At 70.8% G+C, this 57,671-nt stretch carries 46 protein-coding genes (2 of these 46 only partly in view); 28 read left to right on the top strand and 18 right to left on the bottom strand.

The window, feature by feature from the left end; all coding sequences use genetic code 11:
* Both ACFVWW_RS05040 and ACFVWW_RS05035 read right to left on the bottom strand, forming a co-directional pair.
* Positions 1–1,611, bottom strand: partial view of an ABC-F family ATP-binding cassette domain-containing protein gene (locus ACFVWW_RS05040; protein WP_386875989.1) — the 5' portion only. It extends 33 nt beyond the left edge of the window; only the first 1,611 of its 1,644 coding nucleotides appear in the window; the start codon lies at positions 1,609–1,611; its stop codon lies off the left edge, out of view.
* 319 nt (positions 1,612–1,930) lie between these two features.
* Complete coding sequence (locus ACFVWW_RS05035; RefSeq protein WP_384186624.1) at positions 1,931–2,347, bottom strand: SsgA family sporulation/cell division regulator; 417 nt, start codon at positions 2,345–2,347, stop codon at positions 1,931–1,933.
* Positions 2,348–2,528: 181 nt separating this feature from the next.
* Between ACFVWW_RS05035 and ACFVWW_RS05030 the strand changes: the two genes are divergently transcribed.
* The 3 genes from ACFVWW_RS05030 to ACFVWW_RS05020 all read left to right on the top strand — a co-directional run bounded on the left by ACFVWW_RS05030 (position 2,529) and on the right by ACFVWW_RS05020 (position 7,096).
* A complete protein-coding gene (locus tag ACFVWW_RS05030; protein ID WP_386875987.1) occupies positions 2,529–3,623 on the top strand; it encodes a WD40/YVTN/BNR-like repeat-containing protein in 1,095 nt (364 codons plus the stop codon).
* Between the two features lie 177 nt (positions 3,624–3,800).
* The gene (locus ACFVWW_RS05025) at positions 3,801–6,323 is read left to right on the top strand and encodes a beta-galactosidase (RefSeq protein ID WP_386875985.1); all 2,523 of its coding nucleotides are present in this window, start codon (positions 3,801–3,803) and stop codon (positions 6,321–6,323) included.
* A gap of 86 nt (positions 6,324–6,409) precedes the next feature.
* The gene (locus ACFVWW_RS05020; protein WP_386875983.1) at positions 6,410–7,096 is read left to right on the top strand and encodes an endonuclease V; all 687 of its coding nucleotides are present in this window, start codon (positions 6,410–6,412) and stop codon (positions 7,094–7,096) included.
* On the opposite strand, the gene ACFVWW_RS05015 is transcribed toward ACFVWW_RS05020, so the two are convergent.
* Positions 7,093–8,283, bottom strand: coding sequence for a saccharopine dehydrogenase family protein (locus ACFVWW_RS05015; RefSeq protein ID WP_386875981.1), 1,191 nt, complete (start codon positions 8,281–8,283; stop codon positions 7,093–7,095). The two genes, ACFVWW_RS05020 and ACFVWW_RS05015, sit on opposite strands and share 4 nt — an antisense overlap.
* Before the next feature lie 198 nt (positions 8,284–8,481).
* Here ACFVWW_RS05015 and ACFVWW_RS05010 point away from each other — a divergent pair, with 198 nt between their 5' ends.
* The 4 genes from ACFVWW_RS05010 (at position 8,482) to ACFVWW_RS04995 (ending at position 14,279) form a co-directional block, all read left to right on the top strand.
* A complete protein-coding gene (locus ACFVWW_RS05010) occupies positions 8,482–9,612 on the top strand; it encodes a CaiB/BaiF CoA transferase family protein (protein WP_386875979.1) in 1,131 nt (376 codons plus the stop codon).
* Position 9,613: 1 nt separating this feature from the next.
* Positions 9,614–10,756, top strand: a complete 1,143-nt coding sequence (locus ACFVWW_RS05005; protein WP_386875977.1) for an acyl-CoA dehydrogenase family protein — start codon at positions 9,614–9,616, stop codon at positions 10,754–10,756.
* An 83-nt stretch (positions 10,757–10,839) separates the two neighbouring features.
* Positions 10,840–12,054, top strand: a complete 1,215-nt coding sequence (locus ACFVWW_RS05000; protein WP_384186645.1) for an acetyl-CoA C-acetyltransferase — start codon at positions 10,840–10,842, stop codon at positions 12,052–12,054.
* A 35-nt stretch (positions 12,055–12,089) separates the two neighbouring features.
* On the top strand, positions 12,090–14,279 hold the full coding sequence (locus tag ACFVWW_RS04995) for a 3-hydroxyacyl-CoA dehydrogenase NAD-binding domain-containing protein (protein ID WP_384333270.1): 2,190 nt from the start codon (positions 12,090–12,092) through the stop codon (positions 14,277–14,279).
* A gap of 53 nt (positions 14,280–14,332) precedes the next feature.
* Here ACFVWW_RS04995 and ACFVWW_RS04990 read toward each other — a convergent pair whose 3' ends face one another.
* The 6 genes from ACFVWW_RS04990 to ACFVWW_RS04965 all read right to left on the bottom strand — a co-directional run bounded on the left by ACFVWW_RS04990 (position 14,333) and on the right by ACFVWW_RS04965 (position 21,057).
* Entirely contained in the window at positions 14,333–15,061 is a 729-nt protein-coding gene (locus ACFVWW_RS04990) for a MerR family transcriptional regulator (protein WP_386875975.1), read from the bottom strand.
* Positions 15,062–15,228: 167 nt separating this feature from the next.
* Positions 15,229–16,227: a sphingomyelin phosphodiesterase gene (gene sph, locus ACFVWW_RS04985; protein ID WP_386875973.1), complete on the bottom strand. Its 999-nt coding sequence runs from the start codon at positions 16,225–16,227 to the stop codon at positions 15,229–15,231.
* Positions 16,228–16,322: 95 nt separating this feature from the next.
* The gene (locus tag ACFVWW_RS04980; RefSeq protein WP_384333266.1) at positions 16,323–17,723 is read right to left on the bottom strand and encodes a GH1 family beta-glucosidase; all 1,401 of its coding nucleotides are present in this window, start codon (positions 17,721–17,723) and stop codon (positions 16,323–16,325) included.
* 54 nt (positions 17,724–17,777) lie between these two features.
* The gene (locus ACFVWW_RS04975; protein ID WP_384186659.1) at positions 17,778–18,689 is read right to left on the bottom strand and encodes a carbohydrate ABC transporter permease; all 912 of its coding nucleotides are present in this window, start codon (positions 18,687–18,689) and stop codon (positions 17,778–17,780) included.
* Positions 18,686–19,651: a carbohydrate ABC transporter permease gene (locus ACFVWW_RS04970; RefSeq protein WP_386875971.1), complete on the bottom strand. Its 966-nt coding sequence runs from the start codon at positions 19,649–19,651 to the stop codon at positions 18,686–18,688. The genes ACFVWW_RS04975 and ACFVWW_RS04970 overlap by 4 nt, the downstream gene beginning before the upstream one ends.
* A gap of 101 nt (positions 19,652–19,752) precedes the next feature.
* On the bottom strand, positions 19,753–21,057 hold the full coding sequence (locus ACFVWW_RS04965) for an ABC transporter substrate-binding protein (protein WP_386875969.1): 1,305 nt from the start codon (positions 21,055–21,057) through the stop codon (positions 19,753–19,755).
* A 244-nt stretch (positions 21,058–21,301) separates the two neighbouring features.
* On the opposite strand from ACFVWW_RS04965, the gene ACFVWW_RS04960 reads away from it, so the two are divergent.
* Positions 21,302–23,557, top strand: a complete 2,256-nt coding sequence (locus tag ACFVWW_RS04960) for a glycosyl hydrolase (protein ID WP_384186668.1) — start codon at positions 21,302–21,304, stop codon at positions 23,555–23,557.
* A 41-nt stretch (positions 23,558–23,598) separates the two neighbouring features.
* Here ACFVWW_RS04960 and ACFVWW_RS04955 read toward each other — a convergent pair whose 3' ends face one another.
* Positions 23,599–24,639 carry a LacI family DNA-binding transcriptional regulator gene (locus ACFVWW_RS04955; RefSeq protein WP_384333260.1) on the bottom strand — a complete coding sequence of 347 codons (1,041 nt, stop codon included), beginning with the start codon at positions 24,637–24,639 and terminating at the stop codon, positions 23,599–23,601.
* A 328-nt stretch (positions 24,640–24,967) separates the two neighbouring features.
* Between ACFVWW_RS04955 and ACFVWW_RS04950 the strand changes: the two genes are divergently transcribed.
* The 3 genes from ACFVWW_RS04950 to ACFVWW_RS04940 all read left to right on the top strand — a co-directional run bounded on the left by ACFVWW_RS04950 (position 24,968) and on the right by ACFVWW_RS04940 (position 30,030).
* A complete protein-coding gene (locus tag ACFVWW_RS04950) occupies positions 24,968–26,959 on the top strand; it encodes a Xaa-Pro dipeptidyl-peptidase (RefSeq protein WP_386875967.1) in 1,992 nt (663 codons plus the stop codon).
* Positions 26,959–28,236, top strand: a complete 1,278-nt coding sequence (locus ACFVWW_RS04945) for a M14 family metallocarboxypeptidase (RefSeq protein ID WP_386875965.1) — start codon at positions 26,959–26,961, stop codon at positions 28,234–28,236. Before ACFVWW_RS04950 ends, ACFVWW_RS04945 begins: the two co-directional genes overlap by 1 nt.
* Before the next feature lie 81 nt (positions 28,237–28,317).
* Positions 28,318–30,030 carry a BCCT family transporter gene (locus tag ACFVWW_RS04940; protein WP_386875963.1) on the top strand — a complete coding sequence of 571 codons (1,713 nt, stop codon included), beginning with the start codon at positions 28,318–28,320 and terminating at the stop codon, positions 30,028–30,030.
* 5 nt (positions 30,031–30,035) lie between these two features.
* Here the strand turns inward: ACFVWW_RS04940 and ACFVWW_RS04935 are convergent, their stop codons facing one another.
* Positions 30,036–30,989 carry an FAD-dependent oxidoreductase gene (locus ACFVWW_RS04935; protein ID WP_384193697.1) on the bottom strand — a complete coding sequence of 318 codons (954 nt, stop codon included), beginning with the start codon at positions 30,987–30,989 and terminating at the stop codon, positions 30,036–30,038.
* A 76-nt stretch (positions 30,990–31,065) separates the two neighbouring features.
* Between ACFVWW_RS04935 and ACFVWW_RS04930 the strand changes: the two genes are divergently transcribed.
* Complete coding sequence (locus tag ACFVWW_RS04930; RefSeq protein WP_384193695.1) at positions 31,066–32,703, top strand: ABC-F family ATP-binding cassette domain-containing protein; 1,638 nt, start codon at positions 31,066–31,068, stop codon at positions 32,701–32,703.
* Between the two features lie 505 nt (positions 32,704–33,208).
* Here the strand turns inward: ACFVWW_RS04930 and ACFVWW_RS04925 are convergent.
* From ACFVWW_RS04925 to ACFVWW_RS04915, 3 genes are all read right to left on the bottom strand, one after another.
* On the bottom strand, positions 33,209–35,602 hold the full coding sequence (locus ACFVWW_RS04925; RefSeq protein ID WP_386875961.1) for a Tex family protein: 2,394 nt from the start codon (positions 35,600–35,602) through the stop codon (positions 33,209–33,211).
* A gap of 168 nt (positions 35,603–35,770) precedes the next feature.
* The gene (locus tag ACFVWW_RS04920; RefSeq protein ID WP_384191031.1) at positions 35,771–35,884 is read right to left on the bottom strand and encodes an LPFR motif small protein; all 114 of its coding nucleotides are present in this window, start codon (positions 35,882–35,884) and stop codon (positions 35,771–35,773) included.
* A gap of 182 nt (positions 35,885–36,066) precedes the next feature.
* Complete coding sequence (locus ACFVWW_RS04915) at positions 36,067–36,930, bottom strand: hypothetical protein (RefSeq protein WP_386875959.1); 864 nt, start codon at positions 36,928–36,930, stop codon at positions 36,067–36,069.
* A gap of 81 nt (positions 36,931–37,011) precedes the next feature.
* On the opposite strand from ACFVWW_RS04915, the gene ACFVWW_RS04910 reads away from it, so the two are divergent.
* Entirely contained in the window at positions 37,012–37,656 is a 645-nt protein-coding gene (locus ACFVWW_RS04910; protein WP_386875957.1) for a DJ-1/PfpI family protein, read from the top strand.
* Here ACFVWW_RS04910 and ACFVWW_RS04905 read toward each other — a convergent pair.
* Positions 37,634–38,383: an enoyl-CoA hydratase/isomerase family protein gene (locus ACFVWW_RS04905; protein WP_386875955.1), complete on the bottom strand. Its 750-nt coding sequence runs from the start codon at positions 38,381–38,383 to the stop codon at positions 37,634–37,636. The genes ACFVWW_RS04910 and ACFVWW_RS04905 overlap by 23 nt on opposite strands.
* Positions 38,384–38,652: 269 nt before the next feature.
* Here ACFVWW_RS04905 and ACFVWW_RS04900 point away from each other — a divergent pair, with 269 nt between their 5' ends.
* Positions 38,653–39,162 (top strand): ATP-binding protein, encoded by a 510-nt coding sequence (locus ACFVWW_RS04900; protein ID WP_384191042.1) that lies wholly within the window; start codon positions 38,653–38,655, stop codon positions 39,160–39,162.
* Here ACFVWW_RS04900 and idi read toward each other — a convergent pair.
* From idi to galE, 3 genes are all read right to left on the bottom strand, one after another.
* Complete coding sequence (gene idi, locus ACFVWW_RS04895; protein ID WP_384191044.1) at positions 39,137–39,730, bottom strand: isopentenyl-diphosphate Delta-isomerase; 594 nt, start codon at positions 39,728–39,730, stop codon at positions 39,137–39,139. The genes ACFVWW_RS04900 and idi overlap by 26 nt on opposite strands.
* Before the next feature lie 112 nt (positions 39,731–39,842).
* Positions 39,843–40,781 (bottom strand): cation diffusion facilitator family transporter, encoded by a 939-nt coding sequence (locus ACFVWW_RS04890; RefSeq protein WP_384191046.1) that lies wholly within the window; start codon positions 40,779–40,781, stop codon positions 39,843–39,845.
* 144 nt (positions 40,782–40,925) lie between these two features.
* Positions 40,926–41,909, bottom strand: a complete 984-nt coding sequence (gene galE, locus ACFVWW_RS04885; RefSeq protein WP_386875953.1) for a UDP-glucose 4-epimerase GalE — start codon at positions 41,907–41,909, stop codon at positions 40,926–40,928.
* Positions 41,910–42,181: 272 nt separating this feature from the next.
* Here galE and ACFVWW_RS04880 point away from each other — a divergent pair, with 272 nt between their 5' ends.
* From ACFVWW_RS04880 to hpnH, 14 genes are all read left to right on the top strand, one after another.
* Positions 42,182–44,074 carry a DUF5941 domain-containing protein gene (locus ACFVWW_RS04880; RefSeq protein ID WP_386876746.1) on the top strand — a complete coding sequence of 631 codons (1,893 nt, stop codon included), beginning with the start codon at positions 42,182–42,184 and terminating at the stop codon, positions 44,072–44,074.
* Complete coding sequence (locus ACFVWW_RS04875) at positions 44,071–44,820, top strand: sugar phosphate nucleotidyltransferase (RefSeq protein WP_384191052.1); 750 nt, start codon at positions 44,071–44,073, stop codon at positions 44,818–44,820. The genes ACFVWW_RS04880 and ACFVWW_RS04875 overlap by 4 nt, the downstream gene beginning before the upstream one ends.
* Positions 44,808–45,869, top strand: coding sequence for an iron-containing alcohol dehydrogenase family protein (locus tag ACFVWW_RS04870; protein WP_384191055.1), 1,062 nt, complete (start codon positions 44,808–44,810; stop codon positions 45,867–45,869). The genes ACFVWW_RS04875 and ACFVWW_RS04870 overlap by 13 nt, the downstream gene beginning before the upstream one ends.
* The gene (locus tag ACFVWW_RS04865; RefSeq protein ID WP_384191057.1) at positions 45,847–46,632 is read left to right on the top strand and encodes a CDP-alcohol phosphatidyltransferase family protein; all 786 of its coding nucleotides are present in this window, start codon (positions 45,847–45,849) and stop codon (positions 46,630–46,632) included. The genes ACFVWW_RS04870 and ACFVWW_RS04865 overlap by 23 nt, the downstream gene beginning before the upstream one ends.
* A gap of 5 nt (positions 46,633–46,637) precedes the next feature.
* Complete coding sequence (locus ACFVWW_RS04860; RefSeq protein WP_384191125.1) at positions 46,638–47,510, top strand: glycosyltransferase family 2 protein; 873 nt, start codon at positions 46,638–46,640, stop codon at positions 47,508–47,510.
* 98 nt (positions 47,511–47,608) lie between these two features.
* Positions 47,609–48,538 (top strand): ABC transporter permease, encoded by a 930-nt coding sequence (locus ACFVWW_RS04855; RefSeq protein ID WP_386875950.1) that lies wholly within the window; start codon positions 47,609–47,611, stop codon positions 48,536–48,538.
* The gene (locus ACFVWW_RS04850) at positions 48,531–49,316 is read left to right on the top strand and encodes an ABC transporter ATP-binding protein (protein WP_384191063.1); all 786 of its coding nucleotides are present in this window, start codon (positions 48,531–48,533) and stop codon (positions 49,314–49,316) included. Before ACFVWW_RS04855 ends, ACFVWW_RS04850 begins: the two co-directional genes overlap by 8 nt.
* A gap of 435 nt (positions 49,317–49,751) precedes the next feature.
* Positions 49,752–50,672: a squalene synthase HpnC gene (gene hpnC / locus ACFVWW_RS04845; RefSeq protein ID WP_384191066.1), complete on the top strand. Its 921-nt coding sequence runs from the start codon at positions 49,752–49,754 to the stop codon at positions 50,670–50,672.
* On the top strand, positions 50,669–51,619 hold the full coding sequence (gene hpnD / locus ACFVWW_RS04840) for a presqualene diphosphate synthase HpnD (RefSeq protein WP_384191069.1): 951 nt from the start codon (positions 50,669–50,671) through the stop codon (positions 51,617–51,619). Before hpnC ends, hpnD begins: the two co-directional genes overlap by 4 nt.
* A gap of 111 nt (positions 51,620–51,730) precedes the next feature.
* Complete coding sequence (gene hpnE / locus ACFVWW_RS04835) at positions 51,731–53,116, top strand: hydroxysqualene dehydroxylase HpnE (protein WP_386875947.1); 1,386 nt, start codon at positions 51,731–51,733, stop codon at positions 53,114–53,116.
* A complete protein-coding gene (locus tag ACFVWW_RS04830; RefSeq protein ID WP_384191075.1) occupies positions 53,113–54,228 on the top strand; it encodes a polyprenyl synthetase family protein in 1,116 nt (371 codons plus the stop codon). The genes hpnE and ACFVWW_RS04830 overlap by 4 nt, the downstream gene beginning before the upstream one ends.
* 102 nt (positions 54,229–54,330) lie before the next feature.
* Positions 54,331–56,334 (top strand): squalene--hopene cyclase, encoded by a 2,004-nt coding sequence (shc, locus tag ACFVWW_RS04825; RefSeq protein ID WP_384333227.1) that lies wholly within the window; start codon positions 54,331–54,333, stop codon positions 56,332–56,334.
* Entirely contained in the window at positions 56,334–56,999 is a 666-nt protein-coding gene (locus ACFVWW_RS04820) for a 1-hydroxy-2-methyl-2-butenyl 4-diphosphate reductase (RefSeq protein WP_384191080.1), read from the top strand. The genes shc and ACFVWW_RS04820 overlap by 1 nt, the downstream gene beginning before the upstream one ends.
* A gap of 5 nt (positions 57,000–57,004) precedes the next feature.
* Positions 57,005–57,671, top strand: the 5' portion of a protein-coding gene (hpnH, locus tag ACFVWW_RS04815) for an adenosyl-hopene transferase HpnH (RefSeq protein ID WP_384191083.1). 353 nt of this gene lie beyond the right edge of the window; only the first 667 of its 1,020 coding nucleotides appear in the window; it begins with the start codon at positions 57,005–57,007; the stop codon falls past the right edge of the window.

The following is a 57,671-nucleotide window of genomic DNA, read 5'->3' as shown; positions in this document are numbered from 1 at the left end:
CTCGGCGGTGGTGTCGCGGAGCTCGCCGTCGAGCAGCAGCCAGCGGGTGATGCCGATCGACTCCAGGAAGGGCACATCGTGGCTCGCCACGATCAGCGCGCCCTCGTACGACTCCAGAGCGGCCGCGAGCCGGCGCACGCTCGCCATGTCCAGATTGTTCGTCGGCTCGTCCAGCATCAGCAGCCGCGGCGCCGGTTCGGCGAGCAGCAGCGCGGCGAGCGAGGCACGGAAACGCTCCCCGCCCGAGAGCGTCCCGGCCGGCTGATCGGCCCGCGCGCCCCGGAACAGGAAGCGCGCCAGCCGCGCCCTGATCATGTTGTTGGTCGCCGCGGGCGCGAAGCGCGCCACATTCGCCACGACGCTCAGGGTGTCGTCGAGGACATCGAGCCGCTGCGGCAGAAAGCGCAGCGGGACATGGGCGAGCGCCTCGCCGGAGACCGGTTCCAGCTCTCCGGCGACCGTACGCAGCAGTGTCGTCTTGCCCGCTCCGTTCCGGCCGACCAGCGCGATCCGCTCGGGGCCGCGGATCTCGAACTCGCCCCTGGCCTCGGCTCCGTAGCGCAGGCGCAACTCGCGCAGGGTCAGCACGCCTTGGCCCGGATGCACCGTGGTGTTCGGCAGCTCGATCCGGATCTCGTCGTCGTCCCGTACCGCCTCCACCGCTTCGTCCAGACGCTCCTTCGCCTCGGCGAGCTTCTCGGTGTGCATGATGCGGTGTTTGCCCGCGGACTCCTGCGCCGCCCGCTTGCGGGCCCCCATGACGATCGTGGGTTCACGTTTGCTGTCCGCCATCTTCTGGCCGTACCGCTTGCGCCGGGCCAACTTGACCTGGGCGTCGGACAGATCGCGCTTCTGGCGCTGTACGTCGGCCTCGGCGACCCGCACCATCCGCTCGGCCGCATCCTGCTCCTGGGCGAGTGCGTCCTCGTACGCGGAGAAGTTGCCGCCGTACCACCGCACCTCGCCGTCCCGCAGATCGGCGATCTGGTCGACGCGCTCCAGCAGTTCACGGTCGTGGCTGACCACGACCATCACACCGGACCAGGACTCCACGGCCGCGTACAGCCGTCGTCGCGCGTGCAGATCGAGGTTGTTCGTCGGCTCGTCCAGCAGCAGGACACCGGGCCTGGCCAGCAGCAGCGCGGCCAGCCGGAGCAGGACGCACTCGCCGCCCGACACCTCGCCGATGCTCCGGTCGAGGCCGATGCGGCCGAGACCGAGCTGGTCGAGGGTGGCGCGGGCCCGTTCCTCGACGTCCCAGTCGTCGCCGACGGTGGTGAAGTGCTCCTCGCTCGCGTCGCCGGCCTCGATGGCGTGCAGCGCGGTGCGGGTCGCGGCGATGCCCAGGGCCTCGTCCACCCGCAGCGCGGTGTCGAGCACCACGGTCTGCGGCAGGTAGCCGACGTCACCGGCGACCTTGACGGTCCCTTCGGCCGGGGCCAGGTCGCCCGCCATCAGCCGCAACAGGGTGGACTTTCCTGAGCCGTTGAGTCCGATCAGCCCGGTTCTGCCGGGTCCGACCGCCAGTTGGAAGCCGTCGAACACACCGGTCCCGTCGGGCCAGGAGAAGGAGAGGGCGGTACAGGTGATGTGCGAGGGGGAGGATGACATGCGGGTCTCCGGTTGCTGCGAAGGATGCGAGAAGCTCAGGGCAACGGATGGAGACACCGCGATACGGACGACGTCCGCCGGGGGGGAAAAGGAAAAGTCCCGGTCGGGGAGGACGGCTCAGCAGCCGAGGTCGCACGCGAGGCACACAGCGGAGCGCTGTGCGGCACGGTGTCTCACGACCTCAGACGAGCAACGTCCTACTCCAATCGACGACAACAGGACCTGTAGAACGTACGAGTCCGATTCGGCGGCTGTCAACGCCATTAATCTCGTGTCGGATGCCCGCGCGGGCAGGGGGAGCAGGCCCGGCGGCCGGACGTCAGCAGGCGTCGCCCAGCAGCTCGGTCAGGTCGTGGTCCAGATCCAGATAGAGATGCTCACGGCCCACCGGGACCAGGCCCTGCGAGCGCTCCAGGAAGCGGCGCAGCTGCGAGGTGCGGAGATGGACCATCGCGGTGCCCTCGGGGGCGTGGAACTCCAGGACCGTACGGCCGTAGCCGAAGGGGCGCACCCGCACATCGCCGTCACCGGCGGGCTCGGTCAGCCCCGTGGCCAGCAGCTCGCGGGAGAACTCCCAGGTCACTTCGGTGCCCTCCAGCGTCGCCGGGGGCGGGAACGCCATGCGCACGGCGAAGGGATCCCCCCGGTCGTAGCGGAGCGTCGCGGGAACGGTCTCCATCCGGGGAACGGACGCGACCAGGCGGGCCTGTACGGCCTCTTCGATGACGGGTGACATGGTCTGCTCCCCTTCGACGGACCGGAGACGCATCGGATGCGTCTTCGCCTACTGGAAAGACGGCTGAGCGGGCCGATCCGTGCTCAGGAAGAGGAGTGACCTGCGTCACCGTGCCGTCCCCGGCCGTCCGCCGCGGGGGCACTCTGGACGGCGTCCGGGAAGGGCGCTAGCTTCCAGCGCCATGAAGTCCATGGGGAAGTTGCGGCGAATGGTGTGCGCGGGACTCGCGGCCGGCGTGAGCGGGGCCGCTCTGGCCGCGGCGCTGTCCGTACCGGCGCAGGCGCAGGGAGCGAGCGGCGGCGCCGCGCCGGGCTGGCGCCTCACGGACACCGGCAGCGACGCGCGGTTCCGTGGGCTCGCCGCGGTGAGCCGCACCTCCGCATGGGTCGCCGGCTCGGGGGGCACCGTGCTGCGCACCGCCGACGGGGGCCGCAGCTGGCGGAATATCTCCCCGGCCGGCGCGGACGGGCTGGAGTTCCGTGACATCGAGGCGTTCGACGGACGCCGCGCCGTGGCCCTGGCCATCGGCGAGGGGGAGGCGTCCAGGATCTTCCGTACGGAGGACGGCGGAGCGCACTGGACCGAGTCCTTCCGCAACACCGACCCCAGGGCCTTCTACGACTGCGTCACCTTCTTCGACAGCCGGCACGGCCTCGCGATGAGCGATCCGGTCGACGGAAAGTTCCGCATCCTGTCCACGGGCGACGGCGGTTCGTCGTGGAAGGTGCTGCCCGACGCCGGAATGCCGGCCGCGCTGCCGGGCGAAGCGGGCTTCGCCGCCAGCGGCCAGTGTCTGGTCAGCTCGGGTCCGAAGGACGTCTGGCTGGCCACCGGCGGCGGCGCCACGGCGCGGGTGCTGCACTCCGCCGACCGGGGGCTGAACTGGACGGTCGCCGAGTCGACGCTCCCCGCGGGCGACCCGGCGCGCGGTGTCTTCGGGCTCGCCTTCCGCGACCGGCTGCACGGTCTGGCGGTCGGTGGCGACTACCGGCCCGAGCAGGCGTCGCCGCAGGCCGCCGCGGTGAGCGGCGACGGCGGCCGCGGCTGGCGGCAGGCGAAAACCCCGCCGTCCGCGTACCGGTCGGGCGTGGCCTGGCTGCCGTACAGCGGCTCGGCGGCGCTCGCCGTCGGCCCGACGGGGACGGACCTGACGACGGACGGCGGCCGCACCTGGCGCACCGTCGACACAGGGTCCTACGACACGGTCGACTGCACCTGGGACCTGGGCTGCTGGGCCGCCGGTGAACAGGGCCGCGTCGCCCGGTCGGCCTTCTGACACCCCGGCCGGACCCCGGCCCGTCACGCGGCGGGATGTTTCGTGCCCGTTACGCAAGCGTGACCTGAAGGGCTCTTGTGGAGCGATCGGAGGCTGCCGCAGGGTGCTGTATGCGCATACAGACAGCGCATACATGGCTGCTCGCCCAGGCTTCAGCATCTGAGGAAGTACGACTCCATGACGCATGCCCCCGCCCCCCGCCGCCGCACCGTCCTGGGCGGCGCCGCCCTCGGCGGCCTGGCCACAGCGGGCCTGTCCGCCCCGGCCGCCCAGGCGGCGCAGGCCGCGCCCGCCGACCGGGCCCCGGCCGCTTCCGTCACCTACCGGAACAAGCAGATCCTCATCGACGGCAAGCCCGCGCTCGTCCTCGCCGGAGAGATCCACTACTTCCGGCTGAAGAAGGCGGACTGGCAGTCCAGGCTCGACCGGGCGAAGACGGCCGGCCTCAACACCATTGCCTCGTACATCCCGTGGATGTGGCACGAGCTGCCGGACGGCACCATCGACGTCACTGGTCGCACCCGCCCCGAGCGCGACCTCGGCGCCTTCATCGACCTCTGCCACGAGAACGGCTTCCGCTTCATCGCCCGCCCCGGCCCCTTCACCATGGCCGAGCTCAAGGGCGAGGGCGTCCCCGACCGGGTACGCGCGGATCACCCGGAGATCGTCTCCACCGGCTGGCACGACGCACCCGCCACCACCCCCACCGTCGACTACCTCGCGCCCGCCTTCCTCAAGGAGATGCGCCACTGGTACGGGGCCGTCATGCCGGTCCTCGCGGAGCGGCTGCACGGCAAGGGCGGCCCCGTCATCTCCGTACAGCTCGACAACGAGATCGGCATGCTGGCCTGGGTCAGCAACTCCCCTGATCTGACCGATCACTTGACGGCCGACTTCGACGGCTGGCTGCGCACGGAGTACGGGGACGGGCTCGCCGGCCGCTACCCCTTCGCCGACGAGGACCTGGCCGGGCGGCGCAAGGCGATCCGCAACCCGAAGGACGCGTACGGCGCGGCCCTGATGCACGATCTGGGCCGCTTCATGCGGGGCCGCTTCGCGCGGTACGCCGCCGAACTGCGCACGGCCGCCGAGGACCACGGCGTCACCGGCATCCCCTTCGTCATCAACATCCACGGCACCTCGGACAGCCGCGCCGAGCCTTTCCCCATCGGCATCAGCCAACTGATGGAGACCTACGCGGGGATCGAGGGGACGATATCCGGCGCGGACTTCTACCTGGGCGACCTGACCCTGCGCAACGTCACCGACCTCTACCTCATCAATGCCTTCATGGACGCGGTCAACGACCAGGACCAGCCGGTCACGGCGCTGGAGTTCGACGCGGGCCACGCCGACTACGGGCAGAACCTGGACAGTCAGACCAGCCCGTCCGGCGTGGACCTCAAGACCCGCCTGTGTGTCGCGCAGGGCGCCAAAATGATCAACTACTACCTGTTCGCGGGCGGGTTCAACCCGAAACTCGACACGCCGGCGGGCGACGGGAACGACCGGATCGGCATCACCGGCGAGCGGCACGGCTTCGCGGCGCCCGTCGACCCGGAGGGCCGGCCGGGGGTCAGCTACGCCTCGACGCGGCGGACGGTGCGCGCCATGGACGGTCTGGCCGGCGTGCTCGCGCCGATGCGTACGACCTACGACGACGTGGTGCTCGGCTTCGTACCCGACCACTATCTGACCGAGTACCACCCGCCGGAGCTCGAATCGGTCCAGCGCGTGCTGGACGAAGCGGTGAACACGCGCGGCGCCGGCCCGCGCGGCTCGCTGGCCCGCGCGATGCTGCTCGGCGGCTTCCGCTACCGGAGCGTGAACCTCCAGGCGGGCGATCTCGATCCGCGGCGCGTCCCGGTGTTCGCGCTGGCCACCGGCGAGCATCTGGGAGCCGGGCTGCAGCGGCGGCTGGTCAGCTATGTCGAGGCGGGCGGAAAGCTGCTGCTCTCCGGGCGGCTGCCGGTCAAGGACATGGCCGACAAGCGGTGCACGGTACTGGCCGAGGCGCTGGGTCTCACGGTGGGCACGACGCTGACCGACGCGAACCGTTTCTGGCTGTCCGTCACCGCCCACGGCTGGGCGGCGCCGCTGCCCGAAGTGCGTCTCTCACGCGCCCAGTTGTGTGAGCCCGCACGCGGTACGACGGTGCTGCGCGAGCTTTCCACCGGAAAGGGCTGCGGCTTCGACATCCCGCTCGGCAAGGGGCGGGCCGTGGTCATCACGACGGACTACCAGTGCGACCTGACCTTCTGGGGCCGCGCCTTCCGGGCCCTGGACGCCGCCCCCGCCCTGCGGCACAGTGCGACCGACCCGGGGGTCTTCCTGCTGACGACGGCCGACGGCGAACGCGGACGGCTGTTGCACGCCTTCAACGTCTCCTCCGGCTACGACCAGGACTTCACGGTCACCGAGAACGGAAAGCCCCTCTTCGGCGGCGAGAAGCTGCATCTGCCCGGCCGTACGGCCGCGATGCTGCCGCTCGGGCTGGTGGCGGGCGGCCTGCGGATCGTGTATGCGACGGCGGAGCTCACCGGCGCGGCCGACGGCCGGGCGACGTTCCGCGCGCTCGGCGGGGAAGCGGTGGTGGCGGTGGAGGGCGCGGCGACCTGCGAGGGCGCCCGCACATCGACCGAGGGCGGACGCACCGTCCTGCGGGTGCGCCGCCCCGAGTTCACCGTGCGCCGCGGTTGACCGGACGGACACGGTTGATCGGACGACCGAGGTTGACCGGACGACCGAGGTTGACCGGGCGGGCGGCCCTTAGGGTGGAGGTCACCATGACGACGCTCAGGACGCCCGCGGACGAGACCGAGGCACGTGCCATCCAGGACGAGCTGCGCGGCCGCGTCGTGCTCGACGAGCCGGGGCCGCCGCCCGGCACGGGCCTGGTGACCGGGGTCGATGTGGCGTACGACGACGAGCGCGATGTCGTCGCCGCGGCCGCCGTCGTGCTCGACGCCGCCACCCTCGCCGTGGTCGACGAGGCCACCGCTGTCGGCCGGGTCTCCTTCCCGTACGTCCCCGGCCTGCTGGCCTTCCGGGAGATCCCGACGGTCTTGGCCGCCCTCGAATCCCTGACCTCGGACCCCGGTCTGGTCGTCTGCGACGGCTACGGCCTGGCCCATCCGCGCCGCTTCGGGCTCGCCGCCCATCTCGGTGTCCTCACCGGGCTTCCGGTGATCGGCGTGGCGAAGAACCCGTTCACCTTCTCGTACGAGCAGCCGGGCACCCGGCGCGGAGACTCCTCGCCGCTGCTCGCCGACGACGGCCAGGAGGTCGGCCGGGCGCTGCGCACCCAGGAGGGTGTGAAGCCGGTCTTCGTGTCGGTCGGCCACCGCGTCGACCTCGCCACCGCCTGCGCGCACACCCTGCGCCTGGCCCCCGACTACCGCCTCCCGGAATCCACCCGCCGCGCCGACGCCCTCTGCCGCCGGGCCCTCCGAGAGGCGACAGCCGGCACCTAACGCGCGTCAGCGACCCGGAATCGCATCCCCGCCGACCGCAGCCGCTCCAGCAGCGCGTCGCCCATCGCCACCGCCGTGGTCACCTGGCCCGCGGTGTCCGGCAGCGTGTCGAAGGCCAGACAGAGCACCGATTCGGCCAGCATCTTCGCCGATTCGTCATAGCCGGGGTCGCCGCCCGAGACCTCGGTGAACACCCGGCGCCCGCCGCCCGTGCCCACGAAGCGCACCGAGAACCAGCTCGCCTGCCTGCGCTCCGCGTCCGGTCCCGAGCCGGGCTCGTACCGCTCCATCAACCAGCGCCGGGCCGCGGGCAGTTGGGCGAGGGCCAGGCCCGCCCCCGCCGCCGCGCTGCCGCCCAGGGCGACCGGCAGCGACCTGACCGCGGCGAAGTGCCGGTAACGGAAGTCGGGGCCGTACCGCCGCAGCGCGGCCGCGGAGCGCGCCACGATCTGCGGGTCGAGGGTCGGCAGCGGGAGCGCCCAGACCCCGGTCTCCCGGCTGAAGTGCGGTGCGCCGAACGGCGCCCTCGCCCGGCGGCCGACCAGCCGGGGCTCGTACAGCCGCCGCTCCCGCGCGGCCCGCAGCAGCTGCCGGCCGCGGCCCATCGCGGTCAGCGCGGAGGCGAGCGTGCCGCCGGAGAAGAAGGCGTTGGAGCGTACGAATCCGTCCACGCGCAGCGGCACATCCTGGGGCGGCTGCTGGACGGTGAAGTACACACCGAGGTCGTGCGGGACCGAGTCGAAACCGCAGGCGTGCACCAGGCGCGCACCCGTCTCGCGGGCGCGCACGTCATGGCTGAGATACATCAGGTCCGCGAACTCCGACTCGCCGCACAGATCGGCGTAGTCCGTCCCCGCCTCCGCGCAGGCCGCGACCAGTCCTTCCCCGTACCAGAGGTACGGCCCGACGGCCGACGCGATCACCCGGGCGGACCCGGCCAGCGTCCGCAGCGAGTCCGGGTCGTCCGCGTCCGCCAGCAGTACGGGCAGTACGGCGCACCGCGGATCGATCGCGGTGAGCCGTTCGCGCAGCCGCTCCAGCCGGCCGCGGTCACGGCCCGCGACGGCCCAGCGGCAGCCCTCCGGGGCATGGGCGGCGAGATACTCCGCGGTGAGTGTTCCGACGAAGCCCGTCGCTCCGAAGAGCACGATGTCGTACGGGCGCTCCGTCCCGTTCTTCCTGCCCATGGCCCCTCCGCCGTCCGCAGTCCGCCCCATGCCATTGCCGCTGGCCGAGGCTAGCGTGAGGGAAGGCCCGCTGTGCGACCGCGTACGACAAGAACCCGAAGAACTAAGCGCTTGCTCGGCCCAGGGTCTTGTGTCACGGGGGACGCGTTCTTAGCATCACTGCTGTTACATCAGTTGTGTCACAGTCCAGGGAGCCAGATGGCAGCGACAGGAAACGGTCCGCTGACCGGCGTACGCGTGGTCGAGCTGGCCGGAATCGGGCCGGGCCCGTTCGCCGCCATGACGCTCGCCGACCTCGGCGCCGATGTCGTACGGGTCGACCGGCCGGGCGGCGCCGGACTCGGCATCGATCCGGCGTACGACCTGACCAACCGCAACAAGCGGTCCGTGCTGATCGACCTCAAGGCCGCGGACGGCGCCGCCCGCGTCCTCGATCTGGCCGAGCGCGCAGATGTGCTGATCGAGGGCTATCGGCCGGGCGTCGCCGAGCGCCTCGGTGTCGGCCCGCAGGAGTGTCTCGGCCGCAATCCGCAGCTCGTGTACGGGCGGATGACCGGCTGGGGCCAGGAGGGCCCGCTCGCCGCGCGCGCCGGGCACGACATCGGCTACATCGCCGTCACCGGCGCCCTCTCCATGATCGGCAAGGCCGAGGAGGCGCCCGCCCTTCCGGCGAATCTTCTCGGTGACTACGCGGGCGGCTCGCTCTATCTGGTCATCGGCGTGCTCGCGGCGCTCCAGCACGCCCGCACGCCGGACGGCACCGGACAGGTCGTGGACGCGGCGATCGTCGACGGCACCGCCCATCTCACCACCATGATCCACGCCATGATGGGCGCGGGCGGCTGGCAGGACCGGCGCGGGGCCAACCTGCTCGACGGCGGCAGCCCCTTCTACGGTTCGTACGAGACCGCCGACGGCGAGTACATGGCGGTCGGCGCGCTGGAGCAGCGGTTCTACAACGAGTTCATCGAGCTGCTCGGCATCGCGGACGACGTCCCGGCCCGTAAGGACTTCGGCCGCTGGGACGAGCTGCGGGACGCCGTCGCCGCCCGGTTCAGGGAGAGGACCCGTCAGGAGTGGACGGCGGTCTTCGAGGGATCCGACGCCTGTGTCGCTCCGGTGCTCTCGCTGCGTGAGGCACCGGCCCACCCCCACCTGGCGGCCCGTGGCACCTTCACCGACCACGCGGGGCTCGTCCAGCCCGCACCGGCGCCCCGGTTCTCCGCCACCCCCGGATCGGTGCGGCTCGCTCCGGCCCGGCCGGGGGCGGACACCGCCGAGGTCGCCCGTGACTGGGATCTGCCCGTACGCGACCAGGAGGACAGCTGAGGTGAAGCGCCAGATCTACGCCGCCGAGCACGAGGCGTTCCGCGCGACCGTCCGTACCTTCCTCGCCAAGGAGGTGCTCCCGCACTACGAGCAGTGGGAGAAGGACGGAATCGTGAGCCGCGACGCCTGGCTCGCGGCCGGCCGGCAGGGACTGCTCGGACTCGCCGTACCGGAGGAGTACGGCGGAGGTGGCACCGCCGACTTCCGCTACAGCGCCGTCCTCGCCGAGGAGTTCACCCGCGCCGGTGCCCCCGGGCTCGCGCTCGGCCTGCACAACGACATCATCGGCCCCTACCTCGCCACGCTGGGCACGGACGAGCAGAAGCGCCGCTGGCTGCCCGGCTTCTGCACCGGAGACCTCATCACCGCCCTCGCGATGACGGAACCGGGCGCGGGCTCCGACCTCCAGGGCATCCGCACCACCGCGGCGGACCGCGGCGACCACTGGCTGCTCAACGGCTCGAAGACCTTCATCTCCAACGGCATCCTCGCCGATCTCGTGATCGTCGTCGCGCGGACGACCCCCGAGGGCGGCGCGAAGGGCCTGTCCCTGCTGGTGGTCGAGCGCGGGGCGGCGGGCTTCGAACGCGGTCGCAATCTCGACAAGATCGGCCAGAAGGCCCAGGACACGGCCGAGCTGTTCTTCCACGACGTACGCGTCCCCAAGGAGAATCTGCTCGGTGAACTCAACGGCGCCTTCATCCATCTGATGACCCATCTGGCCCAGGAGCGGATGAGTATCGCGATGGCGGCCATCGCGGGCGCCGAGCATCTGCTGGAGATCACCACGCGGTACGTCAAGGAACGCGAGGCGTTCGGACGGCCGCTCGCCACCCTCCAGCACATCCGGTTCGAGATAGCCGAGATGGCGACCGAATGCGCCGTCACCCGTACCTTCCTCGACCGCTGCATCGTCGATCACTCGAACGGTGAACTCGACGCGGTGCACGCCTCGATGGCCAAATGGTGGGCCACCGAGCTACAGAAGCGGACGGCGGACCGCTGTCTGCAACTGCATGGCGGCTACGGCTATATGACGGAGTTCCCCGTCGCCAGGGCCTTCACGGACGGCCGTATCCAGACGATCTACGGAGGTACGACCGAGATCATGAAGGAGATCATCGGCCGCTCGCTGCTGGCCTGAACCACCCGGCCACCCCCTTTCCGTACAGTCCCCTCGCCCGTACCGCTCCCTCGCCCGTACCGCTCTTCCGAAAGGCAGCTGTCGTGAGTACCGAAGCGTTCGTCTACGACGCGATCCGCACCCCGCGCGGCCGCGGCAAGGCCAATGGCGCCCTGCACGGCACCAAGCCCATCGATCTCGTCGTCGGCCTGATCCACGAGCTCCGCGGCCGCTTCCCCGGACTCGACCCGGCGGCCATCGACGACATCGTGCTCGGCGTGGTGAGCCCGCTCGGCGACCAGGGCTCGGACATCGCCCGGGTCGCGGCCATCGCCGCCGGCCTGCCCGACACCGTCGCCGGGGTACAGGAGAACCGCTTCTGCGCGTCCGGCCTGGAAGCCGTCAACCTGGCCGCCGCCAAGGTCCGCTCCGGCTGGGAGGACCTCATCCTGGCGGGTGGCGTCGAGTCGATGTCGCGGGTGCCGATGGGCTCGGACGGCGGCGCCTGGGCGATGGACCCGATGACCAACTTCGCGACGGGCTTCGCCCCGCAGGGCATCGGCGCGGACCTGATCGCCACCATCGGCGGCTTCACCCGCCGCGATGTCGACGAGTTCGCCGCGCTGTCCCAGGAGCGGGCCGCCGCGGCGTGGAAGGACGGCCGCTTCGAGCGTTCCGTCGTCCCGGTACGCGACCGCAACGGACTCACCGTCCTCGACCGCGACGAGCATCTGCGCCCCGGGACCACCGCGGACTCGCTCGCCGCGCTGAAGCCGTCGTTCGCCGGGATCGGCGACCTGGGCGGGTTCGACGCCGTCGTCCTGCAGAAGTACCACTGGGTCGAGAAGATCGACCACGTCCACCACGCGGGCAACTCGTCCGGCATCGTGGACGGCGCGGCCCTCGTCGCCATCGGCTCCCAGCACATCGGCGAGCGCTACGGACTCACCCCCCGCGCCCGGATCGTCTCCGCCGCCGTCTCCGGCTCCGAGCCCACCATCATGCTGACCGGACCCGCCCCCGCCAGCCGCAAGGCCCTCGCCAAGGCCGGACTGACCATCGACGACATCGATCTGGTCGAGATCAACGAAGCCTTCGCCGCGGTCGTGCTGCGCTTCGTCGAAGACATGGGGCTCTCGCTGGACAAGGTCAACGTCAACGGCGGCGCCATCGCGCTCGGCCATCCGCTCGGGGCCACCGGCGCGATGATCCTCGGCACCCTCATCGACGAGCTGGAACGCCGGGACAAGCGGTACGGCCTCGCCACGCTGTGCGTCGGCGGCGGCATGGGTGTCGCCACCGTCGTCGAGCGTCTCTGACCGGCCCGTCCCTCTTCCCGTTACGGAGCAGCAGCATGAGCGAGTCCACCACCCCGGCTTCCTCGGCCATTCGCTGGGAACAGGACGGCACCGGCGTCGTCACCCTCGTCCTCGACGACCCGGACCAGTCCGCCAACACCATGAACCAGGCATTCAAGGACTCCATCGCGGTGATCGCCGACCGCGCCGAGGCCGAGCAGGACAGCATCCGCGGCATCATCATCACCTCGGCCAAGAAGACCTTCTTCGCGGGCGGCGACCTCAAGGACATGATCAAGGTCGGCCCGGACGACGCCCAGCAGGTATTCGACATGGGCATGGGCATCAAGCACGCCCTGCGCCGTATCGAGACTCTCGGCAAGCCCGTCGTCGCCGCCATCAACGGCGCCGCGCTGGGCGGCGGTTACGAGATCGCCCTCGCCTGCCACCACCGCGTCGCCCTCGACGCGCCGGGATCCAAGATCGGCCTGCCCGAGGTCACGCTCGGACTGCTGCCCGCGGGCGGCGGAGTCACCCGTACCGTACGGCTGATGGGCATCGCCGACGCGCTGCTCAAGGTGCTGCTCCAGGGCACGCAGTACTCCCCGAAGCGCGCGCTGGACAACGGACTGGTCCATGAAGTCGCCGCCACCACCGACGAGATGCTCGCTCTCGCCCGCGCCTTCATCGACGCCCACCCCGCGTCGCAGCAGCCCTGGGACGTCAAGGGCTACCGGATTCCGGGTGGTACGCCCTCCAGCCCCCGCTTCGCCGCCAATCTGCCCGCCTTCCCCGCCAACCTGAAGAAGCAGATCGCGGGCGCCCCCTACCCGGCGCCGCGCAATATCCTCGCGGCGGCCGTCGAGGGCTCGCAGGTCGACTTCGAGACCGCGCAGACCATCGAGGCCCGCTACTTCACCGAGCTGGTCACCGGGCAGATCGCCAAGAACATGATCCAGGCGTTCTTCTTCGACCTCCAGGCGGTCAACTCCGGGGCCGGCCGGCCCCGGGGCATCGCACCGCGCGAGGTCCGCAAGGTCGCGGTCCTCGGCGCCGGGATGATGGGCGCGGGCATCGCGTACTCCTGCGCGCGCGCCGGCCTCGACGTCGTCCTGAAGGATGTCACCTCCGAGGCCGCGGAGCGGGGCAAGGCGTACTCCCGGGAGCTGCTCGCCAAGGCGCTCTCCCGGGGCCGTACGACCGAGGCCGAGCGGGACGCGCTGCTCGCCCGTATCACCCCGACCGCCGATCCCGCCGATCTCGCCGGCTGCGACGCCGTGATCGAGGCGGTGTTCGAGGACACGGCGCTCAAGCACAAGGTGTTCCAGGAGATCCAGGACGTCATCGAGCCGGACGCGCTGCTCTGCTCCAACACCTCCACCCTGCCCATCACGGTGCTCGCGGAAGGGGTGTCGAGGCCCGCCGACTTCGTCGGGCTGCACTTCTTCTCGCCGGTCGACAAGATGCCGCTCGTCGAGATCATCAAGGGGGAGGGGACCGGCGACGAGGCCCTCGCCCGCGCCTTCGACCTGGTGCGCAGGATCAAGAAGACCCCGATCGTCGTCAATGACTCGCGCGGCTTCTTCACCTCGCGGGTCATCGGGCAGTTCATCAACGAGGGGGTCGCGATGGTCGGCGAGGGCGTTGAGCCCGCCTCGGTCGAACAGGCCGCCGCGCAGGCCGGCTACCCGGCCAAGGTGCTCTCGCTGATGGACGAGCTGACGCTCACCCTGCCACGCAAGATCCGTAACGAGTCGAAGCGCGCGGTCGAGGAGGCCGGTGGCGCGTGGACCGGGCACCCCGCGGACGAGGTCATCGACCGGATGGTGGACGAGTTCGGGCGTACGGGACGCAGCGGCGGCGCGGGCTTCTACGAGTACGGCGAGGACGGCAGGCGCACGCGCCTGTGGCCGGGCCTGCGGGAACACTTCGGCGCGGCCGGCGTCGAGGTCCCGTTCCTCGATCTGAAGGAGCGGATGCTCTTCTCCGAGGCGCTGGACTCCGTCCGCTGCCTGGAGGAGAACGTCCTGACCTCGGTCGCCGACGCCAATATCGGTTCCATCATGGGCATCGGCTTCCCGGCCTGGACGGGCGGTGTGCTCCAGTACATCAACGGCTACGAAGGCGGCCTGCCCGGCTTTGTCGCACGCGCCCGTGAGCTGGCCGAGCGGTACGGCGAGCGGTTCACCCCGCCCGCGCTGCTGGTCGAGAAGGCGGCCAAGGGCGAGAGGTTCAGCGACGCCTGACGCCCGGGGCCGGCCGCCCGAGGTGCGGCGCGCGGGCCGTGTTCACGGCGTACTCACTCCGCCTGGAACGCGGCCCGCAGCTCCTCCTTCAGCGACCGCTGGAACGCCGTCACCAGTGCCTGGACCACCATGGGCTGCATATGGGCCGAGAGCGACTTCATCGCCGCCACCTGCTCGGGGTCCGGCTCGCGCTTGCGGTACGGCGTCCACACCTCGTCCCGGAACAGCCGGGTCAGTTCGTGCGCGGCCTCACGGGTGTGCTCCAGCAGGACCGTACGGGCCGCGAGGATCGTCTCGTACGCGATCGGTACGTCCAGCAGTTCCACGCCGAGCCGCAGCAGCCCGGGATCCAGCCGGTAGGTGTCAGGACCGTCGGCACGGACCAGGACCCCCATGGCGGCGAGCCGGTCGATGTCGTCCTCGGCCAGGGCCCGTCCCGCGCGGCGCTCCAGCTCCGCGCGGGACGCGTCCTCCGCCGAGTCCGGCGCCCAGGAGGCCACCAGCGCCCGGTGGATGGCCAGATCGTGCGCGCTGAGATCGGGCGGCAGCTGCTCCAGATAGCGCTCGATGGCCGCGAGGGTCATGCCCTGGTGCTGGAGCTCCTCGATGAGCGCCAGCCGGGAGAGATGCTCACGCCCGTAGTGGCCGACCCGGCGCGGGCCGATCACCGGGGGCGGCAGCAGGCCGCGGGTGCTGTAGAAGCGGATCGTGCGCACGGTGACCCCGGCCCGCGCGGCCAGCTCGTCGACGGTGAGCGCCGGCTCCTCGGTCCTCGTGGTCATGTCCGCGCCTCGCTTCCCGCTGCCGCACATCGGTGGACCGGCCCGGATCCGCACGTGGGCCACGTTCAACAGTATTGCTGTGCCACCACTGTTGTGAAAGTGCTGAGAGCGGCGAAAGCCGGTGGTGACCGGCCGGCGACGTACAGTGCCGGGGTGCCCCGCGTGGCCTACCGTGCGGAGGCGACGACCGGATAGTGGTCGGAGAGATTCGTGTACGTGTACTCCGTGCCCCAGCTGGAGACCGTCCAGGGCGCGCTCTGCTCCTTGATCACTTCATTGGTCCAGCCGGCCGGCCGGACATGCCCCGCGCGGTGCAGCACATGGTCGAGATCCTCGCGCGGGTCGTCCGGATAGCGCTCCGCGGCGATGGAGTTCTCCGCCGTGTCGAAGGAGTACGGATGTCCGGTACGGGCATCGGCGTCGGCCAGGCCCCCGTCGGCGAGCATCGAGGCGTACTCGGCGCTGTGCCCGTCGACATTGAAGTCGCCCGCGACGATGACCTCTTCGGACGCGGGGATGTTCTTGGCGTCGAGGAAGGCGTCGACCGCCTTGAACTGAAGGCTCCGTGTCCGCACGGCCTCACCGGAACCGCAGCCCGGGTCGGTGGACTGGGTGTGGGTGCCGACCATATGGACCTTGGTGCCGTTCACCTCCAGCACCACATAGACGAAGCCCTTGTTGGAGAACCAGTCCGAGCCGCACCCGTCCTCGTACACATACTGCTCCTTGCGCACGATCGGCCACTTGCTGAGCACGGAGACACCCCCGTCCTCCAGGGCGAGCGCGGCATAAGCCCCGCCCATCGCGTCCCAGCCGGCCTTGCTCCGGCCCAGCACGGGCGTCTGGTACGGGTACTGGTCGGCGGAGTTCCGCTTGAGCGCGTCGGAGGACGCGTTGTCGAACGCCTCCTGCACCACGACCACATCGTTGCCCTGGTAGAAGGCCGCCGCCGGGATGGCGGCGGCCCGGTGGTCCTGTCCCCAGTTGGGGTAGAGGAGCTTGCTGAACAGGAACGAGTTGTACGTGAGCACCTTCAGCGCGGGCGGCTCGGCGTCGGCCCGGCCGGTGGCGCCCGTGGCGGCGGGGGCGGTCGCGGCCAGGAGGACGGCGGCGAGTGCGGTGGACAGGGCGGCGCCGGGGATACGGCGGAGCGCGGAGTGCGGCACAGGGACTCCCGATTCCGGTGGGGTGTACGAAGGGCGACGCACATCCAACCAGCCGGAGTTACTTTCCGGTAGCCATCGGGTGGCCCCCGGGTGCCTCAGGCCAGACCGTTGCGGCTGATGGCCGCCGCGTACCAGCGGGCGCTGTCCTTGACCGTACGGCGCTGGGTCGCGAAGTCGACATGGACGATGCCGAACCGCTTGCTGTAGCCGTACGCCCACTCGAAGTTGTCCAGCAGCGACCACAGGAAATAGCCGCGGACCTTCGCGCCGTCCCCGATCGCCCGGTGGACGGCTGTCAGGTGGTCGCGCAGATAGGCCACCCGCTCGGGGTCGTGGACCGCCCCGGAGGGGTCGGCGTAGTCGTCGTACGCCGCTCCGTTCTCGGTGACCATCAGTGGCGTGTTGGGCAGTTCGTCCCGCAGCCGCGTCAGCAGCTCGTACAGTCCGTCCGCGTCGATCGGCCAGTCCATCGCGGTCCGCGGGCCCGGCGCCGGCACGAAGCGCACGTGCTCGTCCGCCCCCGGCCACGGGGAAGGATCCCCGGCCGAAGAGCCCGCCGCGACGATCGTGGGGGAGTAGTAGTTGATCCCCAGCGAATCGACCGGCGCGGACGCCGTCTCCAGATCGCCGTCCCGGACGAAGGACCAGTCCGTCAGGGACGCCGTGTCATCGATCAGATCCTGCGGAAGCCGGCCGTGGAAGACCGGATCGAGGAAGATCCGGTTCCCGACGGCGTCGATGCGGCGCACCGCGTCGAGGTCGGCCGCCGAGTCCGTCAGCGGCCGCGCGGCGTGCAGATTGAGGGTCAGCGAGATCTCGGCGCTCTTCGGCAGCGCGTCGCGCAGTACCCGGGTGGCCAGGCCGTGCGCCAGATTGAAGTGGTGCGCGGCCCGTAGCGCGGCGACCGGCTGCGTACGGCCCGGGGCGTGGACACCGGAGGCGTACCCGAGAAAGGCCGCGCACCACGGCTCGTTCAGGGTGGTCCAGGTGGCCACCCGGTCGCCGAGCGCGTCGACCATGATCTGCGCGTACTGCGCGAACCGGTGCGCGGTGTCACGCTGCGGCCAGCCGCCCGCGTCCTCCAGCTCCTGCGGCAGATCCCAGTGGTAGAGGGTGGCGACCGGCCGGATCCCCGCCGTCAGCAGCGCGTCGACCAGCCGCCGGTAGAAGTCCAGACCGAGCTGTACGGCGGGACCGCGGCCCGTCGGCTGGACGCGCGGCCAGGACACGGAGAAGCGGTAGTCCGTGACCCCCAGCTCCTTGAGCAGCGCGACATCCTCGTCCATCCGGTGGTAATGATCGGCGGCGATGTCGCCGGTGTCGCCGTTGCGTACCCGCCCGGGGGTGCGGCTGAAGGTGTCCCAGATGGACGGCGTACGGCCGTCCTCGGTGGCGGCTCCCTCGATCTGGTAGGCGGCGGTGGCCGTCCCCCAGCGGAAACCGCGGGGGAAGCGCAGCTCCGTGGTGGTCGTGGGACGTGCGTCGACAGCGGTCATGAGGAAGGAACTCCCGGGAGTGAGACGGACGGTGGGGGGACGGCGGGGGAGTGGTCAGCCCTTGACGGCGCCCTGCATGATGCCGCCGACGATCTGCCGGCCCAGCAGACCGAAGACCAGCAGCACGGGCAGCGTGCCGAGCAGCGTGCCTGCCATGATCACGGACTGGTCGTGGACATAGCCGCCGCCGAGCTGGCGCAGGGCGACCTGGACGGTCGGCTCCTGCGAGGAGAGGGCGATGATCGGCCAGAAGAAGTCGTTCCACGCGGCCATGAAGGTCAGCATGCCCAGCACGGCCATCCCCGGCCTGGCGATGGGCACCACGACCGACCAGAAGATCCGCGCGGTCGACGCGCCGTCGACGCGGGCCGCCTCGATCAGCTCGTCGGGCAGCGCCTGGATCAGGTACTGCCGCATGAAGAACACACCGAAGGCGGAGACGAGTCCGGGCAGGATGACGGCCTGCAGCTGATTCACCCACTGCAGTTTCGCGATCAGCATGAAGAGCGGGATCACCCCGAGCTGCGGCGGGATCATCATCGTGCCCACGGTGAGGGCCAGCAGCGCGCCCCGGCCGCGGAAGCGGAGTTTGGCGAAGGCGAACCCGGCGAGCGTGCAGCACAGCACCGTGCCCACCGTGATGGACCCGGACACGATCAGGGAGTTGAGGAGGGCCTTGCCGATATCGGCCTCCTCCAGCACCGCCTCGAAGTTCTTGATCAGGTTCGGGCCCGGCAGCAGGGTGGGCGGCACCTTCGCCAGATCGGCGTTGGAGCGGCTGGCCGCGACGATCGTCCAGTAGAACGGGAACGCCGAGAAGAGCAGCGCGACGGCCAGGATCACGTACGACAGCCGGCCGCCGTGCATGGTGCGTCCTGCGCGGCTCCTGCGCCGGAAGGGCGAGGGCCGTTCAGCGGCCCCGGGGGACGGCGAAGGCGGCGTCGGCGGTGCGGCGAGCGCGGTCATCGACCGGCCTCCTTGCGGGAACGGCGGCGTGCGACCAGGGCGTTGACCCCGACCAGCAGCAGGATCAGGAGGAACATCACCCAGGCGATGGCGGCGGCCCGGCCCAGATGGAAGAAGCCCCAGCCCTGCTCGTACATATAGAGACCGAGCGTCTGGTACTGATGCGAGATACCGCCCGAGATGGACCCCTCGAAGAGCAGCGGCTCACCGAAGAGCTGCGTGGCGCCGATCGTCGAGACGACGGCCGTGAAGACGATCGTCGGGCGCAGGCCCGGCAGCGTGACATGGATGAACTGCCGCCAGCGCGAGGCCCCGTCCATCTCGGCGGCCTCGTACAGCTCGCTCGGGATGGACTGCATGCCCGCCAGATAGATCAGCGCGTTGTAGCCGGTCCAGCGCCAGATGACGATGGTCGATACGGCGATCTGCGAGGCGACCGTGCCCGTCTGCCAGTCCACCGGGCTGAAACCGACCAGCCCCAGCACGTAGTTGATGAGCCCGAAGTCCCGGCCGAAGAGCTGGGCGAAGACCAGGGTCGCCGCGGCGACGGAGGTGGCGTACGGCAGCAGCATCGCCGTCCGGATGAACGTCCGGCCGCGCAGCTTGTAGTTGAGGAGATGGGCCAGGCCCAGGGCCATCACCAGCTGCGGGACCGTCGAGAGCACGCCGATGGTGAAGGTGTTGCGCAGCGCGGTCCAGAAGAACTCGTCGGTGAAGAGAGCGGTGTAGTTGCCGAAGCCGCGCCACTCCATCGCGCCGGGCGTCTGCAACTCGACCCGGTAGAGCGAGACATACGCGGTGTAGAGCAGCGGGAAGAGCCCGAAGGCGGCGAACAGCGTGAAGAACGGGGCGATATAGGCGTACGGCGAGAGGGTGCGCCAGGTGCGGTGCGCGGCGGAGGGCCGGGCGGCGGGTCCTGACGGCGGCGGGGGCGCGGCTTTCGCGGTGGCGGTGAGGGTCATGGTGCGGCCCTTCGGAGGCGTGGGCGTGGGCGGGGAATGCCGGGGGCCGGTCCCGGTCGGGGAAGGGGCGGGACCGGCCGGAGCCGGCCCCCGGAGCCGTATCAGCCGATGGTGTTGTCGACGCCCTTCTTCGCCGTCGACCACGCCTTGTCCGACGAGGTGCCCTTGCGCTCCACCTCACTCAGCGCGTTGGTGATCTGCTGGGTGACATTGGCGTCATGGACACCGAGGACCTGCACCGGCGCGGCCTTGGCCGCGTCACCGAAGATCTGGCCGGTCGGAGCGCCGGAGAAGTACGGGTCCTCGGCGCCCGAGACCTTCGCGATGGCGCCCGTGGCGGACGGGAAGATGCCCTGCTTCTGGAAGAGCTTCGCCTGCTGCTCGGGGGCGGTGAGCCACTTGATCAGCTCGTACGCCTCCTTCTTGTGCTGGGCCGCGCGCGGGACCGTGAGGTAGGAGCCGCCCCAGTTCCCGGCGCCGCCGGGCAGCTTGGCGATGTCCCACTTGCCGGAACCGCCCTCACCGGCCTGGCCCTTGATGTAGCTGAGCATCCAGGCGGGGCACGGAATGGTGGCGAACGAGCCGGCCGCGAAGGCCTGGTTCCACTGCGGTGACCACTGGTCGAGCTTGGCGCTCAGTCCGGTGTCTGCCGCCTGGACCGCGGTGTCCCAGGCGGTCTTCACCGCCGGGTTGTTCTCATAGATCAGCTTTCCGGAGGCGTCGTAGTACCGCTCCTCCTCCTGGCCGATCATGATCGCGTAGAGGCTGGCCACGCTGTCGAGCCAGGCGCCCTTCGGGGGCGCCTTCTTCATGTACTCCTCGCCGAGGGCCAGATAGCCGTCCCAGGTGGACCACTTCTCGGCCAGCTCGTCGCGGTCGGTCGGCAGACCGGCCTGCTTGAACAGATCCGTGCGGTAGCACATGGCCTCGGGGCCGACATCGGTGCCGAGCCCCAGGATCCGGCCGTCCTCCGTCGTGGCGGCGGACCATTTGGCCTCCGCGAACTGGTCCTTGAGCTGGTCGGCGCCGAACTGCTTCAGGTCCTCGAACTTGTCGGACTGCTGCTGGGTGACCGAGGCGATACGGCCCACCTCGACGCCCTGCACATCGGCGAGCCCGCCCCCGCCGGCCAGCCGGGTCTGGAGCGACTTCCAGTAGTCGGCCTCGTCCTCGGTGTCGCTCTGCTTGATGGTGACGCCGGGGTGGAGCTTCTGGTACTCCGCGTAGAGCCCGGCCTCCTTGTAGCCGAACGATCCGAAGAGGTCGACGGTGAGTGTGACCTTGCCGCCTGCGCTGTCGGAGGTTCCTCCCGAGGAACCGGATCCGCAGGCGACGAGCAGTGCCCCGGAGAGCGCGACCGCCCCCAGACGGACCGCGGCCTTCCTGGCGGCTCGGGCGATGGGCATGGGAAGCCTCCCTTGGCTTCGGAGTGCGCGCGAGAGCCGTTTGAGAGCGCTCTCAACAAGATGGGTTGGAGCGTGCCCGAGACGCCTCCCTTCGTCAAGACTCGAACACATAACAGCCTCGGTCCCCCAACAACTGCCTTGTGTGTCAGACGTATTGACACTTCTGTTTCAGGAGTTTTACGTTTCTTGGTATCTGAGAGCGCTCTCGGACACCCCTTCCCCCCATGTCTTCGAGGTGCCGTCCATGTCCGTCTCCCGTGCCAGACCCGCCTCGGCGCTGGTCCTCGTCACCGCCCTGGCCGCCATCGGCCTCGGCCCGGCCGCCACCCCGGCGGCGGCCGCCAACGTCCCTGTGGGATCCGGCAGTTACTCGGACGCCCGCCCCGCCGGCACCTCCGGCCCGACCACCGGGACCGGCACCCCGGTCACCCCCAAGGTGACCACCGCCGCGCGGGACAAGCCGGTGCCCACCAACGACTGGTGGTCCTCGCTGGCCTTCCAGCGGTACGGCGACAACCCGTACTCCACCCCGATGTACGGCCACCCGCTCACCTATCAGGCGACGGCGGGCGGCCTGGAGGTCGGCTACCCGACCACCCCGGCGATCGTCGGCGAGGGCCGCCAGTACGAGTACGCCCACAAGGCCGACCTCACTCTGGGCCTGGCGGGGCTCAACTCGGCGGACACCAAGGCCGACGACTGGTCGGACTGGACCGTCACGCCGTACTGGTCGGACGGCGCCCGCACCCTGCGGACCACCATCGGCCACGGCCTGCCCTTCGTCTACGCCAAGGGATCGGGCGGCGACGCGCGGATCACCACTGCGGCCGCGCCCGCCGTCTTCGCCGACCAGGGCAATGTCCTCGGCATCACCGTCGCGGGCCACCACTACGCGCTGTTCGCGCCGACCGGCAGCGACTGGTCGGTGTCCGGCTCCGACATCACGGCCGGGCTCGGCGCCAAGGACTACTTCTCGCTCGCGGTCCTGCCGTCCACGGACGCCCTCGCGACGTACCAGAAGTACGCGTACAGCTTCGTCACCGGCTCCAAGGTGAGCTGGAGCGCCGCCGGCGGCACGGTCAAGGCGACCTACAGCCTCACCACCGCGCCCCAGGAGGGCACCGAGACCGGCACGCTCCAGGCGCTCTACCGGCACCAGTGGCTGAACAGCACCGACGCGCTGACTCCATACACCTATGTCTCACCGCGCGGTACCATGAAGGTCCGCGAGGGCACGTCATTCACCACCAGCCAGCAGACCTCGGGGGTGCTGCCGGCCCTGCCGAAGTCAACCGGTGTGGACGCGGCCCGGCTCAAGGGCTATCTGGACGAGGTGGCCGGCGCGGCCGATCCGTTCTCCGGCGCGACCGACACGTACTGGACGGGCAAGGCGCTGGGCAGGCTCGCCCAGCTGGTGCCGATGGCCGACCAGATCGGCGAGAGCGCGACCCGCGACAAGCTCCTCGGACTGCTCAAGGGCCGGCTGGAGGAGTGGTTCACGGCGGGCGGCGCGAGTGAGTTCTCGTACGACAAGGACTGGAAGACGCTGACCGGCTACCCGGCGTCGTACGGCAGCGACACGGAACTCAACGACCACCACTTCCACTACAGCTACTACGTCTACGCGGCGGCGATCGTCGCCCAGTACGACCAGCAGTGGGCCGCCGACTCCGCCTGGGGCGGCATGGTGAAGGCGCTGATACGCGACGCGGCGAACCCCAGCCGCACCGACGCCGACTTCCCCTTCCTGCGCGGCTTCGACGTGTACGCGGGCCACAGCTGGGCCTCCGGCCACCAGGGCTTCGCCGCCGGCAACAACCAGGAGTCGTCCTCGGAGTCCACCAACCTGAGCGCCGCACTGGTGCTGTGGGGCTCGGCGACCGGTGACAACGAGCTGCGTGACCTGGGCAGCTATCTGCTGGCCACCGAGTCCGAGGCGATCGGCCAGTACTGGTTCGACGCGGACGAGCAGGTCTTCCCGGCCTCCTTCGGACATGACACGGTCGGCATGGTCTGGGGCAGCGGCGGCGCCTACTCCACCTGGTGGACCGCCAACCCCGAGGAGATCCACGGCATCAACGTCCTTCCCGTGACGGGCGGTTCACTCCACCTGGGACGCGAGAAGGCGGCCATCCAGCGCAACCTCGCCGAGCTGGAACGGGAGAACGGCGGCCCGGCCGTCGAATGGCGCGACATCCTCTGGTCGTTCGAGGCCCTCGCCGATCCGGCGGGAGCCAAGGCCAAGTGGGACGCGGGCAACGCGGGCTACACACCCGAAGCCGGCGAGTCCAAGGCCCATACCTACCACTGGATCAACACGCTGGACGCGCTCGGAGCCCCTGACGCGACGGTGACCGGATCCATTCCGAGCGCCGCCGTCTTCAGCAAGGGCGGCGTACGCACCTACGCGGCGCACAACTTCGAGTCGGCGGCCCGTACCGTCACCTTCTCGGACGGTACGACGCTCGATGTGCCGGCCCGCTCGACGGCGACCAAGTAGAAGATCAGGCAACAGACGCACGGAGTGCGGCGGGACTCGGCTCAGGCCGAGGCCCGCCGCACCAGCGTGGTCGGGGTGATCACCGAGGCCGGGGCCGACGCGCCCTCCCGCTCCCGGTCGAGACCGCGCAGCAGCAGCCGCGCCATCAGCCGGCCCTGCCCCTCGATGTCCTGCCGGACGGTGGTCAGCGGCGGATCGGTGGCCCCGGCGACCGAGTCCATGTCGTCGAAACCGACCAGAGCGACCTCGTCGGGCACCGCGCGGCCCCGCTCCTTCAGCACACGCAGGGCGCCCGAGGCCATCAGATCGTTGGCGGCGAACACCGCGTCCAGATCAGGGCAGCGCTCCAGCAGCTCCGCCATCGCCAGCGCTCCGCTCTCCGCCGTGAACGCTCCCTCGGCGATCAGCGCCGGATCCGCGTCCAGCAGCACATCCCGGTAGCCGTCGAGCCGGTCGGTCGCCGAGGTCTGGTCGCGCGGGCCCGCGATATGAGCGATCCGCCGCCGGCCCAGGTCGCGCAGATACTGCACGGCCGTGCGGGCGCCGCCGCGGTTGTCGGCGTCCACATACGGCACCGCCCGGTGGTCGGGGGCCGCCGTCCAGCTCGGCCGGCCTCCGTAGACCGTCGGCATGCCGGACCGCAGGGTGATCTCGGGGATCGGGTCGTCGGTGTGCAGCGAGAAGGCGAGCGCGCCGTCGACATGGCCGCCCGCCAGATAGCGGGCGATCCGGTCGTAGTCGCCGGGCCCTTCGAGCAGCAGCAGCACCAACTGGGTGTCGTGCGCCGTCAGTTCCTTGCTGATACCGCGGATCTGCTGGGAGAAGAACGGGTCGGAGAAGATCCGGATCTCCGGCTCGGCGATGATCACCGCGACGGCGCCGGTGCGCCGGGTGACCAGCGTGCGGGCCGCGTGATTCGGTACGTACCCCAGCTCGTCGACCGCCCGGCGCACCTTGTCGACCAGCGGCTGGCGCACCCCGGCGCCGCCGTTGACGACCCGGGAGGCCGTGGCCCGGGAGACACCGGCGCGCGCCGCGACAGCTTCCAGAGTGGGGCGGAACCCAGGGGACTGCTCGGGCAAGGCGTGCGCTCCTCGTCGGCGGATATGGCGGCACCGTACGGCAGCCACGCATACGCGGGCGAGGCGGGCTGTCGGACGGCTACAGCCTAGCCGCTGCGTCCGACGTCCTGAGAGCGCTTCCACGGCGTCCCAGCAGGGACGGCGCCCTTCCGGGCCCCGGGAGGTGACGCGACCCGGCCGGGGCCCGGAGCCGTACGTCCATGGCCCCCGGTGGCGCACGACGACCCTCCGGCAGCCGCCCCGCCCGTCTCCGTCCGTCCCCCGCCTGTCCCTTTGTCCCCACGACTGCACTGTTTCGCACCGGAGTTGCCCGGGCAGCTTCCGCCCCATGGAGATCCGTGCGCGGGGCGCCCGCTGGTCGTGCAGAACGCTGGTCGCGGCGGCCTCCGCCGCCCTGCTGGGGGTGCTGCTCGTCCCGGCGGGAGCACATGGCGCGGCGCGGGCCACCCCGCCCGCGAAGGAGAGCAAGCCCACGTACTCGTACGCGGACGCCATCAGGGAATCCGTCTGGGTGGACACCGGGATCGACGCCGACGCTGACGGCAGGACCGATCGCGTCGCCGTCGATGTCATACGCCCCCGCGAGCCCGCGCGGCAGGGCCGGAAGATCCCCGTGATCATGGACGCGAGCCCGTACTACTCCTGCTGCGGACGCGGCAACGAGAGCCAGAAGAAGACCTACGACGCGGACGGCGCCCCGGCCGCTTTCCCGCTGCACTACGACAACTACTTCGTACCGCGCGGCTACGCCTTCGTCGCTGTCGACCTGACCGGCACCAACCGCTCCGACGGCTGTATCGATGTCGGCGGACGCTCCGACATCCAGTCCGCGAAGGCCGTCGTCGACTGGCTGAACGGCCGCGCCCGCGGCTACGGCAGCCGCGGTGGCACCGACCGCGTACGGGCCGGCTGGACCACCGGCGCCACCGGCATGATCGGCAAGAGCTACGACGGCACCATCGCCAACGGCGTCGCCGCCACCGGGGTCGAAGGACTCAAGACCATCGTCCCGATCAGCGCGATCAGTTCCTGGTACGACTACTACTTCGCTCAGGGCGCCCCCCTCTACGACTCGGGGCCCGACTGGCTCTCCGGCTATGTGGAGAGCCCCGAGGCCCGCGCCCGCTGCCAGACGGTCCAGCAGCGCCTGATCGACGGGGCCCCGCGCACCGGCGACCTCACCCGGCTGTGGAGCGAGCGCGACTACGTACGGAACGCGGACAAGGTCAAGGCCAGCGTCTTCGCCGTGCACGGCATGCAGGATCTCAACGTCCGCACCAAGCACCTCGGCCAGTGGTGGGACGCGCTCGCCGACGCGGGCGTGGAGCGCAAGATCTGGCTCTCCCAGACCGGCCACGTCGACCCCTTCGACTTCCGTCGCGCCGCGTGGGTCTCCACCCTGCACCGCTGGTTCGACCACTACCTCCTCGGCTACGACAACGGCGTCGACCGCGAGCCCATGGCGGACATCGAGCGCGCCCCCGACCGGTGGTCCACCGACCGGGTGTGGCCGCCGCGCACCACGGAAACCACCACACTGCGCCCCGGCAAGGGCTCCGCCCCCGGGGTCGGTACCCTCGGCCGTACCCCCGCGAGGCCCGGCTCGACCGAGACCTTCACCGACGACCCGCGCCTCGGCGAGAGTGACTGGGCCGCCGACATCGACCGGGCGACCCCGGCCAAGTCCGGCTTCATCACCCGGCCGCTCAGCCGTGATCTGCGCCTGTCCGGTTCCGGTACGGTGACCGTCACCGCCACGCCGTCCACCTCCAGCGCGCATCTCTCGGCGGTCCTTGTCGACCTCGGCCCCGACACCATCCGCGACTACGGCGCGACCGGTGAAGGCATCACCACCCTCACCGAGCGCACCTGCTGGGGCCCGAGCACCACCGCGGACAGCTCCTGCTACCGGGAGACCGCGGCTCGCACGGCGGACGTCGGCCACACGGTCTTCAGCCGCGGCTGGGCCGACCTCGGCACCTACGCCTCGGCAGGCCACGGCCGCCCGCTCACCCCCGGCAAGCCGTACACCCTCACCCTCGAACTAGCCGCGAGCGACCATGTCGTCCCGGCCGGCCACCGGCTCGCCCTGATCATCGGCGGTACGGACCAGGGCCTCATCGACCCCCCGTCCACCACCCCCACCCTGACCGTCGATCTGGCCACCACGGCCGCGAGACTCCCGCTCGTCGGTGGCGCCGAGGCATTCACCCGCGCCACGACCGGCGCCGTCCCGCCGCACAGCTCACCCCGCGAAACCCCGCACAACGGCGTGGCCGAGCCGCGCCGGACCCCTCCGATCCCGGGAGACCGCACCTGATGAAGCCCCGTATACGCACCCTCGTCCTGGCGGCGACCGCCGCGGCCCTCGTCATGCCGCTGGCGACCGTCCAGGCCCAGGCCGCCCCCACCCCGCCGCGTACCGGCTTCGAGACCAACGACGGCGCCGACTGGACCAGCCAGCCCCAGGAACAGCAGTTCCTGTCCGCCGTCGACCGCGGAAGCGACCGCGCCTCCCTCACCACGATCGGCGCCACCGCACAGGGCCGCCCGCTCCAGCTCGTCGAGATCGGCGCCCGCCACGCGGCCACCACCGTGCTGCTGGTCTGCAGCCAGCACGGCGACGAGCCGTCGGGCCGCGAGGCGTGTCTGACCACGGTCCGCGATCTGGCGTACGCCGAGGACCGCGCAACTCAGCGCTTCCTGGCCCGGACGAGCGTGCTCGTCGTCCCCACCGCCAACCCGGACGGACGCGCCGCCGACACCCGGGGCAACTCCGACGGCGTCGACATCAACCGCGACCACATCGCGCTCAAGACCGCCGAGGGCCGCGCCATGGCCGCCGTCATCCGCGACCGGCGCCCGGATGTCATCTACGACCTGCACGAATACGGCGCCACCCCGCCGTACTACGACAAGGACCTGTTCGACCTCTGGCCGCGCAATCTCAACACCGACGCACGGATCCACGACGAGTCACAGACGCTCTCCGAGCGGTACGTACGCCCCGCCGCACGCGCCGGCGGCCACTCCATCGGCACGTACGGCATCTGGACCGACCCGGTCACCGGCGACCCCATCAAGCAGACCGCGGGCGACGGTCAGGAGCGCATCCTGCGCAACGCCTCAGGCGTCAAGCACTCACTGGGCCTGCTCATCGAGAGCCGCGTCGATCCGATGACCGACGCCGAGAAGGCCAGCGAGCCGCTCAACAACCGGCGCCGGGTGACGAGCCAACTCGACTCCCTGAAGGGCCTGTTCTCCTTCACCGACGAGCGAAGGGCCCGGATCGTGACGGCCACGGCCACCGCCAGGCTGGCCGGGCTGAAGGACCGTGGCCCGGTCTACCTCGGCGGCGCGGACAACGATCCCGCGGCGCCGGAGAAGATCATCCAGGACCCGCCGTGCGGCTACCGGCTCGACGCCGCCCAGTACGCGGACGTCAAGGATGAACTCGCCCTGCACGGTGTACTGGCCGTGCCGCTCGGGAAGGCGGCCTTCGTGCCGCTCCGTCAGTCCCAGCGGAATCTGGTGCCGCTGCTCCTCGACGAGCGGGCGGAGTATCACCTGACCGCGGGGCAGCCCGAAGCCTGTTGATCCGGCTCGACGAAGATCACCTGTGGTAGGGCGTAGCGAAGCGCGCATTCCGGCTCCGTGAAACCCCGAAAGGTGTCGCTCGTGACGCAGGACGGACAGAACGAAGGAGACAGCCGGGGAGGTCCGCCGGTGACGGTGGACCTCAACGGTCACCCCCAGGACTCCGGGCGTCCCGCGACCGACCGGGTGGTGTTCGGCGTGACCGCCGCCCTTACCCTCGCCTTCGTGGTCTGGGGCTCCGTGGGCACCACCTCGCTGGAGAACATCTCCACGGGCATGCTCAAAGGCCTGATCCGCGGCGGCGGCTGGGCGTTCATACTGGCCGCCTCCGGCTTCGTCGTCTTCGCCCTGTGGCTCGCGATCAGCCGCTACGGCAGGATCACCCTCGGCCACGAGGACGAGGAGCCCGAATTCCGTACGGTCTCCTGGGTCGCCATGATGTTCAGCGCCGGCATGGGCATCGGGCTGATGTTCTACGGAGTGAACGAGCCGCTCACGCACTTCACCGACCCGCCGCCCGGCACCCACCCGTTCTCCTCGGCCGAGGCCATCGAGACCGCCATGGCCACCACGCTCTTCCACTGGACCCTGCACCCCTGGGCCATCTACGCCGTGGTCGGCCTCGCCATCGCGTACAGCACCTTCCGGCGCCGGCGGCGCCAGACGATCAGCGCGGTGTTCGTACCGCTCATCGGGAAGAAGCACGCCTACGGCACGACCGGCCGGATCATCGACATCCTGGCGATCTTCGCCACACTCTTCGGCTCCGCGGCCTCACTGGGCCTGGGCGCCCTCCAGATCGGCAGCGGATTCCATCAGCTCGGCTGGCTGGACAAGGTCAGCACCGCGCTGCTCGTCGCCATCATCGGCGTGCTGACACTGGCCTTCGTCGCCTCCGCCGTCTCCGGGGTCGAGAAGGGGATCCAGTGGCTGTCCAACACCAATATGGTGCTGGCGCTGCTGCTCGCCGTGTTCGTCTTCGTTGCGGGACCGACCATCTTCATCCTCGACCTGGTACCCACCTCGATCGCGTCCTACTTCGGCAATCTGGCGCAGCTCGCCGGGCGGACCGACGCCACGGGCGGCAAGGGCGTCGCCGAATGGCTGGGCGGCTGGACGGTCTTCTACTGGGCCTGGTGGATCTCCTGGACGCCCTTCGTCGGCATGTTCATCGCCCGCATCAGCCGGGGCCGCACCATCCGTCAGTTCATCGGCGGGGTCATTCTCGTGCCGAGCACCGTCAGCCTGATCTGGTTCGCGATCTTCGGCGGTACGGCGCTGAGGGCGCAGCAGCAGGAGGGCAGGCTCGCGAAGGAGGCCACACCCGAGGGGCAGCTCTTCGCCCTGCTCCAGCAGTTCCCGATCGCCACCGTCACGAGCGTGCTGGTGATGGTCCTCGTCGGCATCTTCTTCGTCTCCGGCGCGGACGCCGCGTCCATCGTGATGGGGACGCTCTCCCAGAAGGGAGCGTTCGAGCCCGGCACCTTCGTGGTCGTCTTCTGGGGTGTCGTCACCGGCGCCGTCGCGGCGGTGATGCTGCTCATCGGCGACGGCCAGGGCGACGCGCTCGAAGGTCTGCAGAATCTGACGATCCTGGTGGCGGCTCCATTCGTCCTCGTCATGATCGGCATGTGCGTGGCGCTCATGCGTGACCTGCGGCGCGACCCGCTGATCGTGCGCGGCGAGCGAGGCGCCGAGGTCGTCGAATCGGCCGTGATCGCGGGCCATGAGCAGTACGACGGAGACTTCGAGATCCGCATCGGCCCGGCGGACGGGGACAGCGACGCCCGCTGACCGCGTCAGCCCGTCGCCAGCAGGGCGGCCTCCTCCGCGCAGCCCCAGGCCACGGTCACGCCCGCGCCGCCATGGCCGTAGTTGTGCACCAGCCGCGCACCGCCCGGCAGCTGTACGGCCTCCAGCCGGACCCGGGGGCGGGCGGGCCGCAGCCCCACCCGGTGTTCCAGCACCCGCGCCCCGGCGAGCGCGGGACGGATCCGGGCGCAGCGCGCGACGATGGCCTCGGCCTCGGCCGGGTCGGGGCCCACATCCCACGAATGCTCGGTCGCGGTGCCGCCGAGCAGCACGCCGTACGGCTGCGGCATCACATACGTCGTATCGGCGGAGCCGGGGACGGCCGCCACGAACCACTCGTCGATCCCCGGGTTCTCCACGACCACCACCTGGCCGCGCACCGGATACACCGACGCGTCAGGCACCAGCTCCCTGGCGCCGGTGCCGGTGCAGTCCACCACGACCGGTGCCTCGGCCGCGGGCTCGTCGAAGCCGGTGACGGTACGCCGCTCGACCGTGCCGCCCGCCGCGCGCAGCCGCTCCTTGAGATACCGCAGATGGACGGGCATGTCTATCAGCGGGACGGCGGCCCGCAGCCCCTGGACGATGCCGTCGGGCAGTTCGTCCCCGCGGGCCTCGCGCAGCCCGGGAACCCTGGAGGCCCAGCTGCCCAGGCCGTCGAGCGGGGTGTCCGCCATCAGCCCCGCGACGATACGCACCCCGGTCTCCTCCGGGCTCCGCGCGAGCTGTTCGTACCTGCTCAGCGACCGCTCCAGCCACCCGCCGACCTGCCGTGCCGGCTCGATGCGATAGGGCCAGAACAGCGCTCCCGCCACCGCCGACGTGGTCCGCGCGACCGGATCACGGGTCCACAGTCCGACGCGGTGGCCGCTCTCCGCGAGCACCACCGCCGTCGTCAGTCCGATGACTCCGCCACCGACCACGATCACATCGCCGTTCATGTCCGGACCGTAGCGGAATACGGCAGCCAGGCCCATTCCGTGGTCACGCCCTGGCCTCGTTAGGATCAGCGGTCTGATGACTGCCACGCTCGTAGCCAAGGATCTCGCCGCAGGACACGGCGACCGTTCGCTCTTCTCCGGGCTCGACCTGGTCGTCGCGCCCGGCGATGTGATCGGACTCGTGGGTGCCAACGGCGCCGGGAAATCCACCCTGCTCCGGCTGCTCGCCGGACTCGACACGCCCGAGGACGGGGAGCTCAGGCTCTCCCCGCCCACCGCCGCCGTCGGCCACCTCCCCCAGGAGCCCGAGCGGCGCGCGGGGGAGACCGTACGGGCCTTCCTGGGCCGCCGTACCGGAGTCACCGCCGCGCAGACCGCACTCGACGAGGCCACCCAGGCGCTCGTCGACGGCGCACCGGGCGCGGACGACGCCTACGCCACCGGCCTGGAGCGCTGGCTCGGCCTCGGCGGCGCCGACCTGGACGAGCGGGCCGAGGAGGTCGCCGCCTCGCTCGGCCTGACCGTCGGCCTCGACCAGCCCATGACCACCCTCTCCGGCGGCCAGGCCGCCCGCGCGAGCCTCGCCTCGCTCCTGCTCTCGCGGTACGACATCTTCCTGCTCGACGAGCCCACCAACGACCTCGACCTCGACGGCCTCGAACGGCTGGAAAGCTTCGTGACCGGTCTGCGCGCCGGCACCGTCGTCGTCAGCCACGACCGCGAATTCCTGGTGCGCACCGTGACCAAGGTGCTCGAACTCGATCTCGCCCAGCAGAAGATCACCCTCTTCGGCGGCGGCTACGAGGCGTACCTCGAAGAGCGGGAGACCGCACGGCGCCACGCCCGCGAGGAGTTCGAGGAGTACGCCGACAGGAAGTCGTCCCTGGAGGCACGGGGGCAGATGCAGCGGTCCTGGATGGAGAAGGGCGTCAAGAACGCCCGGCGCAAGGCGTCCGACAACGACAAGATCGGCCGCAATCTCCGCACGGAATCCACCGAGAAGCAGGCGGCCAAGGCACGCCAGACGCAGCGCATGATCGAGCGCCTCGACGTCGTGGAGGAGCCCCGCAAGGAGTGGGAACTGCGGATGGAGATCGCCACCGCGGACCGCTCGGGGGCCGTCGTGGCGACCCTCAGGGCGGCCGAGGTGACCCGAGGCGACTTCCGTTTCGGCCCCGTCTCCCTCCAGATCGACCGGGCCGACCGGGTCGCCATCACCGGAGCCAACGGCTCGGGCAAGTCCACCCTCCTGGCCGCGCTGCTCGGCCGCCTGCCGCTGGACGCGGGAAACGCGGCGCTCGGCTCGGGCGTGGTCGTGGGCGAGGTCGACCAGGCGCGCGCGCTCTTCCATGGCCCGGAAACCCTGCTCGACGCCTTCCGCAAAGCCGTCCCCGACACCGAGCCGGCCGAACTGCGCACCCTCCTCGCCAAGTTCGGCCTGAAGTCGGGCCACCTGCTGCGCCCGGCGACCACCCTCTCCCCGGGCGAACGAACCCGCGCCGGGCTCGCGCTCCTGCAGGGGCGGGGCGTCAACCTCCTCGTCCTGGACGAGCCGACGAACCACCTCGACCTGCCGGCCATCGAGCAACTGGAGTCGGCGCTCGACTCGTACGACGGCACGCTGCTGCTGGTCACCCACGACCGCCGCATGCTGAACGCGGTCCGCACGACGCGCCGCCTCGACGTAACGTCAGGCAACGTAACCGAGGCCTGACGTTTCGCCGTCCGGCGGTTGGCCGGGTACGGGTGGTTTTGGGCGGGGGCCGGTTTTTCGGGTGCGGGTTGTCGCCGGGTGCCGGGTAGGGGTGGTGTCCTGGACTGCATGATTTACGGCGCGTGCGGACCGGACGCCGGGTGACACGTTGTCGTGCGCCACAAATCACGCTCTACGTCCTGGACACCACCCCTACCCGTCCCCCTTCGCCTCCCGCACAGACCCCCCACCCCCACCCCTCCCCAAGCCGGGCGGGGGGCCACCGGCGGGAGGGGGTCGGGGGTGCAGGAGGTGCGTGTCCGGACGTAAAGCGTGATTTGTGGCGCGCGACTACCAGTCAGCCGAGAACCGGCCCGCACGGCGCCGTAAATCATGCAGTCCGGACACGGACCTCCGGAACCCCCGGCACCCGCACCACGACAAACGGCCCGCACCCGCACCCCCCGCCGGACGGCGACCCGCACCCGCACCACGACGAACAGCCCCGCACCCTCCGGACGGCGACTCAGCCGCGCCCGCCGCCCTTCGGGTCCGTCAGACCTGCCCGACGCAACGCGTCCGCCATCGCGCTGTTCGCCGGAGGCGCCGCCTGCCGCCCGGCCCCGCCGCCCGTACCGCTGCCGCCCGACCCGCGCCGGTCGCCGCCGCCACGGCCGCCCTGCCGCTGCTGCGGAGGCCGCCCGCCGCCGGACCGGTCGGAGCGGTCGGACCGGTCGCGAGCCGGCGACTCGTCGTCCAGACGGAGCGTCAGGGAGATCCGCTTGCGGGGGATGTCGACGTCCATCACCTTCACCTTGACCACGTCGCCCGGCTTCACCACCTCGCGGGGGTCCTTGATGAAGTTCCTGGACATGGCCGAGACATGGACCAGACCGTCCTGGTGCACGCCGACGTCGACAAACGCGCCGAACGCCGCCACGTTCGTCACGACCCCTTCGAGCACCATCCCGGACACCAGGTCGCCGAGCTTCTCGACGCCGTCCTTGAACGTGGCCGTCTTGAACGCCGGCCGCGGGTCGCGGCCCGGCTTCTCCAGCTCTCGCAGGATGTCCGTCACGGTCGGCAGACCGAAGGACTCGTTCACGAAGTCCCCGGGCTTCAGCGAGCGCAGCACCGACGCGTTCCCGATGAGCGACGCGACCTCGCTGCCCGTCGTCTTCACCATCGACCGCACCACCGGATACGCCTCGGGGTGCACACTCGACGCGTCCAGCGGGTCGTCCCCGCCGCGGATACGGAGGAAGCCGGCGCACTGCTCGTACGCCTTCGGGCCGAGCCGGGCCACGGCCTTGAGCGCCTTGCGGGAGCGGAAGGGCCCGTTGGCGTCGCGGTGGGCGACGATGTTCTCGGCGAGCCCCGCGCCGATGCCCGAGACGCGCGAGAGCAGCGGCGCGGACGCGGTGTTGACGTCGACGCCCACGCCGTTCACACAGTCCTCCACGACCGCGTCCAGCGAGCGGGACAGCTTCACCTCGGACAGATCGTGCTGGTACTGGCCGACACCGATGGACTTGGGGTCGATCTTCACCAGCTCGGCGAGGGGATCCTGGAGCCGGCGTGCGATCGAGACGGCTCCACGGATCGACACGTCGAGGTCGGGCAGTTCCTGCGAGGCGAAGGCCGAGGCCGAGTACACGGAGGCGCCGGCCTCGGAGACCATCACCTTCGTGAGCTTGAGCTCGGGGTGCTTGGCGCACAGGTCGGCGGCGAGCTTGTCGGTCTCGCGGGAGGCCGTGCCGTTGCCGATGGCGATCAGATCGACCGCGTGCTCCTTGGCGAGCCGTGCCAGTGTCGCGAGCGATTCGTCCCACCTGTTCGCGGGGACATGCGGATAGATCGTGTCCTTGGCGACGACCTTGCCGGTCGCGTCGACCACGGCGACCTTGACGCCCGTACGGAACCCGGGGTCGAGCCCCAGCGTGGCGCGCGTGCCGGCCGGCGCGGCCAGCAGCAGATCGCGCAGATTCGCGGCGAACACCCGCACGGCCTCGTCCTCGGCGGCCGTCCGCAGCCGGAGCCGCAGATCGATGCCGAGATGCACCAGGATCCGGGTCCGCCACGCCCACCGCACCGTGTCCGCGAGCCACTTGTCGCCGGGACGGCCGCGGTCGGCGACCTCGAAGCGGCGCGCGATCATGTTCTCGTACATGGTCGGCCCGGGCTGCTCCGACGGCTCCTCGGGCTCCAGGACCAGGTCGAGGATGTCTTCCTTCTCGCCCCGGAACATGGCGAGCACGCGGTGCGAGGGCAGCTCGGGGAAGCCCTCGGCGAAGTCGAAGTAGTCGGCGAACTTGGCGCCGGCCTCCTCCTTGCCGTCCCGCACCTTCGCGGCCAGCCGGCCCCGCGTCCACATCCGCTCGCGCATCTCGCCGGTGAGATCGGCGTCCTCCGAGAACCGCTCGGTGAGGATGGCGCGCGCGCCCTCCAGCGCGGCGGCGGGGTCCGCGACGCCCTTGTCGGCGTCCACGAACGCCGCAGCCGCGGTGAGCGGTTCCACCGAGGGGTCGCTCAACAGCCCTGTGGCGAGCGGCTCCAGACCGGCCTCGCGGGCGATCTGCGCCTTGGTCCGCCGCTTGGGCTTGAACGGCAGGTAGATGTCCTCCAGGCGCGCCTTGGTGTCGGCGGCCCGGATCTGCGCCTCCAGCGCCTCGTCGAGCTTGCCCTGCTCGCGGACGGACTCGAGGATCGCGGTCCGCCGCTCCTCCAGCTCGCGCAGATAGCGCAGCCGCTCCTCGAGCGTGCGCAGCTGCGCGTCGTCGAGCATCTCGGTCGCTTCTTTGCGATAGCGCGCGATGAACGGCACGGTCGAACCGCCGTCGAGCAGCTCGACGGCCGCCTTCACCTGCCGCTCCCGTACGCCGAGTTCCCCGGCGATCCTGCCTTCGATGGACGTCGTCACGATCACGCTCCGCTGTTCTGTGGTCCGCCGTCTGCATTGTGGCAGGTAGCGGTGACATCAGCGGGCGCGACCGGCGGTGACCGGCGTGTACGGCAGTCCTCGGCCCGGTCCCGAAGGGATCGGGACCGGGCCGGGGAGCTGATCCGACGTGCTCGCGCCGGAGCGCCCTCACCCGTGCGCCGCACCGCCGAAGAGGCGGGCGACCGCGCGGAAGGGAAGCGTCACGACGGAAGCGAGCGTCGATCCGATGGCGCGCAGCACATCGGCGATGGCACGGAACACAAGGGCCTCCTTCAGGTGGCTGTCGGGTCGTCGGCCGCGTCGGGCGCTCCGCACACGGCGTACGGGCCGGTGCCTGCGTACGCGGCACGCGCTGTGAGCGCCCTTCAGGCGGTGGGAAACGCGGCCTACCACCTACACAAGCGAGTGTCCGGTCAGACTGTCCGTAAACCGCGGGACGGCCTTCAGTGCTTGCCGAGGAGGTCCGCGGGGAACGCTCCGGCCGCCAGCGCCGCCTCGGCGAATCCGCCGGCCAGCTCGGTGAGGCGGGCCACGCCCGCCTCACCCAGATGCTCGTACGGCGCCCGGTCCAGCCGGTCGGTCTCGTCCTCCAGGGCCTTGCGCAGGTCCGTGCCTGCCGGGGTCAGCTCGCCGTCGGTTTCCAGCAGCCCGCGCTCGCGAAGCCGCTCCCTGGCGGCCTCCCACTCCTCCGGCGTCCAGCCGCGGCTGGACAGGATCCACTTCGGTGACATGCCGTGGCCGCTGGCGGTGTGGCTGGCCAGCGCCTCCAAGGGGTCCAGCTCGGCGAGGGCCAGGGCCGCCAGGTGGCCGTCACCGCGGTACTCGCGCAGCAGGGTCGCGGCGTGCCAGTACGCCAGATGCGGCGCGTCCGGCACGGGCAGGTCGGCGTTGGCGGCGTACAGCGGACGCGCGGGGCGTGCGCACGCCCCGGCGGCCCGCAGCGCCAGCTCCGCCGCCTCGGCCAGCTCCTTCGAGGCCACGGCCTCCTCGCCCAGCAGCCGCCGCAGCAGGGAGTCGACCGCGCGCAGCCTGGCGTCGAGCGCGGCCTCGGGGGAGACGGTGTCCCAGACGCGCGGGAGGTGCCGGGCGACGAGCTCGTGCTTGAAGTTGTAGAAGGTCGCGGTGACGGCGCCCGCGCCGGCCCGGCCGAGCGGCGCCGCGCGCGCCGCGAAGTAGGCGGCCCTCCCGTTGTCCAGCCCGGCGCGTGCGAACTCGCGTCCGAGGTCGGGGGAGAAGTAGACGGCCGAGTGGATCGGGTTGACTACGGCGTAACAGCGCCGCGCGGCGCGCTCGGGCAGAGTGGTCATGGGCGTATATTACCGACCGGTCGGTACGGATGACAGGGCGGGCCCGCCACGCCGCCACCCGCACTCCTGAAAGGCCCCGTCATGCAGATCGCGATCCTGCTCTTCGAAGGCTTCACCGCGCTCGACGCCGTCGGCCCGTATCAGATGCTCTCGCCCGCCCCCGGCGCCGAGACCGTCTTCGTCGCCGAGCGGACCGGCCCGGTGCTCGACAACCGGGGGAGCCTCTCGCTCGTCGCCGAGAAGACGCTCGCGGAGGTCACCGCCCCGGACATCGTGGTGGTGCCCGGCGGTCCGGGACAGACCGGCCAGATGGAGAACGAGCCGCTCCTCGACTGGCTGCGCGCGGTGGACACCACCAGCACCTGGACGACGTCCGTCTGCACCGGCACGCTCCTGCTCGCCGCCGCGGGACTGCTCAGGGGGAGGCAGGCCACGTCCCACTGGCTGGCCCTGGAGACGCTCAGGACATTCGGTGTCGAGCCGACCGGCCGGCGCGTCGTCATCGACGGCAAGTACGTCACCGCGGCCGGCGTCTCCTCCGGCATCGACATGGGGCTCACCCTGCTCGGTACGCTCGCGGGCGACCGGTTCGCCCGGTCCGTACAGCTGCTGACCGAGTACGACCCGCAGCCGCCCTACGACGCCGGATCACCGGACAAGGCGCCCGCGGACCTCGTCGAGGAGCTGCGGGCCAAGAGCCGCTTCAGCCTCCAGCGGTCCAGCTGAAGCGCGGCTCCCGCCGCTCCAGGAAGGCGGCGACCCCCTCCGCGGTGTCGCCGCTGCCGCGCGCCTGCTCCGTCCAGTGCCCGGCGCGGTCGGTACGGCCGGAGGCGAACTCCTTCGCGGCCGCCTGGGTCAGCTGCGAGCGGGAGACCAGCACCCGTACGAACTCCGCCACCCGCCCGGCCAGCTCCCCGGCGGGCAGCACCTCGTCCACGAGTCCGGTACGCAGCGCCCACTCCGTACCGATCAACTCGGCCGAGAACAGCAGGTACTTGGCGGTCGCGGGCCCCACCAGCGAGGCCAGCCGCCGGGTGGACGACGCCGGATAGACGATGCCGAGCCGCGCCGGGGTGACCCCGAACAGCGCCCCCTCCTCGGCGAACCGCAGATCGCACGCCGCGGCGAGCTGACAGCCGCCGCCCACGCAGTGGCCGCGTACGGCGGCGAGGGTCGGCTTGGGGAAAGCGGCCAGCGCCTCCTCGGCCGCCACCGCCAGGGACGGCGGATCCTCGCCCGGCTCCCGCAGCGAGGAGATGTCCGCGCCCGCGCAGAAGGTGGCGCCCTCGCCGGTCAGTACCAGCACGCGTACGGCGGCGTCGGCCGCCAGCCGCTCCAGCAGGGGCGGCAGCTCCCGCCACATCCGCGCCGTCATCGCGTTGCGCTTGGCGGGATGGTGCATGACGACGGTCGCGACGCCGTCCGCGACGGTGTGCAGCAGCTGCGGCTCCATGCGCCGGATGCTATCCGGGCACCCCGGACCCGCGATCGGGAAGGGGCTGTTCACGGCCGGTACCGGGGGCCGGACGGGCAAAGCGGAACCGCTCCCGAACCACCAGCGCAGGATCAGGAACGATCACATTTCTGACGCCGTCGCTCGGATGCGGCCACGCTCCGCCAATAACGACGGACTTCCGCTCAGTGGCTCGGTACGACCGGCGCGTTCCCAACACTCGACAGCCGATGGACAACGCCGGTCGAGCCAGGGGTGGGTGCGCCAGTATGGAGAGCCGCGGGAGCGATCCGGCCCGGCCGCTGTCGTACGAGGGAGTCTGGCGGTTCACCGCGCCCGCCGTCGGGATCTCCGTACCGCGGGCCCGGCACGCCGTACGCGACCTGCTGAAGCGTCAGCGGGTGCCGGTCAGGGACGACGTCGTCCAGGGCGTGCTGCTGATCGTCTCCGAGCTGGTCACCAATGCCGTACAGCACGCGGCCCTGCTCTCACCCGAGCTCGCCGTCGAGATCGCTGTCGGCGCGGAGTGGATCCGGGTGTCGGTCGAGGACGACCACCCCTACCGGCCCGGGCCGCTGGAGCCGGGGACGGACCAGACGCGGACCGGCGGGCGAGGGCTGCTGCTCGTACGGGAGATCACCCGCGAGGCCGGCGGCAGCTGCGATGCCGAGCACACCGCCGGCGGCGGGAAGATCGTCTGGGCGCTGCTCCCGTTCACCTCGCCGTTCGGCGGACTGCCGGCACGGGGGAGTGTCACCAGCCCCCGGCCGGCCCCGTGAGCTCTCTGATCGCCGGGCGCGCCGAGTCCAGCACGGTCATGAACCACGCGGAGAACGGTGCCTCGCCGTGCCGCTCGGCCAGCTCCGCCGGGGTGACGAACGCCGTCTCGTCGATCTCCTCCGGGTCGGGCCGCAGCGAGGACTGCGCCAGACCCACGAAAAGATGGTTGTACTCCTGCTCGACCAGCCCGGAAGCCGGGTCCGGGTGGTTGTAGCGCACGGTGCCCGCCTCGGCGAGCAGCGAGGGCGAGATACCCAGCTCCTCGTGGGTGCGGCGGGCGGCCGCGGCGAACGGCGCCTCGCCCGGGTACGGATGCCCGCAGCAGGTGTTCGACCAGACGCCGGGGGAGTGGTACTTGCCCAGCGCGCGGCGCTGGATCAGGAGCCGGCCCTGCTCGTCGAAGAGGAAGACGGAGAACGCCCGGTGCAGCTGTCCTGGCGGCTGATGGGCCGCGAGCTTCTCGGCGGTGCCGATGGTGTTGCCGTTCTCGTCGACCAGCTCCAGCATGATCGTTTCTTGTACGCCGTTCGACGAGTCGTTCGCCGCAGTGACTGATGTGGTCGGCATAACCATCCTTCGCTTCGGGCCTCGGCCCCCAAGTCTGCCGTACAAAAGCCCCGTGTCCGCACTTCGGGGGCGTGGGCATGTCCGTTCCCCTGGAGACGCCGGTGACGGGGCGTCAGTGACAGAGCCTCGCTTCGTGCTCCGCGTGGCCTCCGGGCTCCAGCTGGAAGGTGCAGTGCTCGACATCGAAATGATGGCCGAGACATCCCTGCAGGTCGTGAAGCATCTTCTCGTGGCCCACCGCGTCCAGCGCGTCCTGGTTCACCACCACATGTGCGGAGAGCACGGGCATACCGGAAGTGATGGTCCAGACATGCAGGTCATGGACGTCCGCCACCCCCGGCAGTGCGAGCATATGTGCCCGCACCTCACTCATGTCCACGTCCTTGGGCGCCGCCTCCAGCAGGACGTTGAGCGTTTCCCGGAGCAGCTTCACCGTACGCGGGACGATCATGAGTCCGATCAGCAGGCCCGCGATCGGGTCGGCCGTCTGCCAGCCCGTGGTCAGGATGACGGCGGCCGAGATCAGCACCGCGAGCGAGCCGAGCGTGTCCGCGAGGACCTCCAGATACGCCCCGCGCACATTGAGGCTCTCCTTCTGTCCCCGTACCAGCAGGGAGAGGGAGATCAGATTGGCGAACATACCGATCAACGCGAAGACGATCGTCAGTCCGCCCTTGGTCTCGGGCGGCACGATGAAGCGCTCGATCGCCTCGTACAGCAGAAAGCCGCCGACGCCGAGCAGCAGCACACAGTTGGCCAGCGCGGCGAGGATCTCGGCCCGCGCGTAGCCGAAGGTGCGGTTCTCGTCGGCGGGCCGGGCGGCGAAGTGGATCGCCAGCAGGGCCATGCCGAGCCCGACCGCGTCCGTCGCCATGTGCGCCGCGTCGGCGAACAGGGCGAGCGAGTCGGAGGCGAGCCCGCCGATGATCTCCACCACCATCACGGACAGCGTGATCGACAGCGCGATCCGCAGCCTGCCCCGGTAGGCGGCGGTCGCGGTACCCGCCGGCGGCCCTCCGTGTGTGTGTCCGTGGTTGTGCCCTGCCCCCATGAGGACGCGCCTTCCGGTCGTCTGGATGCTGTGCCGACCACGCCAGTCAACTACTGGTGGGGGGTATCGGGCAACACGGGACTGAACACCGTTGTCATATGGTCTGACCTGCGGAAATGAGCGCAGGTCAGAGCGGTGCCACACTCACCCGACCGACGCCGCCGGATGGTGCAGCTGCCAGCCTTCCCAGGCGGACTCGACCATCTCGCGCACTCCGCGGGACGCCGTCCACCCCAGTTCCTCGGCGATCAGGCCGACCGAGGCGACGGCCTTCGCGGCATCACCGGGGCGGCGCGCTTCGACCACCGGCGGCACGCGGTGACCGGTGACCTCGGCCACCAGATCGGCCAGTTCGCGGACCGAGACGCCCTCGCCGCGCCCGATATTGACGGTGAGGTCCCCGGCGCCCTTCTGGGCGGTCAGCCGCCGGGCGGCCGAGAGATGGGCCTCGGCGAGATCGGCGACATGGATGTAGTCGCGGACGCAGGTGCCGTCCGGAGTCGGATAGTCGGCGCCGAAGATCCGCGGCGCCTCGCCCCGGCCGATCCGGTCGAAGAACATCGGGATGATGTTGAACACTCCGGTGTCGGACAGCTCGGGCCGCGCCGCCCCCGCCACATTGAAGTAGCGCAGACAGCCCGTGGCCATCGCGTGCGCCTGCCCGGTCGCCCGCACCAGCCACTCGCCCGCGAGCTTCGTCTCGCCGTACGGATTGATCGGCACGGCCGGCGTCCGCTCCGTGATCAACTCCACATCCGGTACCCCGTACACGGCGGCGGAGGAGGAGAAGAGGAAGCGCCGCACCCCGGCGGCGACCACGGCCTCCAGCAGCACCGTGAGCCCGTGCAGATTCTCCCGGTAGTACGCCAACGGCTGCTCGACCGACTCTCCGACCTGCTTCTTCCCCGCGAGATGCACCACACCGGTGACCTCGTGCCCGGCGAGCGTACGGTCGACCAGCCGCCGGTCCAGCAGGGAGCCCCGCACCAGCGGAATCTCCGCGGGCAGCCGCTCGGGATCACCGCTGGACAGATCGTCGAGGACGACGACCCGCTCACCCGCCGCGGCCATGGCCCGCGCCACATGTGCCCCGATATAACCCGCTCCGCCTGTGATCAGCCACGTCATGCGGCCACCCTAGGCCAGGTGCCGGGAAGGCTCCCGGGGCAGGGCTCGGCCCCGCCCGCGGCGTGGGGTTGCGGTTTGTGAGCGGGGGCGCGGATCGACAATGATGATCACCACGTGGGCCGATCATGGCTCAGACCACGGCGTCCGGGGCGTAAACGGGCGGTGAACTCAGTCTTCCGTTCATCCGATAGCCTCTGCCGACGTGCCGCCGCCCGGATCCCGGGTCACGTCGCCGCGCACGCAGCCCTGTCAGCGCCAAGGAGTGAGTTCGTCTGTCGACCGCCATCCTCACCGGTCCCCCGGTACCCGGATCGCCGCTCGAGGGCCATCTGCGGTCGTTGGGTTTCGAGGTACGTAACGCGCCGGACGCCACGGAAGCCGGGCAGCTCCTCGCCGCGGCCCCTGCGGCCGAACGCGTCGCCCTCGTCGACTCCCGCTTCGTCGGACATGTCCACGCCCTGCGGCTGGCCCTGACCGACCCCCGGTTCCCGACGGCCGCCGTGGCCGGGGCGCTCACCGCCCAGCCCGAGGCCCGCGCCGCGCTGCTGCGCGCCGTGACCACTGTCGTCGAGGGCGGTTCCCCGGCCCGGCCGGCGGACCACGCCTCCGGGAACGGCACAGCGGAACCTCACCGGACGTCCGCCACCACCGTGGCCCCGAGCGAGCCCCTCGCCGACCGGGTCGCCGCCGCGCTCGACGCCGACGGCGGCGCGGTCCAGCGACCCGAGCTGGGTTCGCTCGTCGCCGCCGTACCGGCCGACGCGAGCGCCAGGGAACAGGCCGAGGCCGCCGTCGAGGCCGTCGACGACGAAGCCGTACGGCTGCGCTCCGCCGTGAAGGCCCGCGACGGCTTCTTCACCACCTTCTGCATCAGCCCCTACTCCCGCTATCTCGCCCGCTGGTGCGCGCGCCGCGGTCTGACCCCGAACCAGGTCACCACCGCGTCGCTGCTCACCGCCCTGATCGCGGCGGCCTGCGCGGCCACCGGCACCCGCGGCGGATATGTCGCCGCCGGCGTGCTGCTGCTCTTCTCCTTCGTCCTGGACTGCACGGACGGGCAGCTCGCCCGCTACTCGCTGCAGTACTCCACGATGGGCGCCTGGCTGGACGCGACCTTCGACCGCGCGAAGGAGTACGCGTACTACGCGGGCCTCGCGCTCGGCGCGGCCCGGGGCGGCGACGACGTATGGGCGCTCGCCCTCGGCGCGATGGTCCTGCAGACCTGCCGCCATGTCGTCGACTTCTCCTTCAACGAGGCGAACCACGACGCGACGGCCGCGGGCAAGGCCGTGGTGGGCACCCCCACCGCCGCGCTCTCCAGCCGGCTCGACAGCGTGGGCTGGACGGTCTGGGTGCGCCGGATGATCGTGCTGCCGATCGGCGAGCGCTGGGCGATGATCGCCGTGCTGACGGCCGTGACCACGCCCAGGATCGTCTTCTACGCGCTGCTCGTCGGCTGTGGCTTCGCCGCCTGCTACACCACCGCGGGCCGCGTCCTGCGCTCGGTCACCCGCAGGGCCATCCGCACCGACCGGGCGGCCCAGGCGCTGGCCGACCTCGCCGACTCGGGACCGCTGGCGGAGGGTGTCGCCGGGGTGCTGGGCAGGATCAAGGCGTATCCGCCGTTCGGCTCCCGCGTCGTCATCGCCGCCCTCGGCGCGGCCCTGCTGGTGGCCGCCGCCTGGACGGAGCCGGTCGGCAGTCTCTGGGTCGTCGGCGCCGCCGTGCTGTACGCCGTCCTCTCCGGCGCCGCGGTCGCGCCGCCCCTCAAGGGCGCGCTCGACTGGCTCGTACCGCCGGTGTTCAGAGCGGCCGAATACGGCACCGTCCTGATCCTCGCCGCCCGCTCCGAGGTGAACGGAGCATTGCCTGCGGCCTTCGGCCTGGTGGCCGCCGTCGCCTACCATCACTACGACACGGTGTACCGCATCCGCGGCGGCACCGGCGCGCCGCCCCGCTGGCTCGTCCGGACGATCGGCGGCCACGAGGGCCGCACGCTGGTGGTGACCGCGCTCGCCGCCGTCCTGGTGACGCGGAACACGGACTTCACCCTGGCCCTGACGGTGCTCGCGGCCGCCGTGGCGCTGGTCGCGCTCGCGGAGTCCATCCGGTTCTGGGTGTCCTCCGGAGCCCCCGCCGTACATGACGAAGGAGAACCCGCATGATCGGCCTCGTACTGGCCGCCGGTGCCGGACGGCGTCTGCGCCCCTACACCGACACGCTCCCGAAGGCCCTCGTGCCCGTGGACCCGGCGGGGGAGGGGACCACCACGGTCCTCGACCTGACGCTGGGCAACTTCGCCGAGGTCGGCCTGACCGAAGCGGCGATCGTCGTCGGCTACCGCAAGGAGGCCGTGTACGCGCGCAAGGCCGACCTGGAGAAGACGTACGGCCTCAAGCTCACCCTCGTCGACAACGACAAGGCCGAGGAGTGGAACAACGCCTACTCCCTCTGGTGCGCCCGTGACGTCCTGACACAGGGCGTGATCCTCGCCAACGGCGACACCGTGCACCCGGTCTCCGTCGAGAAGACCCTGCTCGCCGCGCGCGGCGACGGCCGGCGGATCATCCTCGCCCTCGACACGGTGAAGCACCTCGCCGACGAGGAGATGAAAGTCATCACGGACGGTGACAAGGGCGTACGCCGCATCACCAAGCTGATGGACCCCGCCACCGCCACCGGCGAGTACATCGGGGTCACCCTGATCGAACCCGAGGCCGCGGCGGACCTCGCCGACGCGCTGAAGAGCACTTTCGAGCGCGACCCCGACCTCTACTACGAGGACGGCTATCAGGAGCTGGTCAACCGCGGCTTCACCCTCGATGTGGCCCCCATCGGCGATATCCCGTGGGTCGAGATCGACAACCACGACGACCTCGCGAAGGGCCGTGAGATCGCGTGCCTGTACTGACCCGGCTCATCCCGTCCCCGGTCGTCGTCGATATCAGCTGCGGCGCCCTGGACGATCTCGCCGGACTCCTCGCCGACCAGCGGATCTCCAGCTCGGGCCGGCTCGCCGTGGCGATGAGCCGCGGCTCGGGCCAGGCGCTGCGCGAGAAGCTCTCGCCGGTCCTGCCGGGTGCCGACTGGTTCCCCGTCGCCGACGGCACGATCGACTCGGCGGTGCAGCTCGCCGACGACATCAAGGGCAAGCGGTACGACGCCGTGGTGGGCCTCGGTGGCGGCAAGATCATCGACGTGACGAAGTACGCGGCGGCCCGGGTCGGGCTGCCGATGGTGGCCGTCGCGACGAACCTCGCCCACGACGGCCTGTGCTCGCCGGTCGCCACGCTCGACAACGACAACGGCCGCGGCTCGTACGGCGTCCCCACCCCGATCGCCATCGTCGTCGACCTCGATGTCATCCGGGACGCGCCGGTCCGCTTCGTCCGCTCCGGCATCGGGGACGCGGTCTCCAACATCTCGGCCATCGCGGACTGGGAGCTGTCCCACCGCGTCACGGGCGAATCCGTTGACGGCCTGGCCGCCGCCATGGCCCGTACGGCCGGTGAAGCCGTCCTGCGCCACCCCGGCGGGGTCGGCGACGACGAATTCCTCACCGTCCTGACCGAGGCGCTGGTCCTCTCCGGCATCGCCATGTCGATCAGCGGGGACACCCGCCCGTCGTCCGGCGCCTGCCACGAGATCAGCCACGCCTTCGACCTGCTCTACCCCAAGCGCTCCGTGCTCCACGGCGAGCAGGTCGGCCTCGGCGCGGCCTTCGCCATGCACCTGCGCGGGGCCCACGAGGAATCCCAGCTGTTCACCGAGGTGCTGCACCGGCACGGACTGCCCGTGCTGCCCGAGGAGATCGGCTTCTCCGTCGACGAGTTCGTCCGGGCCGTGGCCTACGCGCCGCAGACCCGTCCGGGCCGTTTCACGATCCTCGAGCACCTCGACCTGTCCACCGACCAGATCAGGGACGCGTACTCCGACTATGCCAAGACCATCAGTAGCTGAACTCCGTCCGGTCGTTCACCCGGAGGGCGTGAAGGACCGGCGCAGCGGAGAACACTGGGCCGGGCGCATGTACATGCGGGAGATCTCGCTGCACGTCGACCCGTACCTGGTGAACACCCGGATCTCGCCCAACCAGCTCACCTACCTCATGGTGGTCGTGGGTGTCATCGGCGGCGCCGCGCTGCTCGTGCCCGGTCTCACCGGTGCGATCCTCGCGGTCGTTCTGTTCCAGATCTATCTGCTGCTCGACTGTGTCGACGGCGAGGTGGCGCGCTGGCGCAAGCAGACCTCCATCACCGGGGTCTATCTCGACCGGGTCGGCCACTATCTGTGCGAGGCCGCCCTGCTGATCGGCTTCGGCATACGGGGCGCGGACATCTTCCACCAGAACGGCACGGCCACCAACTGGCTGTGGGCCTTCCTCGGCACGCTCGCCGCGCTGGGTGCGATCCTGATCAAGGCCGAGACCGACCTCGTCGATGTGGCCCGCCAGCGCAGCGGACTGCCCGCCGTCAAGGACGAGGCGTCCGCGCCCCGCTCCTCCGGTCTGGCCCTGGCCCGCAGGGCCGCGGCCGCGCTCAAGTTCCACCGGCTCGTCGGCGGCATCGAGGCCAGCCTCTTCATCCTCGTGGTGGCCATCCTCGACACGATCCAGGGCGATCTGTTCTTCACCCGCCTCGGTATCGCGGTCCTCGCCGGTATCGCCATAGTCCAGACAGTCCTGCACCTGGTCTCCATCCTGGCGTCCAGCAGGCTGAGGTGAGTGACATGCGGCTCGGCGCGGTGATCATCACCATGGGTGACCGCCCCGACGATCTGCGTGCGCTGCTCGAATCGGTCGCCCGGCAGAAAGGCGACCCGATCGAGATCGTCGTGGTCGGGAACGGCGCCCCTGTGGGCGGCGTTCCCGCCGGCGTACGGACGGTCGAGCTGCCGGAGAATCTCGGCATCCCTGGCGGCCGCAATGTCGGCATCGAGGCATTCGGGCCCGCCGGCTCGGATGTGGACGCCCTGCTCTTCCTGGACGACGACGGTCTGCTGCCGAACACCGACACCGCCGAGCTGATCCGGGAGGCCTTCGCGGCCGATCCCGTGCTCGGTATCGTCAGCTTCCGGATCGCCGACCCGGAGACCGGACTCACCCAGCGGCGGCACGTCCCGCGGCTGCGCGCCTCGGACCCGCTGCGGTCGTCCCGGGTGACGACCTTCCTCGGCGGCGCCAACGCCGTACGGACGAAGGTCCTCTCGGAGGTCGGCGCGCTGCCGGGCGAATTCTTCTACGCCCATGAGGAGACGGATCTCGCCTGGCGGGCGCTGGACGCCGGCTGGATGATCGACTACCGCGCCGACATGGTGCTCAACCATCCGACGATGCCGCCGTCCCGGCACGCGGTCTACCACCGTATGGTGGCCCGCAACCGGGTCTGGCTGGCACGCCGGAATCTGCCCGCCCCCGTCGTCCCGCTCTATCTGGGGGTATGGCTGCTGCTCACCCTCGTCCGGCGCCCCTCCGTACCCGCGCTGAAGGCATGGCTCGGCGGGTTCAGGGAGGGCTGGGCGACCCCGTGCGGTCCGCGTCGTCCGATGAAGTGGCGTACGGTATGGCGGCTGACCCGGCTGGGCCGACCGCCTGTCATCTGACAAGCTCGGTTCTGAGAGCATCGGGCGTACTCCCGGGGCCTGGCCCTCCGTGCCTGTGCCCGACCGGCTGCGCATCTTGAACACGAAAGTTTCAACTTGTGAGTGACACAACCCATGAGGGTGCGATCGCTGTGAGCACCCCGCCGTCGCCCGACGACGGTCTGACCTCGGCGGAGCTCGCCGCCAAGTACGGCCTGGCGGTGAGTGGTGCCCGGCCAGGACTGGCCGACTATGTCCGGCAGCTGTGGGGCCGGCGCCACTTCATCCTGGCCTTCTCCCAGGCGAAGCTCACGGCCCAGTACAGCCAGGCGAAGCTCGGCCAGCTCTGGCAGGTGGCGACGCCGCTGCTGAACGCCTTTGTCTACTACTTGATCTTCGGCCTGATCCTGGGGACCAAGAAGGACATCCCGCAGGATGTCTTCGTCCCGTTCCTGGTCACCGGGGTCTTTGTCTTCACCTTCACCCAGAGCTCGGTGATGGCCGGGGTCCGCGCCATCTCCGGCAATCTGGGGCTTGTCCGGGCCCTGCACTTCCCCCGGGCCTCGCTGCCGGTCTCGTTCTCCCTCCAGCAGCTCCAGCAGCTGCTGTTCTCGATGATCGTGCTGATCGTCGTGGCGATTGCCTTCGGCAGCTATCCGGCGCTGAGCTGGCTGCTGGTCGTGCCCGCGCTGGCGCTCCAGTTCCTCTTCAACACCGGTCTCGCGCTGATCATGGCGAGGCTCGGCAGCAAGACCCCCGACCTCGCCCAGCTGATGCCCTTCGTGATGCGCACCTGGATGTACGCCTCGGGCGTGATGTTCTCCATCCCGGTGATGCTCAAGGACAAGCCCGCCTGGATCGGCGACGTCCTTCAGTACAACCCGGCCGCCATCTACATGGACCTGGTCAGGTTCGCGCTGATCGACGGCTACGACAGGTCGAATCTGCCCGCGCATGTCTGGCTCGTCGCACTGCTGTGGGCTGTCCTCCTGGGCGTCGCCGGCTTCGTGTACTTCTGGAAGGCTGAGGAGCGGTACGGCCGTGGCTGATGACATCGAGCAGGGACGTATCCCCACGGTCATCGCCGACGAGGTGCACATCGTGTACCGCGTCAACGGCGGTGGCGGCGGCAAGGGAAGCGCCACCGCCGCGCTGAGCCGCATACTCCGCCGCGACAAGGGGGAGTCGCGGGGTGTCCGTAAGGTGCACGCCGTGCGGGGGGTCACCTTCACCGCGTACCGCGGCGAGGCGATCGGCCTGATCGGCACGAACGGCTCGGGAAAGTCGACCCTGCTGCGCGCCATCGCGGGTCTGCTGCCGACGGAGAGCGGCAAGGTCTACACCGATGGCCAGCCCTCCCTGCTGGGCGTCAACGCCGCGCTGATGAACGACCTGACCGGCGAACGCAATGTCATCCTCGGCGGCCTGGCCATGGGGATGACGCGCGAGCAGATCCGCGAGCGGTACCAGTCGATCGTCGACTTCTCCGGCATCAACGAGAAGGGCGACTTCATCACCCTGCCGATGCGGACCTACTCGTCCGGCATGGCGGCCAGGCTCCGGTTCTCCATCGCCGCGGCCAAGGACCACGATGTCCTGATGATCGACGAGGCGCTGGCCACCGGCGACCGGAAGTTCCAGATCCGCTCCGAGCAGCGGATCCGGGAACTGCGCAAGGAAGCCGGCACGGTCTTCCTGGTCAGCCACAGCAACAAGTCGATCAGGGACACCTGTGACCGGGTGCTGTGGCTGGAGAGGGGCGAGCTGCTGATGGACGGCCCGACCGACGAGGTCATCAAGGCGTACGAGAAGGAGACCGGCAAGTAGGCCGGTCCACCGGAACGGATCCTTCCGCACCGACGAAGCCCCTGCCGGACCGCTCCGGCGGGGGCTCCGCCGTGGTGGGAGGACCGCCGAGCCCCACCCGGCCACGGGCCGTCACTCGTCAAAGATTCAGTCAAGTCCTGTGGCGTGGGGGAAGGTTGGCCTGTATTGCGGCGTTGGCGTACTGCGCGCAACACCCGGGCGTGGTCCCCTTAGTCGTACAACGTAAGCTGTGCAGGTGCTGATTCGCGGCAAGTGGGGTGATACCCCCTGAGCATCCCACCCGCCAAACAGCGTTCTGTACTCAGGAGGGCGGGCGGCGTGTCCGAAATGGGATGTATTGGGTCAGCAGTGTAGAACGGGAGATGTGACGGCAATGACGGGAAATCTCCAGCTCCGCGAGGATGATTCCGCCGTCCACGTACTGGGAAGTCCGAAGTGACGGGCACCCCACAGGCGCGCCCCGACGCCGCCTCGCGCACCACGCTGGACAAGGCCGCGGACGAGAACTTCCCCGTGGCTCCGTTCTTCCTGCCGCGGGCCTGGCGCGACGATCTGATGGCCGTCTACGGCTATGCCCGGCTCGTCGACGACATCGGCGACGGCGACCTCGCCCCCGGCGGCGCGGACGCCGCGTACCTGGGTGTCGACGCCGCCCGCGCCGATGACCGGCCGGCCGTGCTCGACGCCTTCGAGGCCGATCTGCGGCGCGTCTTCGACCCCGCGGGACCGGCCCCCGGCCACCCGCTGCTGCGCGCCCTGACACCGGTCGTACGGCGCCGCTCCCTGACTCCGGAGCCGTTCCTCGGGCTGATCGAGGCCAACCGCCAGGACCAGCTGGTGCGGCGCTACGAGACCTACGACGACCTCCTCGCCTACTGCGAGCTGTCCGCCAACCCGGTCGGCCGGCTGGTCCTCGGGATCACCGGCACCGCGAGCCCCGAGCGCCTGCGCCGCTCCGACGCCGTCTGCACGGCGCTCCAGATCATCGAACACCTGCAGGACGTGACCGAGGACCTGGGCCGCGACCGTATCTATCTGCCCGCCGAGGACATGAAGCGGTTCCATGTCACCGACGCGGATCTGGCCGCCGCCACCGCGAACGCGTCGGTACGCGCCCTGATCGCCTTCGAAGCCGAGCGCGCCGGGCAACTGCTGAATGAAGGCACCCCCTTGGTGGGTAGCGTCCACGGCAGGCTCAAGCTGCTGCTCGCCGGATTCGTGGCCGGAGGGCGTGCCGCCCTCGCTTCGATCGCGGCCGCCGGGCACGATGTGCTCCCCGGACCGCCCAAACCCACCAAGCCGCGTCTGCTGCGTGAAGTGGGAGCTGTCTTGCGAAGTGCGCACAGAGAGGGGTGAGCCGGAACGTGGAGGGACAGACACCCGTGTCCGCGCCGGTACTGGCGGCCTACAGCTACTGCGAGGCCGTCACCGGACAGCAGGCCCGTAATTTCGCCTATGGCATCAGACTGCTGCCGACCGACAAGCGGCAGGCCATGTCCGCGCTGTACGCGTTCTCCCGGCGGGTGGACGACATCGGCGACGGGACACTCGCACCCGAGGCCAAGCAGGCACGGCTCGAGGACACCCGCGCCCTGCTGGACAGGGTCAGGGAAGGCAAGGTGGACGAGGACGACACCGACCCGGTCGCCGTCGCCCTCACGGACGCGGCACGGCGCTTCCCGATCCCGCTCGGCGGGCTCGACGAGCTGATCGACGGCGTCCTGATGGATGTCCGCGGGGACACGTACGAGACCTGGGACGACCTCAAGGTCTACTGCCGCTGCGTCGCGGGCGCCATCGGCCGGGTGTCGCTCAGCGTGTTCGGCAGCGGAACGGGCGCGCCCGGCGCCGAGCGCGCCGCCGAGTACGCGGACACGCTGGGGCTCGCCCTCCAGCTGACCAACATCCTCCGGGACGTCCGGGAGGACGCGGGCAACGGACGTACGTATCTGCCCGCCGACGACCTCGCCAAGTTCGGCTGCTCCACCGGCTTCCACAGCGCCACCCCGCCCGCCGGCTCCGACTTCGCCGGCCTGGTGCACTTCGAGGTCCGCCGCGCCCGCGCCCTGTTCGCCGAGGGCTACCGCCTGCTGCCCCTGCTCGACCGGCGCAGCGGCGCCTGTGTCGCCGCCATGGCGGGCATCTACCGCCGTCTCCTCGACCGTATCGAGCGCGACCCCGAGGCCGTCCTGCGCGGCCGGGTCTCGCTCCCGGGGCACGAGAAGGCGTACGTCGCGGTGCGCGGGCTCTCCGGCCTGGACGCCCGGCACATCTCCCGGCAGGCCGTCAGGAGGCGTGGCTGATGCGGCACTTCGATGCCCGGGTCGGTCCCTTCCCGCCATCCGCGCACCGGCGGGTCGCAACCCCGCGCCGGTATGACGCGTCCCTGACTGCGACGGTCCGAGGGGGCACGCATGACGACAGATGACGGCTCGCTGTCCCGCCACGCGGTCGTGGTCGGTGCCGGGCTCGCCGGGGTCACCGCGGCCCTTCAGCTCGCCGACGCCGGCGTGCGGGTGACACTCGTCGAGGGGCGGCCGCGCCTCGGCGGTCTGGCCTTCTCGTTCCGCCGCGGCGACCTCACCATCGACAACGGCCAGCATGTGTATCTGCGCTGCTGCACGGCGTACCGCTGGTTCCTCGACCGGGTGGACGGCGCCGCGCTCGCTCCCCTGCAGGACCGGCTGGACGTACCCGTCCTCGACGTCGGCCGTGCCCGGCCGCGGCTCGGCCGGCTGCGCCGCAACGCCCTGCCCGTACCGCTGCATCTCGCCGCCGGACTCGCGACGTACCCGCATCTCTCGCTCGCGGAGCGCGCCTCCGTCGGGCGGGCCGCGCTCGCCCTCAAGCGGCTCGACCCGGCCGATCCCGCCCTGGACGGCATCGACTTCGCCACCTGGCTCGGCCGGCACGGACAGTCGGACCGGACGATCGAGGCCCTGTGGGACCTGGTCGGCGTGGCGACCCTGAACGCGACCGCGCCGCACGCCTCCATGGGGCTCGCCGCGATGGTCTTCAAGACCGGGCTGCTCTCCGAGCCCGGCGCCGCCGACATCGGCTGGGCGCACGTCCCGCTCGGCGAGCTGCACGACACGCTGGCGCGCAAGGCCCTCGACTCCGCGGGGGTGCGGACCGAGCTGCGCACGCGCGTGAACGCCGTCTCCCGTGCCGCCGAGGGCGGCTGGCACGTCGACGTGGACGGCGAGCGGCTCGACGCGGACACCGTCGTCCTCGCCGTACCCCAGCGCGAGGCCCACGCCCTGCTGCCCGCGGGCGCCCTCGACGACCCCGACCGGCTGCTCGACATCGGCACCGCGCCGATCCTCAACGTCCACGTTGTGTACGACCGTAAAGTGCTGCGCCGTCCCTTCTTCGCCGCGCTCGGCAGCCCGGTGCAGTGGGTCTTCGACCGCACCGACGCGTCCGGACTCACGGACGGCCAGTATCTGGCGGTGTCCCAGTCGGCCGTCGAGGACGAGATCGACCTGCCGGTCTCCGAACTGCGCGCGCGTTACCTCCCCGAGCTGGAACGCCTCCTGCCCGCCGCCCGGGGCGCGGAGGTACGGGACTTCTTCGTCACCCGGGAGCGGACAGCGACGTTCGCGCCCACGCCCGGCGTGGGCCGGCTGCGGCCCGAGGCCCGTACCCGCGTCCCCGGCCTCTTCCTGGCCGGCGCATGGACCGCCACCGGCTGGCCCGCGACCATGGAGGGCGCCGTGAGAAGCGGCTTCAGCGCCGCGGGCGCTGCCCTCTCCGAGCTCGGTCGCCGCCATGAACATCCCCTGCAGGAGGCGGCATGAGCCCGAGTACTGCACCTACGAGTACTGGAACAAGAGGAGAGACCGTGCCGACTGTGCCCCCGGCGAATCCGGCTGTCGACACCGCGGACGTCTACGCGCTGCTGGAGCGCGGGCGGAGCCTGGCCACGCCGGTGCTGCGCGCCGCCGTCAACCGGCTCGCCCCGCCCATGGACACCGTCGCCGCCTACCACTTCGGCTGGATCGACGCCGAGGGCCGGCCCTCCGACGGCGACGGCGGCAAGGCGGTGCGCCCGGCGCTCGCGCTGCTCTCCGCCGAAGCGGCGGGCGCCGCTCCCGAGAAGGGGATCCCCGGCGCCGTCGCCGTGGAACTGGTCCACAACTTCTCACTGCTGCACGACGATCTGATGGACGGTGACGAGCAGCGCCGCCACCGCGACACCGTCTGGAAGATGCACGGTCCCGCTCAGGCGATCCTCGTCGGCGACGCCCTCTTCGCGCTCGCCAACGAAGTGCTGCTGGAGCTCGGCACCGTGGAAGCGGGCCGCGCGACCCGCCGATTGACCACCGCCTCCCGCAAGCTGATCGACGGTCAGGCCCAGGACATCTCCTTCGAGCACCGCGAGCGGGTCACCGTCGAGGAATGCCTGGAGATGGAGGGCAACAAGACGGGCGCCCTGCTCGCCTGCGCCGTCTCCATCGGCGCGGTCCTCGGCGGCGCCGACGACCGGACGGCCGACACGCTGGAGGCGTACGGCCATCACCTCGGTCTCGCCTTCCAGGCCGTCGACGATCTGCTCGGCATCTGGGGCGATCCCGGGGCCACCGGCAAGCAGACCTGGAGCGATCTGCGCCAGCGCAAGAAGTCCCTGCCGGTCGTCGCCGCGCTCGCGGCCGGCGGACCCGCCTCGGAACGGCTCGGTGAGCTGCTCGCCGCCGACGCCAAGAGCACCGACTTCCAGAACTTCTCGGAAGAGGAATTCGCCGCCAGGGCCGCGCTGATCGAGGAGGCGGGCGGCCGCGAGTGGACCTCCCAGGAGGCCCGCAGGCAGCATGCCGTCGCCATCGAGGCCCTGGATGGCGTAGACATGCCGGAAAAGATCCGCGCGCAGCTCACCGCGCTCGCGGACTTCGTCGTCGTACGAAAGAGATGATCACTATTCGCATATGACCGCAGTCGCCGTCCACAGCCGTAGGCACCGGACGACGGAGACCCCAGGCACAGCAGAAGCACACCACTGCACGAAGGGGAAGCCATGACAGCGACGACCGACGGAAGCACCGGGGCCATGAGACCCCGAGCAGCCTCGGCCAGCGGACCAACCGATGTCCCTCTCGCCCCCGGCGGTGACCTACGGGTCGCCGCCGAGCGGGCCACCGCACGATCCGTCGAGCATCTGCTCGGCCTGCAGGACGCCCAGGGCTGGTGGAAGGGCGACCTGGAAACCAATGTCTCGATGGACGCAGAGGATCTCTTACTCCGTCAGTTCCTCGGGATCCAGAACGCGCGCACCACCGAGGCGGCCGCCCTCTTCATCCGGGGCGAGCAGCGCCCGGACGGTACCTGGGCCACATTCCACGGCGGACCGGGTGAACTCTCCGCCACCATCGAGGCGTACGTGGCCCTGCGGCTGGCCGGGGACCGCCCCCACGATCCGCACATGGCACGCGCCGCCGGCTGGGTCCGGGAACAGGGCGGCATCGCCGCGAGCCGGGTCTTCACCCGCATCTGGCTCGCCCTCTTCGGCTGGTGGAAATGGGACGACCTCCCCGAACTCCCGCCCGAGCTGATCTTTTTCCCCAAGTGGTTCCCGCTCAACATCTATGACTTCGGCTGCTGGGCACGGCAGACCGTCGTTCCGCTCACCATCGTCTCGGCGCTGCGGCCCGTACGGCCCGCCCCCTTCGCCCTCGACGAGCTGCACGCCGACGCAGGCAACCCCAACCCGGCCAAGCCGCTGGCGCCGGTGGCCAGTTGGGACGGCGCCTTCCAGCGCCTCGACAAGGCCCTGCACGCGTACCACAAGGTCGCGCCGCGCCGACTGCGCCGTACCGCCATGAACGCGGCCGCGCGCTGGATCATCGAACGGCAGGAGAACGACGGCTGCTGGGGCGGGATCCAGCCACCCGCCGTCTACTCCGTCATCGCGCTGCATCTGCTCGGGTACGACCTCGACCACCCGGTCATGCGCGCCGGACTCGAGTCGCTCGACCGCTTCGCCGTCTGGCGCGAGGACGGCGCCCGGATGATCGAGGCCTGCCAGTCCCCGGTGTGGGACACCTGCCTCGCCACCATCGCGCTCGCCGACGCCGGCCTGAGCCCGGACCACCCGGCGCTCGTCAAGGCTGCCGACTGGATGATCGGCGAGCAGATCGTCCGACCGGGCGACTGGGCCGTCCGCAGGCCCGGACTCACCCCGGGCGGCTGGGCGTTCGAGTTCCACAACGACAACTACCCCGACATCGACGACACCGCCGAGGTCATCCTCGCGCTGCGCCGGGTCAGGCACCCCGACCCCGCGCGGCTCGACGCGGCCATCGAGCGCGGCGCCCGGTGGAATATGGGCATGCAGTCGAGGAACGGAGCCTGGGGCGCCTTCGACGCCGACAACACCAGCCGGTTCCCCAACCGGCTGCCCTTCTGCGACTTCGGCGAGGTCATCGACCCGCCGTCCGCGGATGTCACCGGACATGTCGTCGAGATGCTCGCCTACGAGGGCCAGGCCCATCACCCCGGCACCCGGCGCGGAATCGACTGGCTCCTCGCCGAACAGGAGACCAACGGAGCGTGGTTCGGGCGCTGGGGCGTCAACTACGTCTACGGGACAGGGTCGGTGGTGCCCGCGCTGACCGCCGCCGGGCTGCCGCTCACCCACCCCGCGATCCGACGCGCCGTCAGCTGGCTCGAATCCGTGCAGAACGACGACGGCGGCTGGGGCGAGGACCTGCGCTCGTACCGCGAGGAGCGGTGGATCGGGCACGGCGCCTCGACCGCCTCCCAGACCGCCTGGGCGCTGCTCGCGCTCCTCGCGGCCGGGGAGCGCGAGGGCAGGGCCGTCGAGCGGGGCATCGGCTGGCTCACCGAGACCCAGCGGGAGGACGGCTCCTGGGACGAGCCGCAGTTCACCGGCACCGGCTTCCCGTGGGACTTCAGCATCAACTACCACCTCTACCGCGAAGTCTTCCCGCTCACGGCCCTCGGCCGGTATGTCCACGGAGAGCCCCTGGCTGCCCGCGCGGGCAGCCGCAAGGGGGGCTGATGGCGCGGTCCTCAGGACCGGCCGACGCCCCGGCCGGCCCCCACGCGGCGCTGCTGATCGCCTGCGCGCTCGGCATCGAGCGATTCGCCCTGCGCGGCGGCGGCCACGGCGACGCACCGGGGCCGGTGACCGTCCTCCGTACGGGCATGGGGCCCAAGAACGCCGAGCGCGCCGTGGCACGTGCGCTCGGAGAGCAGCGGACCAGGGACGCGGCCGTCATCGCGGCCGGATTCTGTGCCGGGCTCACCCCGGGGATGAACCCGGGGGATCTGATCGTCGCCGATGAGACCCGGGGCCCGTACGGACGCACGCCCTGTACGGGCACCGGGCTGCTTGTCGACGCGCTGACCCGGGCCGTACCCGGCCGCACGGTCCACACCGGTCCACTGACCGGCTCCGACCATGTGGTACGCGGCCATGAGCGGGCCGAACTGCGCACCACGGGGGCGGTCGCGGTGGACATGGAGTCCGCCGCCACGCTCCGAAGTGCTCTGAGCGCCGGGCCCCGCCCGGTTGCGGCCGTCCGGGTGGTCGTGGACGCTCCAGAGCATGAGCTCCTCCGTATTGGCACAGTGCGCGGTGGAATATCAGCCTTCCGCGTTCTCCGTGCCGTCCTGCCGGCTTTCTATGAATGGCACCGTTCTTTGCTGCTCCCCAGGAGGTGAGCTAGATGGCCATGCCGCTTCGTCAGACCATCAGGGTCGGGACGTACCTCTTTGAACAGAAGCTCCGCAAGCGTGAGAAGTTTCCGCTCATTGTCGAGCTGGAACCCCTCTTCGCCTGCAATCTGAAATGTGAGGGCTGCGGCAAGATCCAGCACCCGGCCGGCGTCCTGAAGCAGCGTATGCCCGTTGCTCAGGCCGTCGGGGCGGTGCTGGAGTCCGGGGCGCCGATGGTTTCCATCGCCGGCGGCGAGCCGCTGATGCATCCGCAGATCGATGAGATCGTCCGGCAGCTGGTGGCCAAGAGGAAGTACGTCTTCCTGTGCACCAACGCGATGCTGCTGCGCAAGAAGATCGAGAATTTCACTCCTTCGCCGTATTTCGCCTTCGCCGTTCATATCGACGGCCTGCGTGAGCGGCACGACGAGTCCGTCGCGAAGGAGGGAGTGTTCGACGAGGCGGTGGCGGCCATCAAGGAAGCCAAGAGGCGCGGCTTCCGGGTGACCACCAACTCCACCTTCTTCAACACGGACACTCCGCAGACCATCATCGAGGTGCTCAATTACCTGAATGACGATCTGCGGGTGGACGAGATGATGATCTCGCCCGCGTATGCCTACGAGAAGGCCCCCGACCAGGAGCACTTCCTGGGTGTCGACCAGACCAGGGAGCTGT

Source organism: Streptomyces sp. NPDC058198, from assembly GCF_042882605.1.
Lineage (GTDB): Bacteria > Actinomycetota > Actinomycetes > Streptomycetales > Streptomycetaceae > Streptomyces.
Note: the sequence above shows the minus strand (reverse complement) of the source record. Positions and strands in the feature narration are given on the sequence as shown.

Bases quoted from the DNA above. Each gene is read 5' to 3' on its own strand.
- ACFVWW_RS05035 (WP_384186624.1), bottom strand. From the start codon at position 2,347: ATGTCACCCGTCATCGAAGAGGCCGTACAGGCCCGCCTGGTCGCGTCC.
- ACFVWW_RS05030 (WP_386875987.1), top strand. From the start codon at position 2,529: ATGAAGTCCATGGGGAAGTTGCGGCGAATGGTGTGCGCGGGACTCGCG.
- ACFVWW_RS05025 (WP_386875985.1), top strand. From the start codon at position 3,801: ATGACGCATGCCCCCGCCCCCCGCCGCCGCACCGTCCTGGGCGGCGCC.
- ACFVWW_RS05020 (WP_386875983.1), top strand. From the start codon at position 6,410: ATGACGACGCTCAGGACGCCCGCGGACGAGACCGAGGCACGTGCCATC.
- ACFVWW_RS05015 (WP_386875981.1), bottom strand. From the start codon at position 8,283: ATGGGCAGGAAGAACGGGACGGAGCGCCCGTACGACATCGTGCTCTTC.
- ACFVWW_RS05010 (WP_386875979.1), top strand. From the start codon at position 8,482: ATGGCAGCGACAGGAAACGGTCCGCTGACCGGCGTACGCGTGGTCGAG.
- ACFVWW_RS04995 (WP_384333270.1), top strand. From the start codon at position 12,090: ATGAGCGAGTCCACCACCCCGGCTTCCTCGGCCATTCGCTGGGAACAG.
- ACFVWW_RS04990 (WP_386875975.1), bottom strand. From the start codon at position 15,061: ATGACCACGAGGACCGAGGAGCCGGCGCTCACCGTCGACGAGCTGGCC.
- ACFVWW_RS04980 (WP_384333266.1), bottom strand. From the start codon at position 17,723: ATGACCGCTGTCGACGCACGTCCCACGACCACCACGGAGCTGCGCTTC.
- ACFVWW_RS04975 (WP_384186659.1), bottom strand. From the start codon at position 18,689: ATGACCGCGCTCGCCGCACCGCCGACGCCGCCTTCGCCGTCCCCCGGG.
- ACFVWW_RS04970 (WP_386875971.1), bottom strand. From the start codon at position 19,651: ATGACCCTCACCGCCACCGCGAAAGCCGCGCCCCCGCCGCCGTCAGGA.
- ACFVWW_RS04965 (WP_386875969.1), bottom strand. From the start codon at position 21,057: ATGCCCATCGCCCGAGCCGCCAGGAAGGCCGCGGTCCGTCTGGGGGCG.
- ACFVWW_RS04960 (WP_384186668.1), top strand. From the start codon at position 21,302: ATGTCCGTCTCCCGTGCCAGACCCGCCTCGGCGCTGGTCCTCGTCACC.
- ACFVWW_RS04950 (WP_386875967.1), top strand. From the start codon at position 24,968: ATGGAGATCCGTGCGCGGGGCGCCCGCTGGTCGTGCAGAACGCTGGTC.
- ACFVWW_RS04945 (WP_386875965.1), top strand. From the start codon at position 26,959: ATGAAGCCCCGTATACGCACCCTCGTCCTGGCGGCGACCGCCGCGGCC.
- ACFVWW_RS04935 (WP_384193697.1), bottom strand. From the start codon at position 30,989: ATGAACGGCGATGTGATCGTGGTCGGTGGCGGAGTCATCGGACTGACG.
- ACFVWW_RS04930 (WP_384193695.1), top strand. From the start codon at position 31,066: ATGACTGCCACGCTCGTAGCCAAGGATCTCGCCGCAGGACACGGCGAC.
- ACFVWW_RS04915 (WP_386875959.1), bottom strand. From the start codon at position 36,930: ATGACCACTCTGCCCGAGCGCGCCGCGCGGCGCTGTTACGCCGTAGTC.
- ACFVWW_RS04910 (WP_386875957.1), top strand. From the start codon at position 37,012: ATGCAGATCGCGATCCTGCTCTTCGAAGGCTTCACCGCGCTCGACGCC.
- ACFVWW_RS04905 (WP_386875955.1), bottom strand. From the start codon at position 38,383: ATGGAGCCGCAGCTGCTGCACACCGTCGCGGACGGCGTCGCGACCGTC.
- ACFVWW_RS04900 (WP_384191042.1), top strand. From the start codon at position 38,653: ATGGAGAGCCGCGGGAGCGATCCGGCCCGGCCGCTGTCGTACGAGGGA.
- idi (WP_384191044.1), bottom strand. From the start codon at position 39,730: ATGCCGACCACATCAGTCACTGCGGCGAACGACTCGTCGAACGGCGTA.
- ACFVWW_RS04890 (WP_384191046.1), bottom strand. From the start codon at position 40,781: ATGGGGGCAGGGCACAACCACGGACACACACACGGAGGGCCGCCGGCG.
- galE (WP_386875953.1), bottom strand. From the start codon at position 41,909: ATGACGTGGCTGATCACAGGCGGAGCGGGTTATATCGGGGCACATGTG.
- ACFVWW_RS04875 (WP_384191052.1), top strand. From the start codon at position 44,071: ATGATCGGCCTCGTACTGGCCGCCGGTGCCGGACGGCGTCTGCGCCCC.
- ACFVWW_RS04865 (WP_384191057.1), top strand. From the start codon at position 45,847: ATGCCAAGACCATCAGTAGCTGAACTCCGTCCGGTCGTTCACCCGGAG.
- ACFVWW_RS04860 (WP_384191125.1), top strand. From the start codon at position 46,638: ATGCGGCTCGGCGCGGTGATCATCACCATGGGTGACCGCCCCGACGAT.
- hpnE (WP_386875947.1), top strand. From the start codon at position 51,731: ATGACGACAGATGACGGCTCGCTGTCCCGCCACGCGGTCGTGGTCGGT.
- ACFVWW_RS04830 (WP_384191075.1), top strand. From the start codon at position 53,113: ATGAGCCCGAGTACTGCACCTACGAGTACTGGAACAAGAGGAGAGACC.
- shc (WP_384333227.1), top strand. From the start codon at position 54,331: ATGACAGCGACGACCGACGGAAGCACCGGGGCCATGAGACCCCGAGCA.
- ACFVWW_RS04820 (WP_384191080.1), top strand. From the start codon at position 56,334: ATGGCGCGGTCCTCAGGACCGGCCGACGCCCCGGCCGGCCCCCACGCG.